We start from the raw sequence: 57,218 nt of genomic DNA, 5'->3' as shown, positions 1-57,218 counted from the left end.
CGTGACCTCGAGCGTGAGCTCGGACCCTCCGTCGAGCGTGATCGGGGACTGGAAGTGGTAGTCGAGGTCGCGGAAGTTCTCGAGCGCGAAGTCGAGGAACGGGTCGTCGTCCTGCGCGATCGTGAGGCGGCCGAAGTCGCCCTGCGGGTTGCTGAGGATCACGTCGTCGATCGTCAGCGTCGCGCCCTCGGGGACCTCGAACGTGACGGTCTCGGTCTCTCCCGCGGCGGGCTGCGCGTCGAGCCGTTGCCGGACGGGGACCGACGTGCCGGACGGCGGGACGAACGCCGCGACCGCCTCCTCGGTGTCGGCGAGGGTCGTGCCGGCCTCGGTCGCGGCGACCTTCGCGTCGGACGCCGCGCCGGCGGCCTGCTGCGCCGCACCCGACGCCTGCTGCGCCGCCTGCTGGGCGGCCTCGGCCGCCTCCTGCGCCTCGGAGAGGTCGTCGCGCACCGCCGCCTGGGCGGCCGAGGTGATGGCCGGCTTGAGCAGCGTGAACCACAGCACGGCGAGGACGGCGAGCAGCGCGAGGAGGGCCAGCAGCGCCTTGAGGAACCACTTCGGCAGGAGCGCCGTCTGCACGAACGCGCCGTCGAGCGTGACGGGCACGGTGTTGTCGGCCGCGACCTGGACCACGAACGGGAGCGTCTTGTCCGGGCCGCGCCAGAACGTGCGGTGCGGCCGCACGCGGACGGTGGAGAACCGCGCGGTGCCCGGGTCGACCACGAGGTGGGGCTCGGGGACGCGGAACGTGAGCTCGTCGGTCCCGTCGGCGCACGCGAGCAGCACCGTCACGGGAGCGTTCCCGCGGTTGTCCACCGCGACCTGGTGCCGACCGGACCGACGGCCGTGCGTGGTGCGCGGGACGAGCTCCGCCGTCGTGTCGAGGAAGGGCAGGACCTCGACCACGCCCTCGGGGACGACCGCCTCGTCGGGGTGCTCGAGCGGGACGACCCGGATGCCGAAGTCGAGCTGCCCGGCGGGGACGTCGGCGGTGCGCGGCGGGCGGAACGTCACGGCCTGTTCTTCTCGAGCACCCGCGACGACCCGCTCGGCGACATCTACCCCGTGCGCCTGACCGACGTGCCCTCGCCGAGCCCGCCCCGACCGGGCCGACGGCGCCGGCGCCCGACGTCGTGCGCCTGACCGACGACCCGGGGGCCGACACGCAGCCAGTGCTGGCCGACACGCCGTACGCCCGCACGAGGGTGCTCTTCACGACCACCCGGTACGACCCGGCGGGCTCGCTCGCGACGTTCGCGCTGCCGGACGCGTGGGGGTGGGGCTACTCGGTCGTGTCCGAGGTCGTGGAGGTGGGCGCCGACCTGCCCGGGCCCGTCGTGGGCGAGGCGAGCGTGCGCCAGGTCGAGCTCGACGGGGGCGGCGTCGGCCTGCTGGTCGCGTTCACCGCGCGGGACGGCGGCACCGGCCTGCCCGCGTTGTGGGTCGCCTTCGTGCGGGTGTGGGTCGAGCAGGTGGACGACGACGGCGACGGGTACCCGGACCGGGAGGTCCACGGCACCGGGCTCGCCGGCGTGTGGCGGGTGCCGGCGGACGGGGGCGCGTCGCACCCGGACTGGGTGACGGTGACCGAGCCGGCACCGGACGGCGAGCCCGGCCCCTCGCCCGAGCCGAGCCCGACGGCCGGGCCGGGACCGGGCGGGGCGGTGCTGCGGTTCACGCAGCGCACGGGGCACCGCGCCGTGGCGGACGCGGTGGTCGGCGGCGACGGCACGGTCCGTTGGCTCGGCGGCGCGGGCCGGACCGACGACTCCGGCCCAGACCCGGTCGGAGGCGCTCGCGAGGAGGTGCTCCAGCTCCGTCTCGAGCGGCGTCCCGACGAGCTCGTGCGCGTCGTCGACCACGACGAGGAGCGGGCGGGTCCCGGCGCGCGCGAGGTCGGAGACGTCGCGGAGGTCCGTGGGGCGCCGCCCGCCGGCCGCCGCCGGGACGGGGCCCCGCACGCGGACCTGGACCGTCCCGTGCGGGTAGCGCTCGGCCCGGACCCAGACCACGTCGCGCCCGTGGTCGCGCGCCTGGCCCCGGGCGAGCTGCGCGAGCAGCGTCGTCTTGCCGTACCCCTGGGGAGCCACGACGAGGGCGCGGGGCGCGGTGCCGAGAGGACGGACGAGGCGCGGGCGCTCCATGCCCCACACCCCGGGCACAGGGGCGTCGGGGGCCGGGACCTCGTCGTGGGCGCTCACCGGGCTCGCGAACCTCTCTGCAGCGAAGGGGTCGTCCGATCATAGGAACGTCGCCCGCGGGCGGCGCGCCGGTTGTCGCACACGGGCGCTTTGTCCGGCCGGTTCACCCGCTGTGCCCGCCGGTCCCGGTTGCTGGCATGCTTGAGGACCGTGGCCCACGAACCCCGCGTCCCCCTGCGTCCCGCCGTCGCCGCGCTGCCGGCCTACGTCCCCGGGGCCCGCGTCGCCCCGGGCGCGGCGGCGTTCAAGCTCTCCTCCAACGAGAACCCGTACCCGCCGCTGCCGTCGGTCGTCGCCGCGATCGCCGACGCCGCCGCGGACGTGAACCGCTACCCGGACATGTACGCGACCGAGCTCACCGAGGCGCTCGCGGCCGACCTGGGCGTCGGCGCGGACGAGGTCGTCGTGGGCAACGGCTCGGTCGCGGTGCTGGCGCACGTGCTGCAGACGGTCGTCGAGCCGGGCGACGAGGTCGTGTACCCGTGGCGCTCGTTCGAGGCCTACCCGATCGCGGTCGCGGTCGCGGGCGGCACGTCGGTCCAGGTGCCGCTGCGGACGGGGGCGGACGCCGGCCGCCTCGACCTGCCCGCGATGGCCGCGGCGATCACCGGGCGCACGCGCGTCGTGATGGTGTGCACGCCCAACAACCCCACCGGCCCGGTCGTGCACCGCGACGAGCTCGACACGTTCCTCGCGGCGGTGCCGTCGGACGTGCTGGTCGTGCTCGACGAGGCGTACCTCGAGTTCGTGCGGGACCCCGAGGTCCCCGACGGCCTCGCGGTGTACGCGCAGCACCCGAACGTCGTGCTGCTGCGCACGTTCTCCAAGGCGTACGGCCTGGCGGGACTGCGCGTGGGCTACGCCGTCGCGCGCCCGCGGCTCGCGGCGGGGATCCGCGCGGTGTCGACGCCGTTCGGCGTCTCCCACGTCGCGCAGCGCGCGGCCATCGCGTCGCTCGCGGCGCGCGACGAGCTGCTGCAGCGGGTCGAGCACCTCGTCGCCGACCGCGCGCGCCTCGTCGAGGGCCTGCGCGACCAGGGCTGGGCGCTGCCGGAGTCGCAGGCGAACTTCGTCTGGTTCGACCTGGGCGAGCGGACCATGCAGCGCGCCGAGGAGGCGCGCGCCGCCGGGGCGATCGTGCGCCCGTTCGCGGGCGAGGGGCTGCGCGTGAGCGTCGGCGAGCCGGAGGCGACGGACCTGTTCCTGCGCGTGAGCGCCACCTGGTTGTAGGTCAGCTCTTCGCCCGGTCAGGCGAGAGGACCTGGACGAGCTCCTCGAACGGGCGGAAGTCGTCCCGGTTCGCGGTCATCACCGCGGCGCCGTGCCGGTGCGCCTGCGCGGCGATGAGGGCGTCCTTGCCACGCACCCGAGAGCCTGTGACGCGGCCCTTGGCGTGTGCTGCGAGCAGGCCGTAGGACCGCGTGCAGTCGAGGTCGAAGTCGATCCAGTCGAACCGGTCGTCCAGGTCGTTGAGGTGCCGACGGCGCTCGGCTGCCTGCGCGGAGGAGCGCGCGGCGCGGATCCCGAACTCGAGCTCGGCCCGGGAGAAGATGCTCGCGCCGTACGAGGCCTGCGGATCGAGAGCGTGACGGGCCAGGTCGACGAGGACGTTCGTGTCGAGCAGGACGATCACGTCCGGTCCTCCCACGGGTCGCGGACGAGATCGTCGTCGCGTGCGTGCTCGATCTGGCTCACCAACCCCGCGACGTTCTCCGGACTCATCGGGGGGATGCCCACGAGGTCGCGCCCGAGGACCCATCGGGCGCTCCGGCGACCGCGGTCGGGGACGAGTCGGACACCGGTGGGATTCCCGTACGCCGTGACCTCGATCTCCTGGCCCGTGTCCAGGACGCGGCGGATGACGGCGTGGGGGTTCTGCTTGAGCTCGCGGGTGCCGACGGTCTCCATGCAACCAGGCTACGACCGCATGTAGACGTTGGTCTACACCCCGGTGATCGCCCGGGTTGCCGCGGGTCGCGAGCGCGAGAACACTCGCGAGCATGGACAACGTCGAGTACGACCAGTTCGTGGACGAGTACGGGTGGGCCTTCGGCACCGCCGCGCTGGTCGTCTACGTCGCCGTGGCGGTGATCTTCCTCGTCGCCTACATCCGGATCATCCAGAAGGCCGGCTACTCGGGCTGGTGGATCCTCGTCGGCCTCGTGCCGATCCTCAACGTCGTCATGTTCCTCGTCTTCGCGTTCTCGCGCTGGCCCGTGCTGCGCGAGCGCGACGCGCTGCGCGCGGGCGGCGCGTACCCGCGCTAGGGCGTGTCTCCCAACGGTGAGTACGGGCGCGCGGCAGAATCTCGGCGGTGAGTCGGTTCCAGGCCTTGACGGATGAGCAGTGGGAGCGGATCGAGCCGTTGCTGCCGTCGAATGCGGGCAAGGTCGGTCGTCCGTTCGGGGATCACCGCACGGTGGTTGAGGGCATCGCTTATCGGTATCGGACTGGGATCCCGTGGCGCGATCTGCCCCGTGAGGTGTTCGGGCCATGGCAGACGGTGTGGAAGCGGCACAAGAGGTTCGCCGAGGACGGCACCTGGGACCGCATCCTGTCCCAGCTGATGGCCGAGGCCGACGCCGCGGGCCAGGTCGACTGGACCGTGTCGGTGGACTCCACGATCAACCGCGCACACCAGCATGCGACGAACACGAGGCGCCCGGAGCAAGACACAGGGGGCGACGTCGAATCACAAGAACCGTGGGACCGAGGCGGTCAACAGTGAACCTGCTGGTCACGGCATCGGTCGGTCCCGCGGCGGGCTGACAAGCAAGATCCACCACGCCGTCGACGGGCGAGGCCGCCCGCTGGCGGTTGTCGTGACTCCGGGGCAGTCCCATGATGGACGAGCGTTGGAGCTCGTGCTCGCCGACATCTGGGTTCCACGACTTGGTGCGGGTCGACCGCGGACAACCCCCGATGCTGTGCTCGCAGACAAGGCGTACTCCTCACGCGGGAGCCGGGCGATGCTGCGTAGGCGCGGAATCCGAGTCGTGATCCCCGAACCGTCCGACCAGCAGGCGAACCGGAAACGGCGAGGTGCGATGGGTGGTCGCCCGCCGAAGCTCGACCGGGAGACCTACAAGCGGCGCAACGTGGTCGAGCGGTCCTTCAACCTGCTCAAGCAGTGGCGGGGCCTGGCAACCCGATACGACAAGCACGCCGTTGTCTACCGCGCCGGAGCCGTCCTGGCCGCAATTGTTGTCTGGCTTCGCAGCTAAGCGACTGGTTCTGCGAACCTATTTTGGCGTGCTGTCGTGCCCCAGCGCAGCCATCACGAGGAGGCACGCGCCAGCATCACTCCCGACCAAAGACAGTGCAGCAGGCCTGCCTGAGTGGGCTTTGACACCTTCGATACGGTTCGGGGATGAAGTTCGAGTGGACACAACCGTTTCGGTGGGGCCTCCTCCTGGCTTTCGACGAACGGGAGTCCTTCGACCTGCCTACGGGCCTTGGCGACGAGGCGATCACCTCGTCAGCGTCTTGCCTAGCCGTACCGGTGCTACATGCAGCCGACATCGACATCCCGGATGACTGGCCCGAGGACGTGACCCTTCCGTCGGCGATGGTGACCGTGGCGGTCGTCGTCGGTGAGCCCTTTCCATTGGATGACGCGGCGGAGTTCGACGGGCAGCTGAATTGCCCGTCAGGGCGCCTCGCGATCGGGGACGCCGAGAATGAGCGCGTCGTCGACGTCCCTCGAGGGCAAATACGAGTGCAGGTCATCAGAGAGCCACTCGAGTACGCGAGCCACGTGACGATGCGCATCGGCGCCCCGGAGCCGACTGATGTCCGGACGTAGAGGCTTGAGTCCATGGGCCGTGTCGCACCAAGCCCTCTACTGGCCCCGCCAACCCATTCAGGCCTCGGATCACAGCGCTAGCGACGCACTCGGCAAGGTCCGGCACGAGGGAATCGAACGGGGCGCCGCTCAACTCGAGTAGGGAGACACGCCCTAGGCCCTGTCCTGCGAATGTTCTTGGCATGTGTCCGGTAATGTCCGGGTTGTGGGTGTGGGGCGTGGTGAGCTGACTGACACGGCGTGGGCGCGGATCGAGCCGCTGCTGCCGGTCGCGACCGGGCGTGGTGGGCGCTGGCGTGATCACCGGCAGGTGATCAACGCGATCTTGTGGCGGCTGCGCACCGGGGCGCCGTGGCGCGACGTGCCGGCCAAGTACGGCCCATGGAAGACGGCGCACGAGCGGTTGCGGTTGTGGACCGCGGACGGTACCTGGGACAAGATCTTGGACCACGTGCAGGTCAAGGACGACGCGGTCGGGAAGGTCGAGTGGGTGTTCTCGGTCGACTCCACGCACGTGCGGGCCCACCACCATGCGGCGGGAGCCCGCAAAAAGGGGGCTGCCAGACAGGGTGGGTCAACGATCTCGCCCTCGCGGGTGAGGCACTCGGCCGCTCGCGCGGCGGACTGACGTCCAAGATCCACCTCGCCACGGACGGGCGCGGACTGCCGATGAGCGTGATCCTCACGCCCGGCCAGGCCGGTGACAACCCGCAGCTGGTGCCGTTGCTGGAGCAGGTCGCCGTGAAGCGTGACGGGCCGGGTCGGCCGCGCAAGCGTCCGGACCGGGTGCTCGCCGACAGGGCGTACTCCAGCCCCTCGACCCGACGAGCGATGCGCGCCCGGGGCATCGCGTTAACCAGTCCAGAGAAGGCCGACCACGCCGGCCACCGGCTACGTCGGGGCAGCCGAGGCGGGCGCCCGCCCGCGTTCGACACCGAGATCTACAAGGGCCGCAACGTCGTCGAGCGCTGCTTCAACCGGCTCAAGCAGTTCCGCGCGCTGGCCACCCGCTTCACCAAACGCGCCGCCTACTACCGCTCCGAACTCACCATCGCCGCGATCATCCTCTGGCTCCGCGATTCACCGGACACGCCCTAGGGCGGGCCCCCGTCGGCGCGGGGGCCGCCCGGTGGGGATTGGAGGATCCCTACAGCCCGTCCCGGCGGATCTTGGGCGACACGTCGGCAGCCGAACCTACGGTGTCGTAGCCTACGCTTGCGTAGGCTACGGAGACGTAGGTTCCGACGGCGCCCCGACCGGGCGCCTCCTGCCCCCGAGCGGGCCGGCCGCACGGCCGAGCCGCACCGAAGGAGAGTCGCGTGACCGAGAACGACGCGAGAACCGCCGCGCGGGACGGCGCGAGCACGCCCCCCGACCTCCCCGACGTCGCCGGCGGTCCCGACGACGCCCCCCTGCTCCAGCTCGTGACGCCGGCCGGAGCCCGCGTCACGACCCCCGAGACGGACGGCTACCGCGAGCGCGTCGCCCACCTCGACGCCGCCGCCCTGCGCGGTCTCTACCGCGACATGGTGCTCACGCGCCGCTTCGACGACGAGGCGACGTCGCTCCAGCGGCAGGGCGAGCTCGGCCTGTACGCGCAGGCGAAGGGCCAGGAGGCGGCGCAGATCGGCTCCGGGCGCGCGCTCGCCCCGCAGGACTACGTCTTCCCGTCCTACCGCGAGCACGGCGTCTCGCACGTGCGCGGCATCGACCCGACGGCGCGCCTGCGCCTCTTCCGCGGCGTCGACCACGGCGGGTGGGACCCGACGGAGCACAACGTGCACCTGTACACGCTCGTCATCGGGTCGCACACCCTGCACGCGACCGGGTACGCGATGGGCGTCCAGCGCGACGGCCTCGTCGGGTCGGGCGACCCGGAGCGCGACGCGGCCGTCGTCACGTACTTCGGCGACGGCGCGACGTCGCAGGGCGACGTCAACGAGGCGCTCGTGTTCGCCGCGGTGAACAACGCGCCCGTCGTCTTCTTCTGCCAGAACAACCAGTGGGCGATCTCCGAGCCGACGACCAAGCAGTCCCGCGTGCCGCTCTACCGCCGCGGCGGCGGGTTCGGCGTCCCCAGCGTGCGCGTCGACGGCAACGACGTCCTCGCGTGCTACGCGGTGACCGCCGAGGCGCTCGAACGGGCGCGCGCCGGCGGCGGCCCGACGTTCGTCGAGGCGTTCACGTACCGCATGGGCGCGCACACGACGTCGGACGACCCGACCAAGTACCGCTCGCGGGCCCAGGAGGAGTACTGGCGCCGTCGCGACCCGATCGACCGGCTCGAGAACCTGCTCCGCGCCGAGGACGCGTGGGACGACGCGTTCGCCGCCGACCTCGCGGCCGAGGCCGATGCGCTGGGCGAGCGGCTGCGCGACGAGGTGCGCGCGCTGGCCGCGCCCGACCCGTCGACCATGTTCGACCACGTCTACGCGACCCCGAACGCCGTGGTCGAGCGCGAGCAGGCGTGGTTCGCCGACTACCAGCAGTCCTTCGAGGAGCCGGCCGCGGAGGTGGCCCGATGAGCGAGAACAAGACCCTGACCCTCGCCCGCGCGATCAACGAGGGCCTGCGCCGGTCGCTCGAGACCGACCCCAAGGTCCTGCTCATGGGCGAGGACATCGGTGCGCTCGGCGGCGTGTTCCGCGTGACGGACGGGCTCCAGAAGGACTTCGGCGAGGACCGGGTGGTCGACACGCCGCTCGCGGAGTCGGGCATCCTCGGCACCGCGATCGGCCTCGCGCTGCGCGGCTACCGGCCGGTGTGCGAGATCCAGTTCGACGGGTTCATCTTCCCCGCGTACGACCAGATCACGACGCAGCTCGCGAAGATGGGCTACCGCTCGGGCGGGAAGCTCCAGGTGCCCGTCGTGATCCGCGTGCCGTACGGCGGCGGGATCGGTGCGGTCGAGCACCACAGCGAGAGCCCCGAGGCGCTGTTCGCGCACACGGCCGGTCTGCGCGTCGTGTCGCCGTCCACGCCGCAGGACGCGTACACGATGATCCAGGAGGCCGTCGCCTCGCCGGACCCGGTGCTCTTCTTCGAGCCCAAGGGCCGCTACTGGGAGAAGGGGCCGGTCGACGTCGCGGGCCGCGGCGAGGGCGCGACCGTGCTCGACCGCGCGCGCGTCGTCCGTCCCGGCACCGACCTCACGCTCGTCGCGTACGGCCCGACCGTCGCGACCGCGCTCCGCGCCGCCGCGGCGGCCGAGCAGGAGGGGCGCAGCGTCGAGGTCGTGGACCTGCGCAGCATCTCCCCCCTCGACACCGCGACCGTCGTGGAGTCCGTGCGCCGGACCGGGCGCTGCGTCGTCGTGCACGAGGCCCCGACCTACCTGGGCTCGGGCGCCGAGGTCGCGGCCCGCGTGACGGAGGAGTGCTTCTACTCGCTCGAGGCGCCCGTGCTGCGCGTCGGCGGCTTCCACACCCCGTACCCCGTCGCCAAGATCGAGCACGACTACCTGCCGAGCCTCGACCGCGTGCTCGACGCCGTCGACCGCGCGTTCGCGTTCTGACGCGCGTCCGCCGCGACCTCGACAGCGCCGACCGGGACCACCAGGAGGACCACGCAGTGCCCACCTTCGAGAAGTTCAACCTCCCCGACGCGGGCGAGGGCCTCACCGAGGCCGAGATCGTGCAGTGGCACGTCGCCGTCGGCGACGCCGTGACGGTCAACCAGACGATCGTCGAGATCGAGACGGCCAAGTCCCTCGTGGAGCTCCCGTCGCCGTACACGGGCGTCGTCACGGAGATCCTCGCGCCCGAGGGGACGACGGTCGAGGTCGGCGTGCCGATCATCGTCGTGGACACGGACCCGTCCGGTGCCGCGCCGGCGCCGAGCGCGCCCGCCGGCGTCGTGCCCGACGGCGCGGACGCGGTCCCGTCGCCCGCCTCGCCCGCGGGCGCCGGGTCGGAGGGCGCGACGCCGTCCGCCGCGGCCGGTGGCTCCGGCTCGGTGCTCGTGGGGTACGGCACGGTGGAGCCGGGCACGGCCCGTCGCCGCCGCCGCGCTCCGGACACGGCCCCGGCCGCCGCGCCGGCGGCAGCCGTCCCGGCGCCTGCCCCGGCAGCCGCCCCCGTGCCCGCGGCGAGCAAGCCGACCCCCGCGTCCGCCGCCGTCGCTCACGTGCACCTGCCGGTGCTGGCGAAGCCGCCGGTGCGCAAGCTCGCCAAGGACCTCGGCGTCGACCTCGCGAGCGTCGCGGGCACCGGGCCGGGCGGGATCGTCACGCGCGAGGACGTGCAGGCGTACCACGAGCAGGCGAAGGCGCAGCCGCTCGCGACGTACGCCGACGACGACCAGCCGTGGCTCGCGTCCGGCGCCGTCACCCCGGACGGCCGCCAGACGCGCGTGCCCGTGAAGTCGGTGCGCAAGCGCACCGCCGAGGCGATGGTGACGAGCGCGTTCACCGCCCCCCACGTCACCGTCTTCCACACGGTCGACGTCACCAAGACCATGCGGCTCGTGCACACGCTGCGCGAGGACCGGGAGTTCGCCGACGTGCGCGTCACGCCGCTGCTCGTCACCGCCAAGGCGCTGCTCCTCGCCGTGCGCCGCCACCCGGAGATCAACGCGAGCTGGGACGACGCCGCGCAGGAGATCGTCTACAAGCACTACGTGAACCTGGGGATCGCGGCCGCGACGCCGCGCGGGCTCGTGGTGCCGAACATCAAGGACGCGCACCGCCTCGACCTGCACGGCCTCGCGGGCGAGATCGCGGACCTCACGTCGACCGCGCGGGCGGGCCGCACGTCGCCCACCGACATGTCCGACGGCACCATCACGATCACGAACGTCGGCGTGTTCGGCATCGACACGGGGACGCCGATCCTCAACCCGGGCGAGGCCGCGATCCTCGCGTTCGGCGCGATCCGCGAGCAGCCGTGGGTCCACAAGGGCAAGATCAAGAAGCGCTGGGTCACGCAGCTCGCCCTGAGCTTCGACCACCGCCTCGTCGACGGCGAGCTCGGCGCGCGCGTGCTGGCCGACGTCGCGAAGGTGCTCGAGGACCCGGCGCGCGGCCTCGTCTGGGGCTGAGCCCGCGCGGTGCTCCGCTTGCGGGCACCCGGGGAACGGCGAGCAAGGGCCTCGGAGGGCCCGGTGAACCTCACCGGTGTCGTTCGAGGGAGGTCGGGTGCGCAGCGCTCGGGGCAGGGCGGTCCGGCCGACGGCGGGAGCCGGGCCGGGGGACCGGCGCCGGGCTCGGGCAGCGATCCCCGCGGGCGCGCACGTCGGTCTCGCGGCGCTCGGCCTCGCCGCGTGCGCCGGGCCGGGGAGCGCGGACGCCCGGGCCGTCGTCGAAGGAGCTCGCCGCCGCGGTCGCCGGGGGTGACGGCGCCGCCGCGTGCGCGCTGATCCTGCCCGACGCCGTGGACGCGCTCGCCGCGGACGAGGGCGAGCCGTGCGCGGACGTCGTCATCGCACCGGACGGGCCGCTCGCCGCGCTCGCCGCGGCCGGGGACGACCTCGTCGTCGAGGACGTCCACGTGGCCGGCCGGCAGGCGCAGGTCGTGACGGCGACCGACACGCTCTTCCTCGCCGTGTCGGGCGACGGCTGGGTCGTCACCGCGGCGGGCCTCGACCCGGTGACGTTCGGCCAGTACGTGGCGTCGTCGGCGTTCTGGGTCGACGTCACCGAGAACTGGCAGTCCGAGTACCTGCAGTTCCTGCTCTTCATCACCGCGACCGTGTGGTTCGTGCAGCGTGCCTCGCCCGAGTCGAAGAAGCTCGACGAGGCGGGCCGCGAGTCCGACGAGGACCAGAAGGTGGGCGAGCACGCGACCCCCGACTCCCCTGCCTGGTCGCGGGCCGGAGGCTGGCGGCTCGCGGTCTACTCGCGCTCGCTCTCGCTCGTCATGGGCACGATCTTCCTCGGCTCGTGGGCGGCGCAGTCGGCGGCGGGCGCCGTCGCGTTCAGCGAGGAGCGGCTCCGCGACCTCGAGGACCCGGTGCCGTGGACCGAGTACCTCTCGATGCCCGACTTCTGGAGCCGGACGTTCCAGAACTGGCAGTCCGAGATGCTGGCGGTCCTGAGCATGGTCGTGCTCGCGATCTACCTGCGCGAGCGCGGGTCGCCCGAGTCGAAGCCCGTCGGCTCGTCGCACGAGGCGACGGGCGTCGAGGGCTGACCCCGGACGGCTCCCGCCGCACGTCCTCGTGCCGCGTGACCGTCCCTCGCCCCGGGTCGCGGGGCGCTCACAACGGTGCCGCACCGGGTGTGCGGAAGACCTCACACGGGCTTAACGACGGCCGCGCGCGGGGGAAACACGGCGTTCCTAGCGTCCTCGGTACTGACCGGGACCTGCTGAAGGAGCCGCCATGTCCGCGCCCACGAGCCCCACCACCCACGAGGGTGAGCAGTCCGCAGACCACCCCTCCGGCACGCCGGCCACCACGACCGCCGCGGCCCCCGCGCCCGGGGCCACGACCGCCGTCGGGCCGACGACCGCCCCGGCCGCCGGCCGCACGGCGACCGTCCCCACCCACCGCTCGGGGCGGTGGATCGACCGCTGGGACCCGGAGGACCCGACGTTCTGGCGCGACGGCGGCCGGAAGGTCGCGACGCGCAACCTGTGGATCTCGGTCTTCGCGGAGTTCCTCGGCTTCGCGGTGTGGGCGCTGTGGTCGATCGTCGTGCCGCAGCTCCCCGCCGCCGGGTTCACGTTCACGGTCGACCAGCAGTTCTGGCTCATCGCCGTGCCGAGCCTCGTCGGTGCGACGCTGCGCATCCCGTACACGTTCGCGGTGCCGCTGTTCGGCGGCCGCAACTGGACCGTGGTCTCCGCGCTCCTGCTCCTGCTCCCGACGGGCGCGCTCGCGGTCGCGGTGCAGGACCCGGGGACGCCGTTCGGCGTCATGCTCGCGGTCGCGGCGCTCGCGGGCTTCGGCGGCGGGAACTTCGCGTCGTCGATGGCGAACATCTCGTTCTTCTACCCGGAACGGGAGAAGGGCAAGGCCCTGGGCCTCAACGCCGCGGGCGGCAACCTGGGGACGGCGGTCGTGCAGCTCGCGGTGCCGCTCGTCGTCGTCGGTGGCGCGGGCGTCGCGCTGGAGCGTGCGGGGCTCATGATGATCCCGTTCGTCCTGCTCGCGGCGTTCCTCGCGTGGCGGTTCATGGACAACCTGTCCACGGCGAAGGCCGACCCGAGGTCGTTCGCCGCCGCGACGCGGAACAAGCACACGTGGATCATCTCGTTCCTCTACATCGGGACGTTCGGGTCGTTCATCGGGTACGCCGGGGCGTTCCCCCTGCTGCTCAAGGGCCAGTTCCCCGAGGTGACGCTCTCGATCGCGTTCCTCGGCGCGCTCGTCGGCTCGGTCACGCGGCCGCTCGGCGGCGTCATCGCGGACCGGGTGGGCGGCACGCGCGTCACCATCGCGTCGTACGGCGTGATGGCGCTCGGGGCGTTCGGCGCGATCCAGGCGCTCCAGTCGCACAGCTTCGGCCTGTTCTTCGCGTCGTTCCTCGTCCTGTTCGTCGCGACGGGCATCGGCAACGGCTCGACCTACCGCATGATCCCGGCCGTCTTCCAGGCGAGCGCCGTCCCGGGCGGCGCGCTCGACGGGCCGACGGCGGTCGATGCGGCGGCGCTCGACGAGGCCCGGGCCCGCGCCCGCAAGGCCGCGGCCGGGTGCATCGGCATCGCGGGGGCGATCGGGGCGTTCGGCGGGTTCCTCATCCCGCGCGGGTTCGCCGCCTCGACGAGCCTCGCCGGCTCGCTCGTCCCGGCGCTGTGGGCGTTCATCGGGATGTACGCGGTCATGGCGGTCGTCGCCTGGGCCGTGTACCTGCGCAAGGGGTCGGCGCTCGCGTCGGCCGGGATCTGAGCGGAGGCCACGAGTGCCGTCCGCTCCCACGTCCGCCGCGCCGGGGGTCTCCGAGGCCCCCGGTGCGGTGCCGGCCGCAGCCGCGCGAGCCGCCGACACGCACTGCCCGTACTGCGCGCTCCAGTGCGGCATGCGGTTGTCCCCGTCGGACGAACCGGGTCCGTCGACACCGCTCCCGGTGACGGTCGCCCCGCGCGACTTCCCGACCAACCGCGGCGGTCTGTGCCAGAAGGGCTGGACGAGCGCGACGGTCCTCCGCGCGACGGACCGGATCACGACCCCGCTGCTGCGCGGGAGCGACGGCGAGCTGCACCCGGCGTCGTGGGACGAGGCGCTGGACGTCGTGGCGGCCGGGATCGCGCGCGTGCAGGCGGAGCACGGCCGGGACGCGGTCGCGGTCTTCGGCGGCGGCGGCCTGACGAACGAGAAGGCGTACGCGCTCGGCAAGTTCGCCCGCACGGTGCTGCGCACCGCGAACATCGACTACAACGGGCGTTTCTGCATGGCCTCGGCCGCGGCGGGAGCGAACCGCGCGTTCGGCGCCGACCGCGGGCTCCCGTTCCCCCTCGCCGACCTCGGCGGAGCGGACGCCGTGCTCCTGCTCGGCTCGAACCTCGCCGAGACGATGCCACCCTCGGTCCAGCACCTCGCGGGTGTGCGCTCGCGGGGCGGGCTCGTCGTCGTGGACCCGCGCCGCAGCGCGACGGCAGCGCTCACGGGGGAGCCCGGGGACGTCGTCGGGCAGGTGGGCGTGCCCGACGGCGGGCGCTCTCCCGGGCGCCTGGTCCCGCCTCCGGGCGCGGGGCCGGTGGGCGACCAGGGCGTGCACCTCCAGCCCGTGCCCGGCACGGACCTGGTGGTGCTGCTCGCGCTGCTGCACGTCGTGGTCACGGAGGGGCTCGCGGACGCCCAGTACCTGGACGGGCGGACGACGGGGTTCGACGACGTCCGGCGCTCCGTCATGGCGTGGTGGCCCGAGCGGGCCGAGACCGTGTGCGGCGTCCCGGCCGACCGGCTGCGGTACGTGGCCCGGCTGCTCGCCGCGGCGTCGCCCGCCCGCGGTGGTTCGGGTGCGTACGTGCTCACGGGCCGCGGCGTCGAGCAGTCCTCGCAGGGCACCGCGACGGTGACGGCGGCGATCAACCTCGCGCTCGCGCTCGGGCTGCCGGGCCGCATCGGCTCTGGCTACGGCGCGATCACCGGCCAGGGGAACGGCCAGGGCGGGCGTGAGCACGGGCAGAAGGCGGACCAGCTCCCGGGCTACCGCACGATCGACGACCCGTCGGCCCGCGCGCACGTCGCGGGCGTCTGGGGCGTGGACCCGGCGACGATCCCCGGCCCGGGGATGCCCGCCGTCGAGCTGCTGCGCTCGCTGGGCCGGCCGGCCGGACCGGACGGGACCGGAGCAGGTCCGCGGGCGCTGCTCGTGCACGGGTCGAACGTCGTGGTCAGCGCACCGGACGCGGACCGGGTGACCGCGAACCTGCGCGCCCTCGACCTGCTCGTGGTGTGCGACCTGGTGCCGTCGGAGACGGCGCTCCTCGCGGACGTCGTGCTGCCCGTGACGCAGTGGGCGGAGGAGGAGGGCACCATGACGTCGCTCGAGGGGCGCGTCATCCGGCGCCGTCGCGCGGTCGACGCGCCCGGCGAGGCGCGCTCGGAGCTGTGGATCCTCGCGGAGCTCGCGCGTCGCCTGGGCTCGTCGGTCTCCATCCCGACGGATCCCGCCGTCGTCTTCGACGAGCTCGCGCGCGCGTCCGCGGGCGGCGTGGCCGACTACTCGGGCCTGAGCCACGCGCGCCTCGACGCGGACGAGCGCGACGGCGGCCCGGGGCTGTACTGGCCCGTCCCGAGCGCGGCGCACCCCGGCACGCCGCGGACGTTCCTCGACCGTTTTGCCACGCCGGACGGCCGCGCGCGGATGGTCGCCGTCGACCACGTCGGGCCGACCGACGACGTGCGCCCCGACGCCCCGCTGTACCTCGTCACCGGGCGCGTGCTCCAGCACTACCAGTCGGGCGCGCAGACGCGCCGCGTGGCGGAGCTCGACCGCCTCGTGCCGGAGCCGTTCGTCGAGCTGCACCCGGTCCTCGGCCTGCGGCTCGGGGTCGGCGACGGCGACCGCGCCCGCCTCACGACGCGTCGCGGCGAGATCGAGGCCGTCGCCCGGTGGAGCGACCGGATCCGACCGGACACCGTCTTCATGCCCTTCCACTGGAGCGGGGAGGGCAGCGTCAACCGCGTCACGACGGACGCGACCGACCCGATCTCGGGCATGCCCGAGTTCAAGGTGTGCGCCGTGGACGTGCGGCGTGCACCCGGCACCCAGGAGGTGGGCGCATGACGCGCGTCGTCGTGGTCGGCAACGGCATGGTCGGGTCACGGTTCGCGAGCGACCTCGTGGCGCGGTGCGGGACCTCCGCGGGGCCGACGGCCGTCGAGGTCACCGTGCTGGGGGCCGAGGAGTACGAGCCGTACAACCGCGTGCTGCTCAGCGAGGTCGTCGCGGGCAAGGTCGACGTCGCGGCGATCGGGCTGCCCGGCGCGGACGACGCCCGCGTGACCGTCCGGCGCGGCACCGAGGCCATCGCGATCGACCGCGCCGCGCGCCGCGTCGTCACGGGGGAGGGGGCGTACCCGTACGACGTCGTCGTGCTCGCCACGGGCGCAGCCGCCCGGATCCCCGGCCTGCCGGGTCTGACGGACCTGCCGGGCGGCCTGCGCCGCGGCGCGCACGCGCTGCGCACGCTCGACGACGCGCGCGAGATCGTCGCGGCGTCGGTCAACGCCCGGCACGCCGTGGTCGTCGGGGCGGGCGTGCTCGGGCTCGAGGTCGCGTGCGGGCTCGCGCGCCGCGGCGTCGCCGTGAGCCTCGTGCACGGGGGCGGGAGCGTCATGGACCGCCAGCTCGACCGCGCCGCGGGCGACGTCGTCGCGCGCAGCCTCGCGGGGCTCGGCGTGCGGACCTGGACCCGTGCCCGCACCGAGCGCGTCGTCGTGGAGTCGGGCTCCGTGCGCGGCGTGACGCTCCGGGTGCCCGACGGCGGGGCTCCCGCCGGGCCGTCGGCCCGCCCGGATGATGGCGCCGAGGGAGCGGGCGACCACGCGACGCGGCTCGTCGACCTCGAGGCCGACCTGCTCGTGCTCGCGTGCGGCACCGTGCCCGAGGCCGGGCTCGCGCGCGCGGCGGGCCTCGCGGTCGACCGGGGCGTCGTCGTCGGGCCGGACCTGGCGAGCCCCGACGACCCGCGCGTGTTCGCGATCGGCGACTGCGCGCAGCCGCCCGAGGGCGGGACCGGGCTGATCGCGCAGGGGTGGGACCAGTCGCGCCGCCTCGCGGAGCACCTCGCGGAGCGGTGCGCGAGCACGACCGACCGGGACGACGCGGGGAGCCCGGGCGCCGCGCAGGGGGCGGCGTCGGGGCGCCCACGGCTCCGCCTGGGGGTCGACGCCGACCGACCGAGCATGGCGCTGCGGCTCGCCATGAACGTCGTCGCGCGCCCGGTCGGGGAGGCGCCCGCGCCGTCGGCGCAGGGCCGTCCCGGGGTCGCCGCCCGCCGTGCGGGACCCGGGTCCGCGGGTCGTCCGCGCCCTGCTGCGCCCGGGAACCCCGGTGCGGACGAGCGCCCACGGGCCGGGACCGACGTCGTGCGCGTGAAGGCGGCGGGGCTGGAGATCGTGACGATGGGCGTGTGCGGCGAGCGCCGCGCGCCCGATCCCGCGCACCGCTCCGTGACGCTCAGCGACCCCGTGTCGGGACGGCACGTCGAGGTCGTCGTCGCGGACGGGCTGCTCGTCGGCGCGACGTGCGTCGGCGCGCCCGAGGTGGGTGCCGACCTCACCGCGACGTACACGCGCCGGGTCCCGGTCCCCGCGGACCCGGCCCACCTGCTGCTGCGCCCGGTCGCGCAGGCCCCCGCGCCGGCGTCGTCCCCGACCCACATGACCGACCGCACGACCGTCTGTACGTGCAACGGCGTGACCAAGGGCGACGTCGTCGGATGCTGGCACGACGGCGCCCGCAGCGTCGACGACGTCGCGCGGGCCACGCGCGCGACGACGGGCTGCGGGGGCTGCAAGGACGTCGTGTGCGGTCTGGTCGACTGGCTCGCGAAGGCGGACCCTGACCAGCCGCAGGACGAGGCGACTCCGGCGCGCGCCGGCCTCGGCACGTGAGATCGGCGGGCCGTGCCGAGATCGGCAGTCACGACCGCCGATCTCGGCACGACCTGCCGATCTCGCACCGCGCCGCCGACCTCACACGGCGGTACGGCTCCCGGTGAGAACACCGTTACGGACGGGCAACGGACGGGGCACGGTCGCGAAACCGCCCGTCCGTAGCGTCGTCAGCACCTTCCCGGGGGCTCTCCTCGTACCCCTGCGGAAGGTGACCGACCTGCCCCGACGCCCCCAGGAGCCCGCCGTGACCGGACCTCAGACCGATCCCGCCCCCGCGCACAGCGCTCCCGCTGCCCCACGGCACCTCGTCGTCGTCGGCGGCGGCATGGTCGCGCAGCGGCTCGTCGAGGCGCTGCGTGCGCGCGACACCGACGGCGCGTGGCGCGTCTCGCTCTTCGCCGAGGAGCCGCGCAAGCCGTACGACCGCGTCGCCCTGACGAGCTACTTCTCGGCTCGCGACGCCGAGGAGCTCACGCTCGGCGACCCGGCCCTGTGGGACGACCCGCTCGTCACGCTGCACCGCGACTGCGCGGTGACGTCGATCGATCGCGACGCGCAGACCGTCACCGACCGCCTGGGGCGGGTGCACGAGTACGACGAGCTGGTCCTCGCGACGGGGTCGAGCGCCGCGATGCCGCCCATCCCGGGCAACGACCTCCCGGGCGTGTTCGTCTACCGCACGATCGACGACGTCGCGGCCCTGCGCGGGTGGGTCGAGGAGAAGCGCCGGAACGCCACGACGGAGGGCGGCTGGGAGCGCCCCGTCCGCGGCGCCGTGATCGGCGGCGGGCTCCTGGGCCTGGAGGCCGCCGGGGCGCTCAAGGCGCTCGGCGCGCAGGCCACGGTCATCCAGTTCGGCACGCATCTGATGGACGCGCAGATCGACCTGGGCGGCGGCGAGGCGCTCAAGCGCCTCATCAACGGCATGGGCATCGCGGTCCGCTGCAGCACCGGGACCCAGGAGATGAAGGTCTCGCGCAAGACCGGCCACGTGGGCCGGCTCGACTTCGCCGACGGCGGCCGGCTCGACGTGGACGTCGTCGTCGTCGCGACGGGCGTGCGGCCGCGCGACGAGCTCGCGCGCGCGGCGGGGCTCGCGATCGGGGAGCGCGGCGGCGCCGTCGTCGACCTGGCGTGCCGCACGGAGGACGAGCACGTGTGGGCGGTCGGCGAGGTCGCGTGCATCGAGGGTCGGTGCATCGGCCTCGTCGCGCCGGGCTACGCGATGGCGGAGGTCGTCGCGGACCGCCTGCTCGGCGGCGAGGCGACGTTCCCCGGCGCGGACACGGCGACCAAGCTCAAGCTCCAGGGGGTCGACGTCGCGAGCTTCGGCGACGCGTTCGGCCGTACCGAGGGCGCGATGGAGCTCGTGTGGGCCGACCCGGTCGCGGGCGTCTACAAGAAGCTCGTGCTGTCCGACGACGCGCGCACGCTCCTGGGCGGCGTGTTCGTCGGGGATGCGGCGCCGTACGCGTCGCTGCGACCGATGCTCGGCACGGAGCTCCCGGGCGACCCGGGGCTGTTCCTGCTGCCCGAGGGGTCCGGGGGCGGGGCGCCGAGCCTCGAGCTCCCCGACGACGCCACGGTCTGCTCGTGCAACAACGTCAGCGCCGGCACGATCCGCGGGGCGGTGACCGAGCACGGGTGCACCGACCTCGCGGGCGTCAAGGCGTGCACGCGGGCGGGGACGAGCTGCGGGTCGTGCCTGCCGCTCGTCAAGAAGATCACGACGACCGAGCTCGCTCGGACGGGCGTCGAGGTCTCGAACGCGCTGTGCGAGCACTTCGACTTGTCGCGCGCGCAGCTCTTCGACGCCGTCCGTGTCGCCGACCTGCACACGTTCAGCGAGATCATCGGGCGGTTCGGGCGCGCGCCGGATCCCGTGACCGATACCCAGGGGGCCGTGCTCGTCCGCGACGCCGGCCGCGGCTGCGACATCTGCAAGCCCACGATCGCGTCGATCCTCGCGTCGCTCGGCAACGGCCACATCCTCGACGGCGAGCAGGCGACGCTGCAGGACACCAACGATCACGTCATGGCGAACATGCAGAAGGACGGTACGTACTCCGTCGTCCCGCGCATCCCCGGCGGGGAGATCACGCCCGACGGGCTGCTCGTCATCGGGCAGGTCGCCAAGGACTTCGGGCTGTACACGAAGATCACGGGCGGCCAGCGCATCGACATGTTCGGCGCGCGCATCGAGCAGCTCCCGCACATCTGGCGCCGGCTCGTCGAGCACGGGTTCGAGTCCGGGCACGCGTACGGCAAGTCGCTGCGCACCGTGAAGTCGTGCGTCGGGTCCACGTGGTGCCGGTTCGGGGTGCAGGACTCGGTGGGCATGGCCGTCGAGCTCGAGCTCCGGTACCGCGGCCTGCGCTCGCCGCACAAGATCAAGCTCGGGGTCTCCGGGTGCGCGCGCGAGTGCGCGGAGGCGCGCGGCAAGGACGTCGGCGTCATCGCGACGGACAAGGGCTGGAACGTGTACGTCGGCGGCAACGGCGGGTTCACGCCGCGGCACGCACAGCTCCTCGCCGAGGACCTGGACGACGAGGCGCTCGTCCGCACCATCGACCGCTTCCTCATGTACTACATCCGCACGGCCGACCGCCTGCAGCGCACGGCCGCGTGGGTCGAGGACTACGAGGGTGGGCTCGACGCGATCCGCGAGGTGATCCTCGAGGACTCGCTCGGCCTCGGCGCCGACCTCGACGCCGCGATGGCCCGCCACGTCGGCGACTACGAGGACGAGTGGCGCGCGGTCCTGGAGGACCCGGAGAAGCTGCGCCGCTTCGGCTCCTTCGTCAACGCGCCCGCCGAGCCCGACCCCGACCTCGCGTACGTCACCGAGCGCGGCCAGATCCGGCCCGCGACGACGGACGAGCGCGCCACCCTGGAGGAGGCCCGCGCCGCGGGCCTCGCCACCGTCCCCGCCGGCCCCGTGGTGATCGCCGGCGCGACCCTGGAGGTCCGTCGATGAGCGTCGTGTCAGCAGAGCAGGTTGCGCACTCGGGGGAGACGCCGGACGCCGTGGGGTGGGAGCGCGTGTGCCTCCTGCGCGACCTCCTCGTCGAGCGCGGCGCCGCCGCGCTCGTCGGCGGGGTGCAGGTCGCGCTCTTCCGCCTCCCGGACGACACGGTGCGCGTCGTGCAGCAGCGCGACCCGTACTCGGGCGCGAACGTCATGTCACGCGGCATCGTCGGCACGCGCGGCGGCGTGCCCACCGTCGCCGGGCCCATGTACAAGCAGGTCTTCGACCTCGCGACGGGCCGCTGCCTCGAGGCCGCCGGGTACGTGCCCGTCCAGGGCCTCGCCCCGGACCTGGCGACGTGGCCCGTCGAGGTGCGCGACGGCGTCGTGCACGTGGGCGCGCGGCCGCGCGTCGTGGCCGAGGCCGGTGCCGGATCCGGGGCCCAGGACGGTGCGCCGTGACCACGCTCCTGGGCCTCGACCTCGCCGGGCGCACGGTCCTCGTCGCCGGCGGCGGTCCCGTCGCGGCGCGCCGCGCGCGGGCGATGGCCGACGACGGCGCCCACGTCCGCGTCGTCGCGCCCCAGGTGTGCGAGGACCTGCGCGACCTCGTCGCGGCCTCGCTGCACGCCCCGCTCCTCGGGCCGGGCCCGGCCCCGGCGTCGGCCCAGCGGCTGCCCGACGGCGGCGTCGGCCCGGGCGGCCGCGTCACCTGGGTGCCGCGCGAGGTCCGCGAGTCCGACGTCGAGGACGCGTGGCTCGTGCTCGCCGCCACCGACGACACGGGGACCAACCGCGACGTCACCGCGTGGGCCGCGGCTCGCCGCACGTGGTGCGTCAACGCCGGGGCCGCGCACGAGGGCACCGCGCGCACGCCCGCGACGACCCGCAGCGGTGACGTGCTCGTCGGGGTCGTCACGGACGTCCCCCCGACTCACCTGTCAGCGGACCGTCGCGCTCGGGCGCGACGAGCCGCTGACAACCTGGCGGAGCGGCGGCGCGACGGCGGTGCGGACCCGCGGCGGGCCCGCGCCGTCCGCGACGCGATCGCCGAGCACCTGCGCTCCGGTGGCGCCGACCAGCGTCGCCACCGGCCCGTCACCGGCGGGCTCGGGAGCGTGACGCTCGTCGGTGGGGGACCGGGCGCCGTCGACCTGCTCACCGTCCGGGGGCGACGGGCGCTCGCGGAGGCGGACGTCGTCGTCGCGGACCGGCTCGGACCGGTCGACGTGCTCGACGAGCTCGCGCCCGGCGTCGAGGTGATCGACGTCGGCAAGACGCCCGGGAACCACCCCGTGCCGCAGCACGAGATCAACGCGATCCTCGTGGAGCAGGCGCAGCGCGGCCGGCGCGTCGTGCGGCTCAAGGGCGGCGACCCGTTCGTCTACGGGCGCGGCGGCGAGGAGGTGATCGCGTGCCGCGCGGCGGGCGTTCCGGTCGACGTCGTGCCGGGCGTGTCCAGCGCGCTGAGCGTCCCGGCGCTCGCGGGCATCCCGCTCACGCACCGGGGGACGGTCGCGGCGTTCCACGTGATCAGCGGGCACGACGGGCTCGATGCCGCCGCGCTCGCCGGGGTGCGCGACCGCACGGCTACGCTGGTGGTCCTCATGGGTGTCTCGCAGCTCGCGCGCATCACGGCCCAGGCCCTCGGCGCCGGGGCCGACCCCGCGCTGCCCGTCGCGATCGTGGAGAGCGGCTCGACGCCGCGCCAGCGCGTCACGCGGGCCCCGCTCGGCGGGATCGTCGCGCACGCCGCCCAGGCAGGTGTCCGCCCCCCGGCGATCATCGTCATGGGGGACGTCGCCGCCGAGGGACGGCTCGACCCGGCGACGGTCGCGTGACCGGCACCGACCGCACCGAGATCGACCCGCCCGTCGCGACGTCGACCCACGGAGGGTCGATCTCGGACGCTCGGGTCGATCTCGCGTCCGACCCCGGCGTCGATCGCCCCGCCCTCGGCCAGGTCATGGCCGGCTGCACCGTGCTCGTGACGGCCGACCGCCGCAAGAGCGAGCTCGCCGCCGCCCTCCAGCGCCGGGGTGCCGAGGTCCGCCACGCACCCGCGCTGAGCATGATCCCGCACGCCGACGACGAGCAGCTCCTCGCCGGGACGCGCGACCTCGTCGAGCACCCGCCGGACGTCGTCGTCGTGACGACCGGGATCGGCTTCCGGTCCTGGGTCGAGGCCGCCGACGCGCACGGCCTCGCCGACCGCCTGCTCGAGGTGCTCGCCGATGCGCGGATCGTCGCGCGCGGGCCCAAGGCGCGCGGCGCGATCCAGGCCGCCGGGCTCACCGCCGACTGGGTCGCCGAGTCCGAGACCTCGGCTGAGATCGCCGACGTGCTGCTCGGCGAGGGCGTCGCCGGGCTGCGCATCGCCGTCCAGCACCACGGCGCCGGTGCCGACGGCCTCGACGTCGTGTTCGCCGAGGCCGGCGCCGAGGTCGCGAGCCTCGTCGTCTACCGCTGGGGGCCGCCGCCGGACCCCGAGGCGCTGCGCGCGTCCGTCGAGGCCGCCGCCGTCGGGGAGATCGACGCCGTCGTGTTCACCTCCGCGCCCGGCGCCGAGGCGTGGCTCGCCGCTGCCGAGGAGCACGGCGTGGGCCGCCTCGTCGTGTCGCGGTTCCAGGACGGGTCCATGGTCGCGGCGGCCGTCGGACCGATCACCGCGAAGCCGCTCGAGCACCGCGGGGTCACGCCGCTCCAGCCCGAGCGCGGGCGGTTGGGTGCGCTCGTGCGCACGCTCGTCGCGCACTACGAGCAGGCCGAGACCGTCGCGCTCGCGACCGTCGCCGGGGTGCTGCAGATCCGCTCGCGCGTCGCCGTGCTCGACGGCGAGGTGCTGCCCCTCTCGCCCAGCAGCCTCGAGGTGCTGCGCCTCCTCGCCGCGCGCCGCGGCGAGGTCGTCACGCGCGACGACGTGCTCGACGTCCTGCCCGGCGACTCGCGCGACCCCCACGCCGCCGAGGTCGCCGTCGCCCGCCTGCGCGAGGCGACCGGCCGGCGCGACCTCGTCAAGACCGTCGTCAAGCGCGGATACCGATTGGAGCTCGCATGAGCGCGGAGATCCTGGCGTTCCCCTCGGGGGCGTCGTCCGACCCCTCGGGGGCGTCGTCCGGCCCCGGGCCGGAGGCCGCCGACGCCGGGCTGCCCTGCGCCGCGCCCGTGCTGGTCGGCTGCTCGCACGGCACGAGCGACCTCACCGGCCGCGACGTGATCCGTGCGCTCCTCGACGACGTGCGCGCCGCGCGCCCCGACCTCGACGTCCGCGAGGCGTTCGTCGACGTGCAGCAGCCCGAGGTCGCGGACGTCGTGACGTCGGTCGTCGCCCCGTCCGCGGCGACGGACGACCCGTCCGGCTCCGTGGCGGACGACGCGCGGCCGGGCGACGCGGTCGTCGTGCCGCTGCTGCTCTCCGGCGGGTTCCACGCGAGCGTCGACGTCGCGGCGGCGGTCGAGGACCGCGGCCCCGGGAGCGGTCGGGCCGCGGCGGGCACCCCGCTCGGCCCCGACCCGCGCCTCGCCGACCTCCTCGCCGAGCGGCTGGCCGAGGCCGGGCTGCGCCCGGGCGACGCCGTCGTGATCGCCGCCGCGGGGTCCAGCCGGCCCGGCGCCGCGCGCGACGTCGAGGAGCTCGCCGCGCGGCTCCGCGAGCGTGTCCCCCACCCCGTCACGGTGGGCTACGGCGCCATGGCCACGCCGTCCGTGCCCGACGCCGTCGCCGCCGCCCGCGCCGACCTCGCCCCGGGCGCGCGCGTCGTCGTCGCGGCCTACCTGCTCGCGCCGGGCTTCTTCTACGACCGCGTCCTCGAGGCGGGCGGCGACGTCGTCACCGCCCCGCTGGCCCCCGACCCCCGGCTCACCGAGATCGTCCTCGACCGCTACGCCACCGCCGCGGCGTCCCTCGCCCCGCCCACCTAGACCCCCGGTCCGGCGAGGTAGAGCCTTGGTCGGTCGAGGGAGAACCAGGGCTCTACCTCGCGGAACCAGGTCTCTACTTGAACGGACCAGGGCTCTACCTCGCCGGACCACTGCTCTCCCTCGAGCCGACCGGGGTCCTACCTCGCGAGGGTCGGGCGGGTGCGGGGGGCGAGGAGGGCGACGCCCGCCGCGAGCAGCACGGTGACGCCGAAGCAGACGACGTACGACGCGAGGCCGAGCGTCGGGTGCAGGGCCCACAGGAGCGAGCCGGTGACGGCGAGCGCGGTGGCGGCGGCGACGGCGTCGGAGACCTGGAGCGAGGAGGAGTTGGCGCCCTGCTCCGCCACGGGCGAGAGCTCGAGCGTCAGCACCGACAGCGTCGGGTGGGTCATGCCCATGCCGAGGCCGGCGAGGGTCCACGCGACCATGCCGACGACGGGCGGCACGGCGGTCCACGCGAGCAGCGCCGCGCCGCCGATGCCGAGCGCGACGAGCGTCCCTCCGAGGCGCACGTAGCCGGCGTGCTGGAGTCCCCACGTCGCGCGACCGCGCAGCCAGGAGCCCGTCGACCAGCCGACGGCGCCGAACGTGAGCACCGCGCCGGCGAGCGACGGGGCGAGCCCGCGCTCGTGGGAGAGCAGGAGCGGGAGCAGCACCTCGGCGCCGGTGAACGCGGCGGCGACGAGCCCGCGGATCGCGATGACGCTCGGCAGGCCGCGCGCGGCACGGGTCGTGCCCGGCGGCAGGAGGCGGGGGACGGCGAGCGCGACGGCGGCCAGCGCGGCGACGAGCAGGACGGCGAGCCCGAGGCCGCGGAGCTGGCCCGCGTAGTTGAGCGCCCCGATCCCGACGGCGGCCACGACCGCCCAGGCGAGCGAGGCCTGGCGCGCGGTCCGGTCGAGCGGCGACTCGGCGTCGTCGGTCCCGTACGGAGGGACGTCCTCCGACGGGGCGGAGACGTCGTTGGACGCCGGGGACGCGGCGTCGTCGGGGGCCGAGCCGCGGGCGGCGCGCATCCCCGGGCGCATGAGGACCAGCGCCGGGACGGCGAGCACCGGGACCGCGAGGAAGACCCAGCGCCAGCCGACGTGCTCCACGACGAGCCCGGCGATGGCGGGGCCGACGATGGACGGGATCACCCAGGCCGCGGCGAACGCGGCGAAGACCTTCGGCCGCCGGTCGGTGGGGAACACGCGCGCGACGAGCACGTAGAGCGCGACGATGTACAGGCCCGTCCCGACGCCCTGGAGCACGCGGCCCGCGACGAGGACGAGCATGTCCTGCGCGAGGCCCGCCACCAGCAGGCCGGCGAGGAAGAGCCCGATGCCCGTCCACAGGGGCGTCGTCGGGCCGGCGCGGTCGCTCCAGCGGCCCGACGCGACCATCCCGACGACGCTCGACGCGAGCGACGCGGCGAACGCGAGCGTGTAGAGCGTGAGGCCGTCGAGCTCGACGGCGACGGTCGGCGTGGCGGTCGCGACGGCGAGCGCCTCGAACGCGCCGAGGAACACGAACGCGACCATGCCGAACAGGACGGTGCGCTGGGTCCCGGGGGCGAGCGCCGCGCCGGCCGCGGGCACGGCGGGGGCGTCGGGGGTGCCGTACGTCGGCGCGTCGGCGTCGGTGCGGGGCTCCGCCGTCATACGAGAACGACCTTTCCGGTGGTGGCGCGCGCTTCGAGCTCGCGGTGGGCGCGCGCTGCCTCCGCGAGGGGTACCTGGTGCGTGACGACGTGCCACGTCCCGTCCGCCGCGAGCGCGAGCGCGCGCTCCTGCAGGTCGAACAGGTCTCCCCAGGGTCGGGCCTGGGGTCCCACGGCCCACCGTACGTCCCGCGCGACCGCTCCCGCACCGGGATTCGGGACGTTCCCGGCGCCGTGGTCGACGTCACCGGCGCGGTTCGGTGCGCCCGAGGACCACCCGAAGAGCACGAGACGCGCGTCGGGGGCGAGGAGCGTCGCGGCCTCCGTGCCTGCGTCCCCGCCCACGCCGTCGAGCAGGACGGTCGCCCCGTCGGGGGAGTGCTGCCCGACGGCGGCCCGCGCCTCGTCGAGCCAGCCCTCGGCCCGGTAGTCGATCACGACGAGCCGCTCGGCGTGCGGCTCCCGACCGAGCCCGCGGACGAGCGCGACCTTCTCCGGGCCGCCGGCGAGCGCGACGACCCGTGCGCCGATCGCGAGCGCGCTCTGCACGAGGAGCGTGCCGAGCCCGCCGGCCGCGGCCGTGACGAGCACGGTGTCGGTCGCGCCGAGCTCGGCGAGGTCGAGGATGCCGACGGCGGTGCGGCCGGTCCCGATCATCGCGATCGCGTCGGGCGCCGTGACGTGGTCGGGGATGCGGTGCAGCAGCTCGACGGGGACGGCGGCGAGCCGCGCGTACCCGCCGCCGTCGGGCGTGGCGCCGAGGTGGGCGGCGACCCGCCGCCCGCGCCAGGCGGCGTCGACCCCCGGCCCGACCGCCTCCACGACCCCGGCGACCTCGCGTCCCGGGATCGTGGGCAGGGCGGGCAGCGGGAGCGGGCCGCCCGCCGCCTCGCCCCGACGCAGGGTGGTGTCGAGCAGGTGGACGCCGTGCGCCCGGACGGCGACGAGGACCTCGCCGGGTCCGGGGACGGGGTCGGGGACCTGGTCGAGGACGAGGTTCTCGGGCGGTCCGAACGCGTGCAGGCGGATGGCGTCCACGGGTGTGCTCCCTCAGTGGCGACGGGCCGCGCCGGAGCGGCGGCACGCGACCCGGTCCGGGCGCGCCCTGCTAGTCTCGAACCTCAACAAATGTTGAGGTCAAGCAGTCCGCCGCGAGCCGCGCGGCGGCCGTCCGGCGAGGAGCCCGCGTGCCCGACGACGTCCCGTCCCCGAGCGACGAGCTCACCGTCGGCCAGCTCGCCGCGCGCAGCGGCGTCGCCGTGTCCGCGCTGCACTTCTACGAGCGCGAGGGGCTCATCACGAGCCGCCGGACCCCCGGCAACCAGCGGCGCTTCGCGCGCGAGACGCTGCGCCGGGTCGCGTTCGTGCGCGCGTCCCAGCGTGTCGGCATCCCGCTCGCGCGCATCCGCGCCGCGCTCGCGACGCTGCCCGGCGACCGCACGCCGACGGCCAAGGACTGGCACCGCCTCTCGGCGGGATGGCACGCCGACCTCGACGCACGCATCGAGCAGCTCACGCGGCTGCGCGACCACCTCACGGACTGCATCGGCTGCGGGTGCCTGTCGCTGCGCAAGTGCGTCCTCGTCAACCCGCACGACGCGCTCGCCGACGAGGGCCCCGGCCCGCGGACCCTGCTCGTGGACGGGATCGAGGACTGAGGCGTCAGGCCGGCGCGAGCAGGGACCCGAAGCTCGTGCGGCGGCGCAGCGCGAACCCGAGCCGCTCGTACACGGCGATCGCGCCGGTGTTCTCGGCCGCGGCGTGCAGGAACGCGCGGTCGCCCCGCTCCTGCACGTGGAACGCGACGTCGCGGACGAGGCGTGACGCGAGGCCGCGTCCCCGGTGCGCGGCGTCGGTCGTCACGGCGCTGATCTCCGTCCAGCCTGCGGGGTGCAGGCGCTCGCCCGCCATCGCGACGAGCCGGCCGGCGTCGTCCCGGAACCCGACGTAGCGCCCGAGCAGGTAGGTGCGCGCCTCGAACGGCCCCGGCCGGCTGCGCTCGACGAGCGCGAGCATGTCCGGCACGTCGGCCGCGCCGAGCACGACCGCCTCCGGGTCGGGGCGGGTGACCAGGCGCTCGGTCTCGACGAGCTGGACCCCCTCGACCCGCGCCTCGAGCGTCCAGCCCGCCGGCGGCTCGACGCCGACGGGCGGCGCGGAGAAGCGGCCGCCCGGCCCGACGAGCGTGGCGATCGCGTCCCACACCCCGGGCGCGCCCCACGAGCGCACGCCCGTGATGGGCGAGACGTCGGCCGGGTAGCGCCGCGCGAGGTCGTCGCCCTCGGCGAGGTGCGCGTGAGCGCCGGTGAGGGCGCTCCACGACGGGTTGTCCAGGACGGCGTCGTCCAGGTCGGTGGCGTCGGGCTGGGTGCTCGTGGTGCTGGTCATGCTGCTCCTCCTCGCCCGGTCGCCCGGGTGCCGTGCCGTCGCCACGGTCGTCCGGCCGTGCGTGTCCTCCAGGGCGAACGCGCGCGGGCGCACGCCTCTTCCAGGTGTGCTCAGCCCTGCCAGCGGTCCTGGTGCACGACCGCCGCGAGCGGGCGCCGGCGCGGCTCCGACCAGCGTCCGCGCGCCGGGTAGCCGAGCGGGACCAAGCCCATCGTCAGCGCGTCGTCGGGCAGGCCGAGCAGCGCGGCGACGTCGCCCTCGCGGATCGTGTGGAAGGTCGTCAGCGTCGTCCCCAGCCCGTAGGCACGGGCGGCGAGCACGAGGTTCTGCACCGCGCCGTAGATCGAGGCGCCGAGCCGGGGGTCCGTCGAGCCCGCCGCGTTCCGCAGCACCGGCACGACCCATACCGGCGCCTCCTCCAGGTGCAGGGCCAGGTGCTCGACGGCGCGGAAGCCCGCGTCGCTCACGCCCGCGTCGTCGGTCGCGGCACCGAGGACGGCGTCGCGGCGATCCCCGTACGCGGGCCGCCATCCTTCGCGGTACCACTCGGCGATCTGCGCCTTGGTCGCCGCGTCCGTCACCACGACCCACGCCCACTGCTGGCGGTTCCCGCCGTTGGGCCCGCGGACCGCGGCGTCGAGGATCGCGTCGAGCACGTCGTCCGGCACGGCCTCTGGCGAGAGGTAGCGGCGCGACGGCTTCGAGTGGAGCGCTCGAAGGACGGACAGATCCTCGGGTGTGGTCACGGTCGCCGAGGGTACGGGCCACCGTCCGGCGCGTTCGCGGGTCCCGGCCGTCGTCTCGCAGGGTGGTCACACCTATGGCACGTCCTGGCCCACGGGCCTCGGACCGGGGAGCGGGTGGTCACGGAACGGCGGCCCACCCGCGAGGGCCGGGGTCGCTCACCAGTTCTTGGTGCCGCTCCCGCTGCCGTCGCCCGGGTCGGTGCCGGTCCCGGGCTGGTCGCCGTAGAGGTCGCGGTACTCCTGCTCGAGGCGCTCCTGCTCCTCGCGCGCCTCCGAGCCCTGCTGCTGGAGCTCCTCCTGGCGCTGCTGCTCCTCGCGCTCGGCCTGGCTCTGCTGGTCCTCGCCCTCCGACCCGTCGCCTCCCGACGCCTCCGACTGCTCGTCGCCCTCGGAGCCCTCGCCCTCCTGCGTGTCCCCGCCACCCTCGTTCTCCGGCTGCGAGTCCTGCGCCTGCTGCTGCTTGTCCTGGAGGCGCTGCTGCGCGGCCTCGTCCTGCTCCTCCTGCTCGGGCGTCTGCTCGGACTCCCCGCAGTCGGGCCAGCCGCGGATCTGCTCGGCCGTCGCGTACTCCTGCTCGGCGTACTCGTACCAGTCCTGGACGTCCTCGCGCAGCTCCTCCGGGTCGGGCTCCTCGCTCCCGTCGCCGTACGGGTTGAGGACCTCCTCGTCGTACGGCAGGCCCGCGTCGCGGGCGGCGATGGCCTCCTCGACGAGCGCGAGCTCCGCCGCCTTGCCGTCCGCGTACGCCATGTCGCCGTCGCCCTGGATCTCGTACGCGAGCGACAGGTTCGTCTGGATCATGCAGCGTTCCTCGGGCGACTCGTGCTCCGCGAGGTCGTACGCGCGGTCGAGGGACGTGATCGCGTCGTACAGCGCCCACGAGTCCTCGGAGCGCGCGAGCGCGGTCCCGTGGTTGAAGTGCGCCTTCCACGGCTCGACGATGTTGAAGGTCCGCTGGATCCCGTAGTAGTCCGCCGCGGTCGTGGCCTCGCCCGCCTGGTAGCGGTCCTTGGCCGTCGCCGCGATCGGCGCGAGGAGCGCCAGCTTGACCCCGAGCACGACGAGCGCGAGCACGACGGGCAACGTCCCGACGAGCCACCACGTGCGTCGGCGCAGGCGCGCGGCGCGGAGCGCGGCGACCCCCGTGGGACGGGGCTTGCGCGTGCCGGTCGGCGGCGTCGGGGGCGGGGTCCAGGTCATCGTCGCACCTCCGCCCGGTCCGTCGCGGGCGTGCCCGACGCCGGCCGGTCGCCGTGGCTCGGCCCGTCCGGCTCGCGTGTGCGGGGGCCGCGCGGGACGTCCCCGGACCGGGCCGGTGCAGAGGGCCGGGAGGCCGTCGGTCGAACGAGCGAGCGGCTGGCCGAGCGCGACCAGAACCACGCCTCGACGCCCAGCAGCGCGACGAGCGCGAGCGCGAACGGCCAGACGACCGGGCGGTACGCCGTGACGTCGCGCCGACCGTCGGCCGCGACCTGCTGCGGGTCCACGCCCGCGACGAGCGACGCCGTCTCCGACGGCTCCTGCCGGTGCACGTACGGGACACCGAGCTGGTCCGCGAGCGTGGTGAGCGACTCCTCGTCGAGGACGGACAGCGCCTCGACGGGCTCGCCGTCCTGGCTCGGCTGCGACCAGTCGATGATGTACTCCGCCTCCTCGGGCTCCACGTCGGGGTCGTACTCCTTCATCGGGCCGCCCTCGGCGGTGCCGTAGCCGAGCACCGCGCCGCCGTCGACGAGCGGCGCCAGGTCGGCGAACGACCGTGGCTCGCCCTCCGTCGTCTGCTCGCCGTCGGTGAGGAAGAAGACGAGGCGCACGTTCGCCGGGTGCTGCTCGGCGGACCCCTGGAGCGCGGAGCGCAGCTCGTCGAGGGGCCGGTCCGTGAGCGAGCCCTGCGAGTACCGTGTGATCTCGCGGTGGAACGTGTCCGCCCACGACGTGATCGCGCGCGCGTCGGTCGTCAGCGGGAGCTGTCGCGACGCCTGCGAGTCGAACGAGATGATCGAGTACCGGGCGCCGGGGATCGCCTCGGTGAGGCTCGTGATGTCGTGCCGCACGCCGTCGAGCCGCTCCTGGCCGCCCTCGGGCCCGTAGTCCTCGGCCGCCATGGACCCGGTGCGGTCGACGACGAAGAACATGTCGACGTTCGCGACCGACGTGTCGCGGTCCGTCGACGCGACCGACGGCGCGAGCCCGACGATCCCGAGCAGGACCACCGCTCCGGCGCGGCGCAGCCAGGCCGCGCGCGGGGCACCCGGGCGCGGGACGCCGTCGGGCCCGGGGCGCCCGGCCACGACCGCCTGCCACACCGTGAGGCCGAGCAGGGGCAGGACGAGCAGCGCGAGCGCCCACACGGGTACGAGCGGCTGCAGCGTCACTCCTCCGAGAGTCATCGCGTCACTCCTTCACCCGCCACGCGACGACGAGCAGCAGCGCGACACCGAGGACCGCGACGAGGAACCAGCCCGCGGGCCGGTCCGTGACGATCACCTCGGGCGACGCGTCGAGCTCGACCGCCTGCTGCGCGACGACGTCGTCGACCATGCCCTGCACCGCGGCCGGGTCGTCGGCGAGGAAGTAGAGCCCGCCGCCGTCCTCGACCGTGCTGCGGTACTCGCTCTCCTCCGGGGTGCCCTCGTAGCGCTGCGAGCCGCCGAAGATCCCGTGCAGCGTGATGTCGCGCGACGCGACGAGGTCGGCGGCCTGGGGGAGCGTGTAGATCGGCTCGCCGGAGACGTAGTTGTCGGTCGCGAGGATGATCGAGCGCGAACGCTGGGTGTCCTCCGCGTCGAACTGGAGCGCGCAGCTCGCGAGCCCGTCGCCGATGAGGCTCGCGCCGGAGAGGTTCGCCGTCGTCCCGGCGGTGAACTGCGCGTACTCGAGGATCTCCGCGTCGTCCGACCCGCCGGTGTAGTCGAACGTCGACGGGTCCTTGTCGAGCGCGTCGATGCCGCCCTGGAGCTCCTCCTGGACGAGCGTGTAGTCGTCCGTGAGCGGGAAGACCGTGCGCGACGACGAGTTGAAGATCGACAGCGCGATCCGCTCGCCCTCGAAGTTGTCCACGAGCTCCTGGAACACCTTGAGCACGGCGCCGTCGTACTCGATCATCGAGCCCGACACGTCCAGGCACAGCACGATGTCGCGCGTACCCAGGCGGTCCACGACGACGTCCGTCTCGACCGGGCGCGCCGCGACGGCACCGGCCCCGACGACGGCGACGAGCAGCCCCGCCGCCGTGAGCCCCTGCAGCACGCGGTAGCGCCGCACCCACGCGGCGAACGCGGGCACGCGCGCCAAGTACTCGGAGTTCGCGACCCAGAGCACGTCGGCGTCGGCGTCACGCCTCCGGCGGTGCCGGGCGAGCCACCAGGCGACCGCGCCCGCGGCGAGGACGGCGGCGACGAGCACGCCCCACAGCCACGGCCACAGGATCGAGGCGCCCTGCGGCCCCGGCACGACGGCGGTGCTCGTCGCGAGCGCGGGCGTCACCATCCGCGCACCACCGATCGGGCGCGGTCGATCGAGTCCTCCGCGTCGGTCGCGCGCGCCGCGGGGTCGTTGTCGTGGTCCGCGAACGACGGCCGGTAGTAGCGCGCGATGACCTGGGTGAGGCGCCCCGCCTCGCCGATCTGCTGGATCTCGGAGAGCGTCATGGACGACGCGTCCTGCCCGAGCCGACCGGTCGCGAAGCCGCGCATCTCGGCCGAGAGCGCGAGGTGCAGCGCGCGCTCGTCGAGCTCACCCGCGCGGAAGCGTTCCGCGACGGCGTCGAGGCGTCGCTCGTACTCGGCGCGGAGGGCCGCGTACGGGTCGTAGGGGCCGGTGGGGAGCAGGGGCGCGGCGGGCGGCACGGCCTTCTCCGCCGCGTTCGCGCGCGTCAGCCAGATCACGAGGAACACGACGGCGGCCGCCGCGAGGATCGCCACGATCCCCAGGACGGTCCACCACCCCGAGTAGCCCACGGGGTCGACGAGCTCATCGACGGGCACGCTTCTGCCTCCCCAGGAGCTCGACGAAACGCTGCACGACGTCGTCCGACCCCTCGACGAGCACGCCCTCGACCTGGAGGGTGCGCAGACGCTCCGCGACCTCGGCCCGCCGCGCGGCGAGGGCCTGGGCGGCGGACGCGGCGAGCGACGCCCGGCCGCGCAGGAACGCCGGCAGGCGCAGCGTCCCGTCGACGTCCGCGACCTCGCCCGTGGCGTGCGGCCCGACGCCCGCGGTCACGGGGGAGAGGTCAGCGACCTGGACGACCATGACCTCGTGACGCACGCGCAACGACCGCAGGAGCTGCTCGTGCTCGGCCTCGGGCCGCGCCTCGTCCGTCACGACCACGATCAGCGAGCGGCGCCGGAACGCGGACCGGGCGCGGTCGAGCGGGCGCGCGAGGTCGCTCGCGGGGGCGTCGGGCCGCCACAGGTCCTCCACCGTGCGCAGCAGCACCTCGAGGTCCTGCGTGCTCGCGCGGGGCGGGAGCTGGACCAGGCGCCGGGCGTCGCCCGCGACGAGCGCGACCCGGTCGCCCCGGTCGCGCGCGAGGTACGCGACGAGCGCGCAGCAGAAGCTCGCGATCTCCGCCTTGGTCTCGCCGCTCGGGGCGGTCGCGCCCATCGTGCGCCCGGTGTCGACCACGAGCACGAGGTTGAGGTTCGACTCGCGCACGAACCGGCGGATGATCGGCAGCCCGGCGCGCGCCGAGGACTTCCAGTCGATGTCGCCGACGTCCTCGCCCGGCGCGTACAGGTGCAGGTCGTCGAAGTCCTGCCCGTGCCCCTTGAAGACCGACCGGTGCCGTCCCTCGAGCAGGCCGGACGCCCGGCGCGCGACCGGGAGGTCGAGCCGGGCCCGGACCTGGGCGAGACGGGAGACGTCGGGCACGTGGTGCTCTCTCGAGAAGGTGAGGGGTCGCTCAGGGCGTGGGGACGGCGTCGAACACGGCGTCCACGAGCTGCTCCGGCGGCACGTTGTTGGCGAGCGCGTCGAACGTGCGCACGAGGCGGTGCCGCAGCACCGAGTAGCGCACGGCCTTGATGTCGTCCGGGATGACGTACGCGCGGCCCGCGAGGATCGCGAGCGCCTGGCCCACGCGCATGAGCGCGATGCCGCCGCGCGGCGACGCGCCCACGCGCACGTGGCGGTCGAGGCCCGGGATCGGGCGCGGGCCGGAGAGCCGCGTCGTGTTGATGAGGTCGACGACGTAGCGCTTGATCGAGTCGTCCACGTACACGTCGTCGACGAGGCCGCGGAGGAAGCGGACGTCGTCGAGCGAGATCGGCTGCGCCGTGAGGGGCTGCGTCATCTGCCCGGTCGCGATGCGCTGGAGGATCTCGAGCTCCTGCGGCGGCGTCGGGTAGGTGAGCACCTCCTTCATGAGGAAGCGGTCCATCTGGGCCTCGGGCAGCACGTACGTGCCCTCCTCCTCGATGGGGTTCTGCGTCGCGAGCACCATGAACGGGTCGGGCAGCGAGAAGTTCTCGCCGCCGATGGACGTCTGCTTCTCCTGCATCGCCTCGAGCATCGCCGACTGCGTCTTGGCCGAGGAGCGGTTGATCTCGTCGAGCAGCACGACGTTGGCGTGCACCGGGCCGAGCTGGGTCGTGAACTCGCCGGTCGCGTAGTTGAAGATCTGCGTGCCGACGATGTCGTTCGGCATGAGGTCCGGCGTGCACTGGATGCGGTGGAACGAGCCGTCGACCGCGGCCGCGAGCGTCTGCGCCGCCGTCGTCTTGGCGAGCCCCGGCACCGACTCGAGCAGGATGTGGCCGCCCGCGAGGAGGGAGCTGACCAGCGCCGTGCGCAGCGCGTCCTGGCCGACGACGCGCTGGTCGAAGACCTGGCCGACGCGCTTGAGCAGGTGGCTCGCGCGGTCGAGGTCCTGCGTCGAGATGCTGCCGTGCCCTGCGGCCATCGATCGTCCTCCGGGTCGTGCGTGGTCGTGCGGGTGTGGTCCCGTGCGCGGCCGGAGGGGTGTGGACGGTGCGTCGCGAGCCCCCGGCGAACCCGGCCCAGTATGCCAGCGCGACCTCCGCCGGACCGGGCGTCGTCCACAGGTCCGGGTGGGGAGAGGTCCCCACCGGGGTGGGATGGTGCCCGCCCCGGGGACCGTCCGCGCGGCCGCCGGGAATGCCGGGCGAGCGTCGCGGGGTTGGGCCGGCATGAGCCACGACGCCGTCGGGACGACCGACGCCACCGCCACCGCCGCCGTCCCCGGCCACCTGGGCGAGCCCGCGCTGCTCGCCCTCGTCGCCGCACGCCGCCAGGGCGTGCTCGCGACGGTCAAGAAGGACGGCCGCCCCCAGCTCTCCAACGTCCTCTACGCGTGGGACCCCGACGCCGGCGTCGCGCGCGTCTCCGTCACCGCCGACCGCGCCAAGACCCGCAACGCCGCGCGCGACCCGCGCGTCTCGCTCCAGGTGAGCGCCGAGGACTTCTGGAGCTACGCCGTCGTCGAGGGCGACGCGGAGCTGAGCGCCGTCGCGCTGGACCCGCACGACGCCGCCGCCGACGAGCTCGTCGAGACGTTCCGCGCGGCCTCCGGCAGCGAGCACCCCGACTGGGAGGAGTTCCGGCGCGCGATGGTCGCCGACCGCCGTCAGGTGCTGCGCGTCTGCGCGACGCGGGTCTACGGGATGGCGCGGCTGCCGCGACCGTGAGGACGGCCGTGCGAGCCGCCGCGAGAAGCGCCGTGAGAGCGTCCACAGGCGATGACCGGAGGGGCCGCGCGCTCGATACCCTGGTGCGGTGACCACGACTGCCCTGCGCCGCGCGCCGTCGGACGCCCGACCAGCGAACCCGTGGTGGCTCGTCCTCGCCGGACCGTTCGCCGTCGTCGTCGCCGTCGTCGCGGTGCTCGCCGCCGGTGCGTTCTCGGCCGCGTTCACCGTCCCCGCCGGCTTCCCCGACCCGGGTGCGCTCGCGCGCCTCGGGACCCCGGTCGTCACGGTCCTCACCGAGCTCGCCGTCGCGCTGACGCTCGGCTCGCTCGTCCTCGCGGCGTGCGTGCTGCCCGCCGGGACGTCCGTGCGCAAGGCGCTCGGCGTCGCGGGCGCGTCGGCCGCGACGTGGGCCGTGCTGGCGGTCGTGCAGGTCATGCTGCGCTACTCCTCGATCTCCAGCACGCCGATCACGGGCCCGACGTTCGGCGACCAGCTCGGCCTCTTCGTCTCGCAGGTCAGCCTGGGCCGCAACTACCTCGCGATCATCGTCGTCGCGGCGCTGACGTCCGCCGCCGCGCTCGCCGTGCGCGGCGCCACGGGCGCCATGTGGACCGCCGTGCTCGCGCTCGTCGCGATCGCGATGCAGGCCAACACGGGTCACGCCGCGGGCGCGGTGAGCCACGAGCTCGCGGTCTCCTCGATGTTCCTCCACCTGGCCGGCGCCGCGCTGTGGGTCGGTGGCCTGGGCACGCTCGCCGTCGTGCGCGTCCGCGGCGGGCTGGGACGCGCGGACTTCGCGGCGTCCGTCGCGCGGTACTCCGCGATCGCGCTGTGGTGCTACGTCGCCGTCGCCGTCTCGGGGATCGCGAACGCGAGCATCCGCGTCGACACGCTCGCGGGCCTCACCACCGACTACGGCATCCTCCTGCTCACCAAGCTCGCGCTGCTGCTGGTCCTCGGCGTCGTGGGCTTCGCGCACCGCGAGCTCGTCGTGCGGCGGCTCTCCGGCCCGACGGCGGTCGCGCGGCCGGGCGCCGACCGCACCTCGTCGAAGGTTTCCTCGAAGCCCGCGGCGAAGGCCTCGTCGAACGGCTCGTCGAGCAAGCCGGCGACGTCGTCGTCCACGGGCGCGAAGGGCGCCGCCGCGGAGGGCACGCGCTGGCTGTTCTGGCGCCTCGTCGCGGTCGAGCTCGCGATCATGGGCGCCGTGTCCGGCGTCGCCGTCGCGCTCGGGTCGACCGCGCCGCCGGTGCCGCAGGAGGAGCCGCTCGACACCTCCGCCGCGTACCAGGTGACGGGGCACGCGCTGCCGCCGGAGCCGACGCTCGCGCGCTGGTTCACCGAGTGGCGCTGGGACCTGCTGCCCGCGTTCGCGTGCGTCGCGGCGCTCGTCGTCTACCTGCGCTGGGTGCGCCGCCTCGCGAAGCGCGGCGACTCGTGGTCGGTGGGACGCACGATCTCGTGGTGCCTCGGCATCCTCATCCTGTTCTGGGTGACCTCGGGCGGGCCGGCCATGTACGGCCACGTGCTGTTCAGCGCGCACATGGTGCAGCACATGATCCTGGCCATGGTCGTGCCGATCTTCCTGGTGCTCGCCGCGCCCGTGACGCTGCTCCTGCGTGCGGTGCCGCCGCGCAAGGACGGGTCCCGCGGTCCGCGGGAGTGGGTGCTCGCGATCGTGACGTCGCGCGTGGGCCAGTTCTTCGCCAACCCGATCGTCGCCGCGGTGAACTTCGCCGGTTCGATGATCGTCTTCTACTACACACCCGCGTTCGAGTACGCCCTGACGACGTACGCCGGGCACCTCGCGATGCTCGCGCACTTCACGCTCGCGGGGTACCTGTTCGCCAATGCGCTCGTCGGGATCGACCCGGGCCCGCACCGGCCGCCCTACCCGCAGCGCCTGCTCCTGCTCTTCGCGACCATGGCGTTCCACGCGTTCTTCGGCGTCGCGCTGACGACGGGCGAGGTGCTGCTCGTCCCCGAGTGGTTCGGCCTGCTCGGCCGCGAGTGGGGCCCGAGCGCGATCGCCGACCAGCAGCGCGGCGGCGGCGTGGCCTGGGGCATCGGTGAGCTCCCGACGCTGATCCTGGCGATCGTCGTCGCCGTCATGTGGACGCGATCCGACGAGCGCGAGGCCCGGCGCAGCGACCGCCAGGCCGACCGCGACGGCGACGCCGAGCTCCAGGAGTACAACGCCATGCTCGCCGAGATGTCGAAGCGCGACGACTGACCCCCTCCCCGCCGAACACGACATGGAGGTCGTTATGGGCTCCATAACGACCCTCATGTCGTGCTCGACGGCGCGTGGTGTCGTGCTCGGGCAAGGTGCCGACGCACGTCGGTGACCAGCCGGCCTGGTCGTGGCGACCCTGGGGGCGTGACGTCGCGTCCGGTGAAGCGCAACAGGTCCACGGCACCGCACGCGACGAGGTCGTTCTGTCGAGCCCGGTCCCGCAGGAGCGCCGCCGGCACGCTGTGGACGTCGACGCCGTCCAGCTCCGCGATCAGCCACCGGCCCCCGGGCAGTCGCCATCCGAGGTCGCCGCGCCCGAGGAGTCGGTCGCCGTCGAACACCTCCACCTGCAGGTCGTCGGGCGCGATGCCGGACTCCGTGCAGTCGAGCCGCGCGAACGTCTCGAGCGGCGACTCGGCGCGGCCGTCCGACTGCGCCCACCAGGCGTGCGTACGCGCGACGCCCCGCCGGCCACGCGCAAGGTCGTGCGCGTGCGCGAGCCCGTCAGCGGTCAGGAGCCCGCGGTACCGCGCGCTGTCCATCGCTGCGACCGCGCGCATCCTGCCCATCTCCGGCACGGCCTGCGCCAAGGCCCAGTCCGACGTCGCGACCCACCGGCCCTCGACGAGCGTCACGGTCATGCCGTCGTCGAACTGCCTCAGCACGATGCCGTCGCGAGAGCGACCGGCACGCGCCCCGGGGAGCGTCACCTCGGGCACGACGTCCGTGCGCACGCCTTCCACCCCGAGGAGCACCAACGCGCACGGCCCGACGGCGATCGCGTCCGGGCCGTGGGCGAGCAGCCCGAGCCAGGCGGCCCGTCGCCGCAGGTGGTCGTGGCGGCGCGCGCCGTCTCGATCATGGAGCGGGGTAGGGATCGTGTCGAGGACGGCGTGGGTGACCCGGTGCCAGCGGCCCTGGCTCACGAGGCGGGAGCGGCGGTGCGGGCCGACACCGTGCTCGGCGCACTGCCGCGCGGAGAGCAGGCCCTCCTGGGCGCCGGCGAGGGTGAGGAGCTCGGGCGGGACGTCGGTCACGGTGCGCATGCGCCGATCGGAGCAGGTCGGGCGGGTCGGCCGCCGCGGCCGTTGCGACACCTGTGGACGGGACCGGGGGTACAGCGGCCTGTGGACGGCCAGGATGCGCGGCGAGCACCCCGGCGCGCGGCCCCGCCTGACCGGCCTGGCGTCGTCGAACACGACACCACGCGCCGTCGAGCACGACATGAGGGCCGCTATGGACTGCATAACGACCCTCATGTCGTGTTCGGCGCGCTGGGGTGGGGGGCGAGCGGGGGCGGTGGCCGTGATAGGACGTACGGGTGAGTAACGACGCCGCCTCGCCCGGAAACTCCTACCCCTCCGAGAACCCGTTCCACGATCTCGATCAGTACCTCGCGATCCCGCGCGTCGGGGGGCTCGCGCTCTCGCCCGACGGGGCGCGCCTGGTCACGACCGTCCAGACCCTCGACTCGCAGCGCACGGGGTACCGGACGGCACTGTGGGAGGTCGACCCCGCGGGTCACGCCCCGGCGCGTCGGCTCACGCGCAGCACCAAGGGGGAGTCGAGCGCGACGTTCACGGGTACGGGCGACGTGCTCTTCACGTCGGCGCGGCCCGACCCGGACGGCGGCTCCGACGACGACCCGAAGGCGGCGCTGTGGCTGCTGCCCGCGTCCGGCGGCGAGGCGCGCGTCGTCGCGACGGCGCCCGCGGGCGTGAGCGGCCCGCTCGCCGCGACGGACGCGCCGGTCGTCTCGGTCGCGGCGCCGGTGCTGCCGAGCGCGCGCGACCTCGCGCACGACGGCGAGCTCCGGTCCGCGCGCAAGGACGCCAAGGTCGCGGCGATCCTGCACAGCGCGTACCCGGTGCGCCAGTGGGACCACGACCGCGGCCCGGACGAGGCGCACCGGTTCGTCGGCGACCTCACGACCCTCGTGGACGAGCCCGCCCACCCGCTCCCGGCCGGGTCCTCCGACGAGAAGGCCGGCGACAGCACCGACCAGCCCCGCGACCCCCGGCTCCTCGACCTGCGCGACGTGACCCGCGGCGTCGGGCAGGGTGCCGCGCCGGGGCGTGCGCTGCACGACCACTCCGCGGACCTGTCCGCCGACGGCACGACCCTCGTCACGACCTGGCAGGTCGCCGGTCCCGGGCCGCAGGTGCGCAACACGCTCGTCGCGATCGACACCGCGACGGGCGCACGGCGCACGCTCGTCGACGAGCCGAGCGCGGAGGCGCACTGGCCGCGCATCTCGCCCGACGGCGCGTGGGTCGCGTTCGTGCGCGAGACGATCTCGACGCCGCACCAGGCGCCGGAGGAGAGCCTCGCCGTCGTGCCGCTGCACGCGCCGGACGGGCCCGCCGGGGTCTCGGTCGCGGACGTCCCCGCCGTGCACGACGACTCCGCGACGACGCGCGCCGAGAACCACGCGACCCCGCGCACGCTCGTTCCGCACTGGGACCGCTGGCCGACGTCGCTGCGCTGGCTCCCCGACGGCTCGGGCCTGCTCGTCACGGCCGACGACGACGGCCGCGGCCCGGTCTTCCTCGTCGCCTTCTCCCCGGACGGCGCGACGGAGAACGGCACCGCCGAGCGCGTGACGAGCGACGACGCGGTCTTCACGGACGTGCAGGTCGCGCCCGACGGCCGCACGGCGTACGCGCTGCGCACGAGCTACCTCGAGCCGTCGCACCCGGTGCGCATCGACGTCGGGGCGTTCCTCGACTCCGGTGCGGCGGGCGGCCGCACCGCGGTGCCCGCGACGCCGCTGCGCGGCCCGGTCGCGACGCCCGACCTCCCGGGCACGCTCGTCGACGTCGAGACCGCCGCGGCCGACGACGTGCGTGTGCGCGGCTGGCTCGCGCTGCCGCACGGTGCGTCCGCGGAGAACCCGGCCCCGCTGCTGCTGTGGATCCACGGCGGCCCGCTGGGGTCGTGGAACGCGTGGAGCTGGCGCTGGAACCCGTGGCTGATGGTCGCGCGCGGGTACGCGGTGCTGCTGCCGGATCCGGCGCTGTCGACCGGGTACGGCCAGGACTTCGTGCAGCGCGGCTGGGGTTCGTGGGGCAAGGCCCCGTACACCGACCTGCTCGCGATCACCGACGCGGTCGAGGGCCGCCCCGAGGTCGACGCGACGCGCACGGCCGCGATGGGCGGGTCGTTCGGCGGGTACATGGCGAACTGGGTCGCGGGCCACACGGACCGCTTCCGCGCGATCGTCACGCACGCGAGCCTGTGGGCGCTGGACCAGTTCGGCCCGACCACGGACCACGCCTACTACTGGGCGCGCGAGATGACGCCGGAGATGGCGCTCGAGAACAGCCCGCACCGGTTCGTGGCCGACATCGTCACCCCGATGCTCGTGATCCACGGCGACAAGGACTACCGCGTGCCGATCGGCGAGGGCCTGCGGCTCTGGTACGAGCTGCTCCGGTCGTCGGGCCTGCCCGCCGGGGCCGACGGCGAGACGGTGCACCGGTTCCTGTTCTACCCGGACGAGAACCACTGGGTCCTGCAGCCGCAGCACGCGAAGGTCTGGTACCAGGTGGTGCTCGCGTTCCTCGCCGAGCACGTGCTCGGCGCGACGCCGGGCGAGGGCGACGCGGAGCTGCCGACGACGCTCGGCTGAGCACGCGGTGACGCGCTCCCGATCACGAGGTTGCTGTCGTTCTCGGCTCGATGACGACAGCAACCTCGTGCTCGACGCCCTGGGGAGGACGTGTCAGGGGAGGGCGCGGAGGCGGGCCGCGCGGAGCGTGAGGTAGTCGCGCTCCGCGGGGCTCGGTGTCCCGGTTGAGCGTGACGTGCGGGCTCGGGTCGAGGCGCTCCAGCACCGAGTACAGCGCGAGGACCCGCTCCGGCGACCACGACGCCGCGCGCAGTCGACCACGACGTTGCTGTCGTCATCGGCCGCATCCCGACAGCGACGTCGTGGTCGGCGGTCAGGGGTGGGCGCGGAGCTGGGCCAGGCCGCGGCGGGCGTGGCTCTTCACCGTGCCGAGGGGGAGCCCGGTCTCGGCCGCGACCTGCGCGTGGGTGTGCCCCTGCGCGTACACGAGGCGCACCACCCGGCGCCGCTCGGGGGCCAGACGGCGCAGCGCGCCCTCGAGGTCGACCCGGGCGGCGGCGTCGTCGGCCGGGTCGGGCACGGTCGTCACGAGGCGGCTGCGCGAGACGGCCTCGCGGCGGCGCGCTTCCCGGGCGCGGTCCCTCAGGACGTCCGCGGTGACGTGGCGTGCGATGCCCAGCAGCCACACGGGCAGGTCGCCGCGCGCGGGGTCGAACCGGTCGCGCGAGCGCCACGCGGCGAGGAACACGAGCTGGGTCGCGTCGTCGGCGTCGGCCGGGTCGCCCAGGCGTCGCGCGACGACGGCGCGGACCAGCGGGGCCCAGCGCGTGTACGCGGCGGGGACGTCGAGCACGCGGTCGCGGGCTCCGGGCGCACGCTCGCCCGGCCTCGCGCCCTGCGGGGCGCGGGGGACACGTGCCACGGCCCCGACCATCGCGTCACCGGTCCTCGTCGTCCTTCTCCCAGTGTCCGACGCCGCGGCGCGGGACGCGAGGCCGCGTGCGCGGGTGCGGGGGCAGGGCTGTGCGGAGAGCGGTGCGGAGGCTGGTGACGCGCGCGGACGGCCGGGCTCAGGCGGGCGTCAGCGGTGCACCGGACGGCGCTGGTGGACGTGCCGGTCGTGCACGGCCTTGCCGAGCTCGTAGATCGAGCCGACGAGGATGCCGGCGATGACGAGCGCGCCGAAGATCAGGAACCACTGCGACATGCCGTTCCCGATCCCCGAGATGCCGATCGTCCCGCCGGAGCCGGCAGCGAGCGACGCGAACATGGCGACCTCCTCCCGAGGGGCGGACGCACCCTCTCGTCCGGGGTTCGCCCGCGGGCCCCCGGACGGATGCGCTCGGGAGCGTCGCGTCAGGCGACGGTGGTCGGGAGCGGGGCGAACGCCGCGCGCCAGCGGCGCACGAGGCGCCGGTCGGCCGCACCCCGGGCCGCGGCCCACGCGCAGTGCTGGGTCGTCTCGCGGTGCTCCAGCAGGGCGTCGCGGTCGTGCTCGAGGGCCCAGAGCAGGGCCGTGCGCACCTCGGTGCGCGAGGGGGCGGAAGGCAGGGTGTCGTGCATGGTCCGTCTCGTCGTCGTGCGGGCTTCCGGCGGTCTGATGACCGCTTCCACCCGACAAGACGGCACAAGTCGTCGTCTGTGACGCGAGTTCGGTGACTTTTCTCGGGAGAAGGTGTGATGCCCATCGCACGAACCGGTCCGCGCGGCCGGTCCGCGTGGACCGGCCGCGCGGCCGATCGTGGCCGGCGGGCGTGCTGCGCCGGGTCAGGAGACCGCGTCGACCAGCGCGGCCGCGAGGTCCTGCGGGCGCGAGAACATCGGCCAGTGCCCGGTCGGCAGGTCGACGTAGGTGAGGTCCGTGAGCTCGCCCAGCTCGGTGTGCAGGGGAGGGCCGGGGTGGGCGAGCTCGGCGAGCACGGCCGACGGGATCGAGGAGCAGATCACGGTCGTGGGGACGTGCAGGCGCGCCGGGTTCGTCACGTGCACCGGGCCGCGCGCGACCGGGCCGGGCGTCGGCACCGCGCGCTCGCGGAACCGTGCGAGCGCGTCGTCGTCCAGGCCGTCGAGGCTCGACCCGTCCTCGCCCAGCACCTCCCAGCCCGGCAGCGGGACCTCCGCCGCGTCCGCCGGGAGGTCCGGCGAGAGCGCGGCGCCGTCGACGAGGGGGCCGGTGTCGACGTACACGATCCGCTCGATCCGGGCGGGGTCGCGGTCGGCGACCTGCTGCACGACGGGTCCGCCGCCGCTGTGGCCGACGAGCACGACCCGTCCGTCGAGCCCGGCGACGAGCCGAGCGACGGCGTCCACGTGGTCGTCGCGCGTGACGCGGGCGCGGTCCTGCGCGGTCGCAGCGGGGTCCAGCCCCGGGAGGGTCACGGCGTGCGGGACGAGGCCGGCGGCCTCGAGGTGGGGGAGGACGTCGTCCCACGCCCAGGCGCCCAGCCAGAAGCCGGGGACGAGGACGACGTGGAGGGGCGGCGCTGACGTGTCGTGGATGCTCATGCCCCCACCCTCGCAGCACGTCGGTGACAGCCGCCTGTCACCGATCTCGCGGCGAGAGGCGGAGAGTCGCGGACGACCCTCGCCACCCGTGAGCAGGTTTGTTAGTCTCCCTTTCGAACGATGCCATCGGCAGCCTCGACCCTGCGTGCCGTCGTTCCCCGGGGGAAATTCAGGCCCTTTCTCGACGTGCCGGGAAATGGCAATTCTCCCGGTATTCATCCCGTTTGTTTCGCCTGGTGAATTCCGCTGGCGCCCGCCCTGTTCGTCCCGGTATGTTCGTTGTGCCCCACCCAAGGATGGGCTGGTCGGGTCGTTGGACGTACAGGTGCCGGGAAAGACGCTCATCCCGATGTTCTCGGTCGCCACCGTGCCACGAGCGACGTGCGACAACCCCGGCCATGTTCGCGTTTCGTCCGACGCACAGGCTGGAGATTCCGCCATGACCATCGAGATCAGTGTCGTCATCCCTACCTACAACCGCGCACGCCTGCTCCACCACACGCTCGACGCGCTCCGACGCCAGACGCTCGACGCCGACCGGTTCGAGGTCGTGGTCGTCGACGACGGCGGGAGCGACGACGCGGAGGACGTCGTCCGCTCGTTCGCCGGGGACCTCGACGTCAAGTACTACTGGCAGGAGGACACCGGGTTCCGTGCCGGGAAGGCGCGGAACATCGGTACCGCCATCGCCTCGGGAAAGTACGTCGTCTACGTCGACACGGGCGTCCTGCTCGGGTCCCGCACGCTCGAGACGCACCTGGAGATCCACGGCCGCGCGACCTACCCGACCGTCGTCGTCGGCTACGTGTACGGGTTCGAGTCCGACGCGGCGACGCTCGGCACGCTCGCCGACGGCATCGACCCCCGGGACGCGGACGCGACGATCGACCTCCTCGACGCGCGCGGCGCGTACGACGTGCGCGAGAAGCAGTACCAGGAGCTCGGCGAGATCATCGCGGGCTGGCCCGCCCCGTTCGACATCTTCTGGACCTGCCACGCCTCGGCGGAGCGCGAGGAGGTCCTCGCCGCGGGGATGTTCGACGAGTCGTTCACGAGCTGGGGCGGTGAGGACGTCGACCTCGGGGTGCGCCTGTTCCAGCGCAACAACCTCTTCGTCATGGAGCGCACCGCGCGCTCGTTCCACTGGCCGCACGAGAAGGAGGTCGAGGACCTGCGGGAGTCGTCCGCGAACGCCGCCGACCGGATCCACGAGAAGTACGGCCTCTGGGTCACGAGCTTCTACGGCAAGGACCTCCAGGACGAGAAGTACTCGCTCAACAAGGTCATCCGGATCTTCACCGGCAACGGCGCCCAGGGGGCCAGGTCGTCGACCGGCCCGGCCGGCGCGACCCGCGGGAACGCGGGGGTGCTCTGATGGGCGCGCTCTACGACAACGAGTACCCCTGCCGGCCGGACTGGCCCCTGACCGGCACGGTCACCGAGGCGCTCCTGGCGCACGGGGTCGACGTCGGGGACGGCACGAGCTTCGTCGGCGTCCCGCGTGTCGCGTTCACCCAGGTCGCCGACTCGGAGGACGGGCCCCGTCGGCTGCGCCGGGACGACTTCCGGGGGTCGATCCGGATCGGTGCCCGCTGCTACGTCGAGTCGAGCGTCAACCCGGCGTTCCACAGCCAGCCCGTGAAGCTGAGCTCGATCAAGGTCGCGGACCGGGAGGCCGGGCGCATCGAGATCGGCGACGACGTCGTCCTCCAGGGCGTCGCGATCGTCGCGTACGAGCACGTGGAGATCGGCGACAGGGTGATGTTCGGTCCCCTCGTCACGATCATGGACAGCAGCGGGCACCCGTTGCGCGACCGGGGCGGCGCGCGCGAGGCGGCCCGGATCACGTCGGCACCCGTGCGCGTCGGGGCCGGCGCGTGGGTCGGGACGGGGGCGACGATCCTCAAGGGCGTCGAGATCGGCGAGGGGGGCGTCGTCGGCGCCCAGAGCGTGGTCTACGAGTCCGTCCCCGCCGGTGCCGTCGTCGTGGGCAACCCGGCGCGCGTCGTCAAGCAGCTGTGACGGACGGCCGCCGCGCGGGCGGCGGCGCGACGACCGCGCGGTCCGGGAGGCCGGGCCGGCTCGTCGGGCGTGCGCGCCGTGCGCTCGCCGGCGCGGCGGTGCGCCAGGTGCTGGGCGTCGCGGTCCCGGTGACCGCGCAGACGCTCTTCTTCTCCAGCAAGGGCATCGTCGACGCGGCGATGCTCGGGTCACAGTCCGAGGTGGACGTCGCGGCGATCGGTCTCGCCGCGCGGGCCATGTTCGTCGCCTCGATGTTCGTCGTGGGCCTGTCGGTCGGCGCCGCCCAGCTCGGCGCGCAGATCTGGGGCGGCGACGGGCCGGGCCGGGACGCGGCGCTCCGCCGGACCGTGTGGCTCGGCTGGGTCGTGTCGACCGCGGCGGGGGTGGTGGTGCTCGTCCTCTTCCTGGTGTTCCCCCGCGAGGTCGTCGCGCTCGGGACGGACTCCCCGGAGGTGGTCGAGCGGGGCGCGGGGTTCCTGCGCCTCGTGAGCGTGACGTACGTGCTCCTCGCCTACACCACGAGCATCAGCGCCGGGCTGCGCGTCATGGGCCGGGCGTCGGTCGGGATGCTGTACGCGGGCCTCGGGGTGCTGCTGAACGTGGGCCTCAACGCGCTCCTCATCACCGGGCTCTGGGGGTTCCCCGCGCTCGGCATCACCGGGGCCGCGTACGGGACGCTCGTCAGCGCGTGCGTCGAGACCCTGCTGCTCGCGCTGCACCTGCGCTGGGGTCGCCGGCTCCTGGGGTCGTTCCCGCGCGCCGACCTCGCCGGGATCCGCCGCGACGACCTGCTCGCCCTCGTGCGCCTCGCGGTGCCCGCCGCGGTCAACAGCACGCTGTGGGCGCTGGGCACCTTCGCGTTCTACGCGATCGTCGGGGGCGCGAGCGTCCACAGCGCGACGGCGCTCGCGATCCTCTCGCCCGTCGAGTCCCTGTCGCTGGCGTTCTCCGTAGGCCTCGCGAACGGGACGGCGGTCCTGCTGGGCGCGCGCCTCGGGGCCGGCGCGTTCGACGAGGCGTACGCGCTCGCCCGGTCGCTGGTCCTCGTGAGCGCGGTCGCCGGAGCGGTCACGGGACTCGTGGTGTGGCTGCTCGAACGCCCGGTCCTCGGCCTCTTCCCGGGGGTATCGCCGGAGAGCCTGGCGCTCACGGGCGAGCTCTTCGACGTCATGGTCGTCGGGTTCGTCCTCAAGAGCGTCGCGATGACGCTCGTCATGGGCGTCCTGCGGTCGGGCGGCGAGGCGCGGTTCTGCCTCCTCCTGGACGTCGTGGCGCAGTGGGTGCTGCTCCTCCCGCTCGCCGCGCTCCTGCGGTTCGTCGTGGGCGCGGAGCCCGTCCACGTGTTCGCGCTCCTCCTGGTCGAGGAGACGTTCCGGATCGTCGTCGCGGCGCGCCGCGTGCGGTCCCGGCGGTGGGTCGCGTCGCTCGTGCCGGCGGCATGAGCCGCCGGTGCCGGAGGGCGCGGGGCGGGCCGGTCGGGAGCGCCCGGCCGTCCGACGGCGGACCAGGTGACGCGGCAGGTGGCGGGCAGGATCGAGCGGGGGAGGAACGGCATGAACAGGACCGAGCGGCTCTACGCGCTCGCCGAGGAGCTGCGCCGCGCGGGGCGGACGGGCACCACGGGCCCGCGCCTCGCGGCAGCGCTCGAGGTGAGCGAGCGGACGATCAAGCGCGACGTCGCCGCGCTGCAGCAGGCCGGGCTGACGATCTGGGCGCAGGCGGGACCCGGCGGCGGCTACGTGCTCGACCCGAGCGCGTCCCTGCCCCCGGTGAACTTCACGCCCGGCCAGGCCGTCGCGGTCGCGGTCGCGCTCGCGACGCTCCCGCCGGGCAGCCCGTTCGCGGTCGACGCGCTCGCCGCGCGCGGCAAGGTGTGGGACGCGCTCGCGGCCGGCGACCGGGCGCGGGCCGAGGCGCTCGCCGCGCGCGTGTGGGTGCGGCACGACGCGGGCTCCGCGTCGCCCGGGCCGTCCGCACCTGCCGTGCGCGGAGGCTCCGGGACGACGGCGCTCCCGCCCGACGCCGTCGCCGGACCGAGAGCCGGTGCGTCGCCGGGCAGCGTCTCCCGGGCCGGTGACGACGCCGCGTCGCACGGCGCGGACGGCGGCGGGGACGTCGTCGGTCGCGCCCGCTCGCACCTCGGGGTGCTGCGCGCCGTTGAGCAGGCGCTGGCCGGGTCGCGCGTGCTCGCGATCCGCTACCGGGACGGCCGGGGCGCGACCTCGGCGCGCCGGGTCGAGCCCGTGCTGCTCGCGCACGCCGACGGGCGCTGGTACCTCGTCGCGTGGTGCCGGACGCGCGAGGCGATCCGCTGGTTCCGGCTCTCGCGCGTCGAGCGCGCCGACCTCACGGCCCAGACGTACGCGCCCCGCCCGGTCGAGGACGTCGGCGAGCCGCCTGCCGGTGCGGCGGCGGTCTACGACCCCGACCCGCCGTGACGGCGCCGGCGGACCGTCAGTCCCCGCGCAGCACGCAGAACTCGTTGCCCTCGACGTCGGCCATGACGACGAACGTCTCCTGCCCACCCTGGCCGACGTCGACGCGGTGCGCGCCGAGCCCTTCCAGCCGCGCGACGTCGGCCGCCTGGGTGGACGACGAGAAGTCCAGGTGCACGCGGTTCTTGACCGTCTTGCCCTCGGGGACCCGCTGGAAGACGAGGCTCGGCGGCCCGAGGACCGTCTCGCCGTCGCGCGGGTAGAGCACGGCCTCGCCGTGCGGTCCGGTCTCGCGCCCCGTCCAGCCGAGCGCGGCCTGCCAGAAGTCCGCCACGACGGCGGGGTCGGCGCAGTCGACCACGGCGCCGCTGAAGGTGAGTGTCATACCGCCAGTGTGACGTGCGCCACCCGCAGGGTCGCGGCCCGCCGAGGGTGCGGCGTCAGGCCGCGTCGGGGTCCGGCTCGACGAGCCGGCCGACGAGCGCGGGCAGCCAGTCCGCGGCCTGCGCGCGCCGCACGGCGTCGTCGCCGTCGGGGGCGAGGAACGCGTCCCTGGCCGCGGACGTGTAGGCGCTGATGAGCACGCGCGTGGCCGCGGCGGCGTCGATCGCGAAACGCATCCCGACGCTCGTGAGCACGCGCCCGAGGATGTCCGCGAGCTCCGTGCGGAACGACTCCTCCTGGTCGGCGAACCGCTCCGCGACCTGCGGGTCGCGCAGCGCGAGCAGCTCGAGCTCCGCGCTCATGAGGCACCACCGGCGCTCGTCGCGGGGGTCCGCCATGACGGCCGCGACGATCGTCGCGATGGCCTCGGGGGCGATGACCCCGTCCCGCACCGGGTCGTCCGGCAGGTGCTCGACCGCGGCCTCGAGGCTCCGCATCCGCATCCGGATCTCGCGCTCGGTGAGGGCGAGGAACAGCGACTCCTTGGTGTCGAAGTTCGAGTAGAACGCGCCCCGCGTGAAGCCCGCCGCCTCGCAGACGGCCTCGATCGACGTGCCGTTGATGCCGTGCTCGGCGAACAGTCCGTAGGCGGCGTCCAGCAGGCGCTCGCGGGTGCGCTCGCGGCGGGGGGAGAGCGTGGTCTCGCTCTCCGCGCCGCGGTCGACTCGGGTCGGGTCGAGGTCGGTGGTCACGCCGGACATGCTCCCACTGTCGGACGGGCCGTCCGCACCGGGCGGCCTTGCGATACACGAGTGTATCCGATACGGTCGCGCATCGGATACAGCGGCGTATCCTGAAATCCGTCTGCACTCTCCTCGGGAGGCCGCTCGTGTCCTCAGCGCTGTACTCGCTCGGCCGCTGGGCGGTCGGGGCGCGCCGGCTCGTCCTCGCCGCGTGGATCGGGATCCTCGTCCTCGCGGGCGCGCTCGCCGGCCTCGTCGGTCAGGGTCTCGACGACGAGGTGACCATCCCCGGCACCGAGTCCCAGGCGGCGCTCGACCGCCTCGCCGCCACGTTCCCCCAGGTGAGCGGGGCGTCCGCCCAGGTCATCGTGGTGGCGCCCGACGGCTCCACCATCGAGGACGACGCCGTCCGCGGACCCGTCGAGGACGCCGTCACCGCGCTCGGCGACGTGGACGGCGTCGCCGCCGTCACCTCGCCCTACGACGACACCATGACCGCGTCGATCAGCGACGACGAGGTCGCGACGCTCATGACCATCCAGCTCGACGAGGGCCAGAGCGAGGTCACGGACGCGACGAAGGACGCGCTCGGCGACGTCGTCGACGACCTGGCGGCGGCCCTGCCCGACGGCGCGCAGGCCGCCCTCGGCGGGCAGCTCTTCAGCACGGAGTTCCCCACGCTCACCGTCACCGAGGCCCTCGGTCTCCTCGTCGCGCTCGTCGTGCTCGTCCTCACCTTCGGCTCGTTCGTCGCGGCCGGGCTGCCGCTCCTCAACGCCGTCGTCGGGGTCGGCGTGAGCATGGGCCTGCTGTTCGCCGCGACCGCCGTCGCGCAGATCAACTCCACGACCCCGATGCTCGCCGTCATGCTCGGCCTCGCCGTCGGCATCGACTACGCGCTCTTTATCGTGTCCCGGCACCGCGACGAGCTCGCGAGCGGTCTGAGCGTCGAGGAGGCCGCCGCCCGCTCCGTCGCGACCGCCGGCTCCGCCGTCATCTTCGCCGGCCTCACCGTGATGATCGCGCTCGTCGGCCTCGGCGTCGCCGGCATCCCGTTCCTCACCGTCATGGGCGTGGCGGCAGCCGTCGGCGTCGGGCTGGCAGTCCTCGTCTCGATCACGCTGCTGCCCGCCATGCTGGGGTTCGCGGGCGAGCGGTTGCGCCCGAAGGCCCCTCGGCGCCGCCGTCGGGGACGGCGGCGTGCAGGAGCGTCCGGACCGCGCACGCGTACGGTGACCAGCCCGGAGCCGGACGGCGCGGGTTCGGCCGGGGCGACCGACTCGCCCGGGTGGGAGGACGGGCGGACCGATGCCGCGTCGTCGGGCCTCGACGAGACGACGAGGCCACGTGCCGCGGACCCGACGACGAGCGTCCAGCCGACCGTCGAGCACCGCAACCGGTTCTTCGCCGGGTGGGTGCGGACCGTGACGCGGGTCCCGCTGCTGACGATCGGGCTCGTCGTCGCGGCGATCGTGCTGCTGACGCTGCCGGCGCGGGACCTGCAGCTCGCGCTGCCCGACGCGGGGACGCTGCCCGAGGACAACCAGGCGCGCGTGACGTACGACCTGGTGTCGGAGCACTTCGGGCCCGGCTTCAACGGGCCGCTCATCGTCACGGGCACGATCGTCACGTCGACGGACCCGGTCGGGCTGATGGACGACCTGGGCGACGAGATCGCGAGCCTGCCGGGCGTGGCGGACGTCCCGCTCGCGACGCCCAACCTCACCGCGGACACGGGCATCGTGCAGGTCGTGCCGACGGGCGCGCCGGACTCGGCGGAGACCAAGGACCTCGTCACCGAGATCCGTTCGCAGCACGACCACTTCCTCGACGAGTACGGCGTGGACCTCGCGGTCACGGGCTTCACGGCGGTCGGGATCGACGTGTCCGCGAAGCTCGGGGCGGCGCTGCTGCCGTTCGCGTTCGTCGTCGTGGGCCTGTCGCTCGTGCTGCTGACGATGGTGTTCCGGTCGATCGCCGTGCCGATCAAGGCGACGCTCGGGTACCTGTTCTCGGTCGGCGCGGCGTTCGGCGTGGTGACGCTCGTGTTCGAGCACGGGTTCCTCGCGGACGCGCTGAACGTGACGCGCCTGGGCCCGGTCATCTCGTTCATGCCGATCGTGCTCATGGGCGTGCTGTTCGGCCTCGCGATGGACTACGAGGTGTTCCTCGTGGCGCGCATCCGGGAGGACTACGTCCACTCCGGGAAGGCGCGGCGGTCGATCTTCACGGGCTTCCAGGCGTCGGCGAAGGTCGTCACCGCGGCGGCGGTCATCATGTTCGCGGTGTTCGTGGCGTTCGTGCCCGAGGGCGACATGAGCCTCAAGCCCATCGCGCTCGGGCTCGCGGTCGGCGTCCTCGTCGACGCGTTCGTCGTGCGCATGACGCTCGTGCCGGCCGTGCTCGCGATGCTCGGCGACAAGGCGTGGTGGATGCCGCGCTGGCTCGACCGCGTGCTCCCCTCGTTCGACGTCGAGGGCGAGGGGCTGTCCAAGGAGCTCGCGCTCGCGGACTGGCCGGAGCCGGGCAGCACGGACGCCGTCGTCGCGCACGACCTCGTGGTCGCCGGGGCGCACGGCCCCCTCGCGGAGCCGGTCACGGTCCGCGTGCCCGACGGCGGGTCGCTCGTCGTGCACGGGACGTCGCCCGCCGCGGTGTCCGGGGTCGTGCTGGCTCTCGCGGGGCGGCTCCGGCCGGCCGCGGGCGCGCTCAAGGTGACGGGCCTGGTCCTGCCCGAGCGTGCGCTGAGCGTGCGCCGCCGGGTCGCGCTCGTCGACCTCGCCGCCGACGTCGCGGCCCTGCCCGGCGACGCCCCCGCGCCCGCCGCGCACCGGGTGCCCGCGGCGGCGAGCGTCGCCGCGCTGCTGCGCGAGGACCCGCGGCTGCTCGCCCTCGTCGGGACGGACGCCGTCACGTCTCCCGCGGAGCGGGCGGCGCTGGCCGAGGTGCTCGCGCAGGCCACCGCGCGCGGCACGGCGGTCGTCCTGGGCGCCGTCGGGCCCGCGCCCACCGACCTCGCGCCACCCGGGACGCAGGTGCTCGACCTGCACGCCCCCGACCCTGTCCGCACGGTGCCCGCCCCCACCGGCCCGGCGTCCGCCGTCGGCCCGCGCACCGAGGAGGTGCCCGCATGAGCGTCTTCCCGCCCGACACGGCGCAGACCGACCCGACCACCCCGGACGCGCCGGCGCCCGCCCGCGCCCGGACCCGGGTCGACGCGCGGCGCGCGTGGACCGTGGCCGCCGCCGTCGCGCTGCCGCTCGCCGTGCTCGGCCTGCTGCTGTGGGCGCTGTGGAACCCGCAGGAGCGGCTCGACACGGTGCAGGCCGCGGTCGTCAACCTCGACGAGCCCGTCGAGGTCGACGGCCAGACGGTCCCGCTCGGGCGCCAGCTCACGGCCGGGCTGGTGAGCGGCGGTGCCGCCTCGACGGACACCGGGCCGGTCGCCGTCCAGCCCGACCCCGGCACGACGAACTACGACTGGGTCATCACCGACGCCGACGACGCCGCGTCCGGGCTGGCCGACGGCACGTACTCCGCCGTCGTGACGATCCCGGAGGACTTCTCCGCCGCGGCCACGTCGTTCAGCGGCGACGCGTCCGACGCGACGCAGGCCACGCTCACCGTCGAGACGGCGCCGGGCGGGCGGGTCGTGGACGAGGCGCTCGCGCGCATCGTCACGACCACCGCGACCTCGGTGCTCGGCACCACGCTGACCGAGAACTACGTCGACGGCGTGCTCGTCGGCTTCACGACCCTGAACGAGCAGCTCGGCGAGGCCGCGGACGGTGCCGACCAGCTCGCCGACGGCGCGTCCCAGGCGGACGACGGCGCGACGCAGCTCGCGTCCGGAGCGGGCGAGCTCGCGACCGGTGCCGGGGCGCTCGCGTCCGGGGTCGGCGAGCTCGGCTCGGGCGCCGACGAGCTCGCGTCGGGCGCCGGTGACCTGGCGAGCGGGGCGCAGGGCGTCGCGACGGGATCGCGCCAGGTCGCGGACGGCGTCGCGCAGTCGTCCACGGGCGCTGGCTCGCTCGCCACCGGCGCGCAGGGGCTCGCCGACGGCGTCGCCGGGGTCTCGACCGGCGCGTCCGACCTCGCGACCGGGCTCGGCACGCTCGACTCTTCGATCGCGGCCGTCCCCCTCCCCGGCGGAGGGTCGACGTCGCTCCCCGCGCTCGGGACCAGCCTCGCGACGGGGTCGCGGGACGTCGCCGGCGGGCTCGCGCAGGTCGTCGCCGGGATCGAGCAGCAGAAGGTCCAGGCGGGGTGCGCGGCGGACCCGACGTCGCCCGCGTGCGTCGCGCTCGACCAGCAGCTCGCCGCGCTGCGACCGCTCGCGGTGGGCGCGGCGGAGGTCGCGGCGGGGAACGCCGCCCTCGCCGGGGCGCCGTCGGGTGCGACCGGGCCCACCGGGCTCTACGCGCTCGCGGCCGGGGTCGACCAGGCCGCGCAGGGCGCGGACCGGCTCGCGACCGGGGCGGCGCAGGCCGCCACCGGCGCGTCGGGAGTCGCCGGGGGCGCGCGCGACCTCGCGGCCGGGCTCGGGCAGCTCGCCGGCGGTGCGGACCAGGTGGCCGACGGCGCCGCCCAGCTCGCCGGGGGCGCGGGCGCGCTGTCGTCGGGGGCGGACGGCCTCGCGACCGGGGTCGGGGCGCTCGGGACGGGGGCCGACCAGCTCGCCACCGGGACCCAGGACCTGGCGACGGGCGCGGGCGACCTCGCGGGCGGCGTCGGGCAGCTCGCGGACGGGACGAGCGAGCTCGCCCAGGGCCTCGGCGACGCGACCGACCAGATCCCCTCCTACACGGACGCGGAGCGCGAGAACCTCTCGGCGGTCGTCGCGGACCCGGTGGCCGCGCCCGGCGTCGAGGACCTCGGCACCGGGTCGACCGGCCCGCTGTTCGCCGTCCTCGCCCTGTGGCTCGGCGCGCTCGCGGTCTTCGTCGCGTTCCCGCCCGTGCCCGCCAAGCTGCTCGGGTCGACGCGGACCGCGGGACGGCTCGCGCTCGCGGCGCTCGCGCTCCCGGCGGGGATCGCAGCCGCGACCGGCCTCGTCGTCGGCGGTGTCCTCGCCGCGGTCGAGGGGGCGAGCGCGGGTGGCTGGGTCGGCCTGCTCGCGGTCGGGGCGCTGGCGTCGGTGGTGTTCGTCGCGCTCAACCAGGCGCTCGCCGCGCTGCTCGGGAACGTGGGGCGGGCGATCAGCCTGCTCGTCGCGGTGCTGCTCGTCGCGACCGGCATCGTCGCGACGGTCCCGGCCGCGCTCACCGGGCTGCGCGACCTGCTGCCCGTGGGCTCGGCGCTCCGCCTCCTCACGTCGATCGTCGACCCGGGCGCGGCGGGGGGCGCGGGCGACGCCGTCGCGCTCGTGCTCTGGGGTCTCGCGTCGGTCGCGGTGACGACGCTCGTCGTCGCGCGCCGCCGCTCGGTCCGCGTGGAGCAGCTCCTGCGCGCCTGACGAGTCGTCGGCGTGGCGCGGTGCGGGTGTGGGCGGCTGCCGTCAGACTCGCTCGGCAGGACGCGGACGGCGGGAGCCGTCCGTCGGGCGAGGGGACGGTGCACCGATGGACCAGCAGAAGGCACGGGAGATCAAGTCGCAGCTCGCGGACTACGCGCGCGAGCTCGCGGAGCGGTCGGGGTTGGCCCGCCGGTCGGACACGGCGATCGAGGCGCGCGACGTGCCCGACGCCGCGGAGGTCGTGCGCGCGCCCACCCTCGCGATCGGCCTCGCCCCGCACGACGACGGCGGGTACGCCATCGCGGTCCGGTACCGGCTCGGGGTGCCCACCGCGCGCAGCATCGCGCGCAAGGTCGCCTCGGAGGCGGGGGACACGGTCGACGTGCGTCGCACGGGGCGGATCCGGCCCCTCGCCGCGGCGTCAGGCGCGGGGCGTGCGGCCGGCCACGGCCCGGGCCTGCGCCCGCCCGTCGTCACCGCGTACGCGACCGGCGAGACCGGCCGGGTGCGGCCGCTGCGTCCGGGCGTCTCGATCGCGAACGTGGACGTCACCGCGGGGACGCTCGGCGCGTTCGTGCGCGTCGCCGAGCCGCCCGTGGCGGGCGCGGACGCCGCGTCGGTCTACGCGCTCTCGAACTGGCACGTGCTCGCGGGGTCGCCGTCCGCCCGGGTCGGGGACGTCGTCGTGCAGCCCGGTCCCGCCGACGGCGGCAGCGCGCCCGACGACCGCGTCGGGACCCTCGCCGCGCTCGTCCCGCTGGAGGCGGGCGTCACGCAGACCGTCGACGCCGCCGTCGCGCTCCTCGACGACCCGGCGGTGGACACGGAGTACCCCGTCGGGCGCGTCACGGAGACGGCGGTCGCGCTGGGCGGCGAGGTGGTCGGCAAGTCCGGTCGGACCACGGGCGTCACGACGGGTCGCGTCACGGCCATCGAGCTCGACGACGTCGTGGTGGGCTACGGCGACGGCCTCGGCGCGTTGCGCTTCGACGACCAGATCGAGGTCGAGTCCACGGGCACCGGGCCGTTCTCGCGCGGCGGCGACTCCGGGTCGCTCGTGTACCGCGAGGACGGCGTCGCGCTGGGGCTGCTGTTCGCGGGGTCGGAGACGGGCGGCGCGAACGGCACGGGCCTCACGTACTGCAACCCGATCGGGACCGTGCTCGAGCGGCTGGGCGCGACGCTGCTCGGGTGACGTGGCCGGCGAAGGACTCCTGGCCCTGCCGCGAACGCCCCGACGGGCGCACAATGAGGTCGGGAGGTGGTTCGCCGTGGCGACCCTCGAACGAGCCCGCGAGGCCAAGGCCGCGCTCCGCGACGAGCTGGCAGGCCTCGACGGAGTGACCGGCGTCGGCATCGCCCGCGCCGACGCGTCGGGCGCGCCCGTGCGCGGTCCGCGGGCGCAGGACGTCGTCGACGACTGGCTGCTGCGCGTGAACGTGACGTCCGACGCCGTCGACGTCCCCGAGACCGTCGACGGCGTGGAGGTCGAGGTCCGCGTCGTCGGGGACGTCACGGCGTCGCGCGTGTGACGC

At 74.9% G+C, this 57,218-nt stretch carries 49 protein-coding genes and 1 pseudogene (1 of these 50 cut by a window edge); 30 read left to right on the top strand and 20 right to left on the bottom strand.

Features of this window, described 5'->3' with window-relative positions; translation table 11 throughout:
* Window positions 1-1,017 carry the 5' portion of a hypothetical protein gene (locus ACFC2L_RS09125; RefSeq protein ID WP_375823966.1) on the bottom strand. Its footprint begins 123 nt before the window's first position, so 1,017 of the gene's 1,140 nt are visible here — the first part of the coding sequence; it begins with the start codon at window positions 1,015-1,017; its stop codon lies beyond the left edge, outside the window.
* A 158-nt stretch (window positions 1,018-1,175) separates the two neighbouring features.
* Here ACFC2L_RS09125 and ACFC2L_RS09120 point away from each other — a divergent pair, with 158 nt between their 5' ends.
* Window positions 1,176-2,249, top strand: a complete 1,074-nt coding sequence (locus ACFC2L_RS09120) for a hypothetical protein (RefSeq protein ID WP_375823965.1) — start codon at window positions 1,176-1,178, stop codon at window positions 2,247-2,249.
* 105 nt (window positions 2,250-2,354) lie between these two features.
* Complete coding sequence (gene hisC / locus ACFC2L_RS09115) at window positions 2,355-3,434, top strand: histidinol-phosphate transaminase (protein WP_375823963.1); 1,080 nt, start codon at window positions 2,355-2,357, stop codon at window positions 3,432-3,434.
* Between the two features lies 1 nt (window position 3,435).
* Here hisC and ACFC2L_RS09110 read toward each other — a convergent pair whose 3' ends face one another.
* Together ACFC2L_RS09110 and ACFC2L_RS09105 are read right to left on the bottom strand one after the other, a co-directional pair.
* Complete coding sequence (locus ACFC2L_RS09110; protein WP_375823962.1) at window positions 3,436-3,837, bottom strand: PIN domain-containing protein; 402 nt, start codon at window positions 3,835-3,837, stop codon at window positions 3,436-3,438.
* The gene (locus tag ACFC2L_RS09105; protein ID WP_375823961.1) at window positions 3,834-4,112 is read right to left on the bottom strand and encodes a type II toxin-antitoxin system Phd/YefM family antitoxin; all 279 of its coding nucleotides are present in this window, start codon (window positions 4,110-4,112) and stop codon (window positions 3,834-3,836) included. Before ACFC2L_RS09105 ends, ACFC2L_RS09110 begins: the two co-directional genes overlap by 4 nt.
* A 92-nt stretch (window positions 4,113-4,204) precedes the next feature.
* Between ACFC2L_RS09105 and ACFC2L_RS09100 the strand changes: the two genes are divergently transcribed.
* The 16 genes and pseudogenes from ACFC2L_RS09100 (at window position 4,205) to ACFC2L_RS09025 (ending at window position 24,903) form a co-directional block, all read left to right on the top strand.
* Entirely contained in the window at window positions 4,205-4,471 is a 267-nt protein-coding gene (locus ACFC2L_RS09100; RefSeq protein WP_375823960.1) for a hypothetical protein, read from the top strand.
* Window positions 4,472-4,518: 47 nt separating this feature from the next.
* Window positions 4,519-5,428 (top strand): IS5 family transposase gene (locus ACFC2L_RS09095; RefSeq protein ID WP_375823959.1). Its coding sequence is split into 2 segments (ribosomal slippage): window positions 4,519-4,881 and window positions 4,883-5,428, totalling 909 coding nucleotides; the frame shifts between segments, so codons are not numbered across the junction.
* Between the two features lie 146 nt (window positions 5,429-5,574).
* Window positions 5,575-6,009, top strand: coding sequence for a hypothetical protein (locus ACFC2L_RS09090; protein ID WP_375823957.1), 435 nt, complete (start codon window positions 5,575-5,577; stop codon window positions 6,007-6,009).
* Window positions 6,010-6,220: 211 nt separating this feature from the next.
* A pseudogene (locus tag ACFC2L_RS09085) lies at window positions 6,221-7,107 on the top strand (IS5 family transposase).
* A gap of 221 nt (window positions 7,108-7,328) precedes the next feature.
* Window positions 7,329-8,534, top strand: a complete 1,206-nt coding sequence (gene pdhA, locus ACFC2L_RS09080) for a pyruvate dehydrogenase (acetyl-transferring) E1 component subunit alpha (protein ID WP_375823956.1) — start codon at window positions 7,329-7,331, stop codon at window positions 8,532-8,534.
* Window positions 8,531-9,523, top strand: a complete 993-nt coding sequence (locus ACFC2L_RS09075; RefSeq protein ID WP_375823955.1) for an alpha-ketoacid dehydrogenase subunit beta — start codon at window positions 8,531-8,533, stop codon at window positions 9,521-9,523. The genes pdhA and ACFC2L_RS09075 overlap by 4 nt, the downstream gene beginning before the upstream one ends.
* A gap of 56 nt (window positions 9,524-9,579) precedes the next feature.
* Window positions 9,580-11,046, top strand: a complete 1,467-nt coding sequence (locus ACFC2L_RS09070) for a dihydrolipoamide acetyltransferase family protein (RefSeq protein ID WP_375823954.1) — start codon at window positions 9,580-9,582, stop codon at window positions 11,044-11,046.
* Between the two features lie 473 nt (window positions 11,047-11,519).
* Window positions 11,520-12,137, top strand: coding sequence for a DUF6766 family protein (locus ACFC2L_RS09065; RefSeq protein WP_375824132.1), 618 nt, complete (start codon window positions 11,520-11,522; stop codon window positions 12,135-12,137).
* A gap of 190 nt (window positions 12,138-12,327) precedes the next feature.
* Window positions 12,328-13,836 (top strand): MFS transporter, encoded by a 1,509-nt coding sequence (locus tag ACFC2L_RS09060; RefSeq protein WP_375823953.1) that lies wholly within the window; start codon window positions 12,328-12,330, stop codon window positions 13,834-13,836.
* Between the two features lie 130 nt (window positions 13,837-13,966).
* Window positions 13,967-16,180, top strand: coding sequence for a molybdopterin oxidoreductase family protein (locus tag ACFC2L_RS09055; RefSeq protein WP_375824131.1), 2,214 nt, complete (start codon window positions 13,967-13,969; stop codon window positions 16,178-16,180).
* Window positions 16,177-18,012, top strand: coding sequence for an FAD-dependent oxidoreductase (locus tag ACFC2L_RS09050; protein WP_375823952.1), 1,836 nt, complete (start codon window positions 16,177-16,179; stop codon window positions 18,010-18,012). The genes ACFC2L_RS09055 and ACFC2L_RS09050 overlap by 4 nt, the downstream gene beginning before the upstream one ends.
* Window positions 18,013-18,259: 247 nt before the next feature.
* On the top strand, window positions 18,260-20,992 hold the full coding sequence (nirB, locus tag ACFC2L_RS09045) for a nitrite reductase large subunit NirB (protein ID WP_375823951.1): 2,733 nt from the start codon (window positions 18,260-18,262) through the stop codon (window positions 20,990-20,992).
* On the top strand, window positions 20,989-21,444 hold the full coding sequence (gene nirD / locus ACFC2L_RS09040; RefSeq protein ID WP_375823950.1) for a nitrite reductase small subunit NirD: 456 nt from the start codon (window positions 20,989-20,991) through the stop codon (window positions 21,442-21,444). Before nirB ends, nirD begins: the two co-directional genes overlap by 4 nt.
* A complete protein-coding gene (gene cobA / locus ACFC2L_RS09035) occupies window positions 21,441-22,823 on the top strand; it encodes a uroporphyrinogen-III C-methyltransferase (RefSeq protein WP_375823949.1) in 1,383 nt (460 codons plus the stop codon). The genes nirD and cobA overlap by 4 nt, the downstream gene beginning before the upstream one ends.
* A 125-nt stretch (window positions 22,824-22,948) precedes the next feature.
* Window positions 22,949-24,040: a uroporphyrinogen-III synthase gene (locus ACFC2L_RS09030; RefSeq protein WP_375824130.1), complete on the top strand. Its 1,092-nt coding sequence runs from the start codon at window positions 22,949-22,951 to the stop codon at window positions 24,038-24,040.
* Window positions 24,037-24,903, top strand: a complete 867-nt coding sequence (locus ACFC2L_RS09025; protein WP_375823948.1) for a sirohydrochlorin chelatase — start codon at window positions 24,037-24,039, stop codon at window positions 24,901-24,903. Before ACFC2L_RS09030 ends, ACFC2L_RS09025 begins: the two co-directional genes overlap by 4 nt.
* A gap of 137 nt (window positions 24,904-25,040) precedes the next feature.
* Here the strand turns inward: ACFC2L_RS09025 and ACFC2L_RS09020 are convergent, their stop codons facing one another.
* Window positions 25,041-26,546, bottom strand: a complete 1,506-nt coding sequence (locus ACFC2L_RS09020) for an MFS transporter (RefSeq protein WP_375823947.1) — start codon at window positions 26,544-26,546, stop codon at window positions 25,041-25,043.
* Window positions 26,543-27,583, bottom strand: coding sequence for an alcohol dehydrogenase catalytic domain-containing protein (locus ACFC2L_RS09015; protein WP_375823946.1), 1,041 nt, complete (start codon window positions 27,581-27,583; stop codon window positions 26,543-26,545). Before ACFC2L_RS09015 ends, ACFC2L_RS09020 begins: the two co-directional genes overlap by 4 nt.
* 149 nt (window positions 27,584-27,732) lie before the next feature.
* Here ACFC2L_RS09015 and soxR point away from each other — a divergent pair, with 149 nt between their 5' ends.
* Window positions 27,733-28,203, top strand: a complete 471-nt coding sequence (soxR, locus tag ACFC2L_RS09010; protein WP_253052128.1) for a redox-sensitive transcriptional activator SoxR — start codon at window positions 27,733-27,735, stop codon at window positions 28,201-28,203.
* Window positions 28,204-28,207: 4 nt separating this feature from the next.
* On the opposite strand, the gene ACFC2L_RS09005 is transcribed toward soxR, so the two are convergent.
* The 8 genes from ACFC2L_RS09005 to ACFC2L_RS08970 all read right to left on the bottom strand — a co-directional run bounded on the left by ACFC2L_RS09005 (window position 28,208) and on the right by ACFC2L_RS08970 (window position 35,584).
* Window positions 28,208-28,933, bottom strand: coding sequence for a GNAT family N-acetyltransferase (locus ACFC2L_RS09005; RefSeq protein ID WP_375823945.1), 726 nt, complete (start codon window positions 28,931-28,933; stop codon window positions 28,208-28,210).
* A gap of 110 nt (window positions 28,934-29,043) precedes the next feature.
* Complete coding sequence (locus ACFC2L_RS09000) at window positions 29,044-29,679, bottom strand: nitroreductase family protein (RefSeq protein WP_375823944.1); 636 nt, start codon at window positions 29,677-29,679, stop codon at window positions 29,044-29,046.
* A 156-nt stretch (window positions 29,680-29,835) separates the two neighbouring features.
* Window positions 29,836-30,879 (bottom strand): hypothetical protein, encoded by a 1,044-nt coding sequence (locus ACFC2L_RS08995; protein ID WP_375823943.1) that lies wholly within the window; start codon window positions 30,877-30,879, stop codon window positions 29,836-29,838.
* On the bottom strand, window positions 30,876-32,069 hold the full coding sequence (locus tag ACFC2L_RS08990; protein ID WP_375823942.1) for a VWA domain-containing protein: 1,194 nt from the start codon (window positions 32,067-32,069) through the stop codon (window positions 30,876-30,878). Before ACFC2L_RS08990 ends, ACFC2L_RS08995 begins: the two co-directional genes overlap by 4 nt.
* A 4-nt stretch (window positions 32,070-32,073) precedes the next feature.
* Window positions 32,074-33,168 (bottom strand): VWA domain-containing protein, encoded by a 1,095-nt coding sequence (locus ACFC2L_RS08985; RefSeq protein WP_375823941.1) that lies wholly within the window; start codon window positions 33,166-33,168, stop codon window positions 32,074-32,076.
* On the bottom strand, window positions 33,162-33,665 hold the full coding sequence (locus ACFC2L_RS08980; RefSeq protein WP_375823940.1) for a hypothetical protein: 504 nt from the start codon (window positions 33,663-33,665) through the stop codon (window positions 33,162-33,164). The genes ACFC2L_RS08985 and ACFC2L_RS08980 overlap by 7 nt, the downstream gene beginning before the upstream one ends.
* Window positions 33,652-34,554, bottom strand: coding sequence for a DUF58 domain-containing protein (locus tag ACFC2L_RS08975; RefSeq protein ID WP_375823939.1), 903 nt, complete (start codon window positions 34,552-34,554; stop codon window positions 33,652-33,654). The genes ACFC2L_RS08980 and ACFC2L_RS08975 overlap by 14 nt, the downstream gene beginning before the upstream one ends.
* Before the next feature lie 31 nt (window positions 34,555-34,585).
* On the bottom strand, window positions 34,586-35,584 hold the full coding sequence (locus ACFC2L_RS08970; protein ID WP_253052144.1) for a MoxR family ATPase: 999 nt from the start codon (window positions 35,582-35,584) through the stop codon (window positions 34,586-34,588).
* A 247-nt stretch (window positions 35,585-35,831) separates the two neighbouring features.
* Between ACFC2L_RS08970 and ACFC2L_RS08965 the strand changes: the two genes are divergently transcribed.
* Both ACFC2L_RS08965 and ACFC2L_RS08960 read left to right on the top strand, forming a co-directional pair.
* Window positions 35,832-36,329, top strand: a complete 498-nt coding sequence (locus ACFC2L_RS08965) for a PPOX class F420-dependent oxidoreductase (RefSeq protein WP_375823937.1) — start codon at window positions 35,832-35,834, stop codon at window positions 36,327-36,329.
* A gap of 88 nt (window positions 36,330-36,417) precedes the next feature.
* Window positions 36,418-38,565, top strand: coding sequence for a cytochrome c oxidase assembly protein (locus ACFC2L_RS08960; protein ID WP_375823936.1), 2,148 nt, complete (start codon window positions 36,418-36,420; stop codon window positions 38,563-38,565).
* Window positions 38,566-38,618: 53 nt separating this feature from the next.
* Here the strand turns inward: ACFC2L_RS08960 and ACFC2L_RS08955 are convergent, their stop codons facing one another.
* On the bottom strand, window positions 38,619-39,614 hold the full coding sequence (locus ACFC2L_RS08955; protein WP_375823935.1) for a hypothetical protein: 996 nt from the start codon (window positions 39,612-39,614) through the stop codon (window positions 38,619-38,621).
* A 275-nt stretch (window positions 39,615-39,889) separates the two neighbouring features.
* On the opposite strand from ACFC2L_RS08955, the gene ACFC2L_RS08950 reads away from it, so the two are divergent.
* Window positions 39,890-42,199, top strand: coding sequence for a prolyl oligopeptidase family serine peptidase (locus ACFC2L_RS08950; protein ID WP_375823934.1), 2,310 nt, complete (start codon window positions 39,890-39,892; stop codon window positions 42,197-42,199).
* Window positions 42,200-42,512: 313 nt separating this feature from the next.
* Here ACFC2L_RS08950 and ACFC2L_RS08945 read toward each other — a convergent pair whose 3' ends face one another.
* The 4 genes from ACFC2L_RS08945 to ACFC2L_RS08930 all read right to left on the bottom strand — a co-directional run bounded on the left by ACFC2L_RS08945 (window position 42,513) and on the right by ACFC2L_RS08930 (window position 44,644).
* A complete protein-coding gene (locus ACFC2L_RS08945; RefSeq protein ID WP_375823933.1) occupies window positions 42,513-43,061 on the bottom strand; it encodes an RNA polymerase sigma factor in 549 nt (182 codons plus the stop codon).
* Between the two features lie 159 nt (window positions 43,062-43,220).
* Window positions 43,221-43,409 carry a hypothetical protein gene (locus tag ACFC2L_RS08940; protein ID WP_375823932.1) on the bottom strand — a complete coding sequence of 63 codons (189 nt, stop codon included), beginning with the start codon at window positions 43,407-43,409 and terminating at the stop codon, window positions 43,221-43,223.
* Between the two features lie 86 nt (window positions 43,410-43,495).
* Window positions 43,496-43,702 carry a hypothetical protein gene (locus tag ACFC2L_RS08935; RefSeq protein WP_375823931.1) on the bottom strand — a complete coding sequence of 69 codons (207 nt, stop codon included), beginning with the start codon at window positions 43,700-43,702 and terminating at the stop codon, window positions 43,496-43,498.
* A gap of 204 nt (window positions 43,703-43,906) precedes the next feature.
* Entirely contained in the window at window positions 43,907-44,644 is a 738-nt protein-coding gene (locus tag ACFC2L_RS08930) for an alpha/beta fold hydrolase (protein WP_375823930.1), read from the bottom strand.
* A 439-nt stretch (window positions 44,645-45,083) separates the two neighbouring features.
* Between ACFC2L_RS08930 and ACFC2L_RS08925 the strand changes: the two genes are divergently transcribed.
* The 4 genes from ACFC2L_RS08925 (at window position 45,084) to ACFC2L_RS08910 (ending at window position 49,104) form a co-directional block, all read left to right on the top strand.
* Window positions 45,084-46,019: a glycosyltransferase gene (locus ACFC2L_RS08925; protein ID WP_375823929.1), complete on the top strand. Its 936-nt coding sequence runs from the start codon at window positions 45,084-45,086 to the stop codon at window positions 46,017-46,019.
* The gene (locus ACFC2L_RS08920; protein ID WP_375823928.1) at window positions 46,019-46,666 is read left to right on the top strand and encodes an acyltransferase; all 648 of its coding nucleotides are present in this window, start codon (window positions 46,019-46,021) and stop codon (window positions 46,664-46,666) included. The genes ACFC2L_RS08925 and ACFC2L_RS08920 overlap by 1 nt, the downstream gene beginning before the upstream one ends.
* Window positions 46,663-48,108 carry an MATE family efflux transporter gene (locus ACFC2L_RS08915; RefSeq protein ID WP_375823927.1) on the top strand — a complete coding sequence of 482 codons (1,446 nt, stop codon included), beginning with the start codon at window positions 46,663-46,665 and terminating at the stop codon, window positions 48,106-48,108. The genes ACFC2L_RS08920 and ACFC2L_RS08915 overlap by 4 nt, the downstream gene beginning before the upstream one ends.
* A gap of 111 nt (window positions 48,109-48,219) precedes the next feature.
* The gene (locus tag ACFC2L_RS08910) at window positions 48,220-49,104 is read left to right on the top strand and encodes a helix-turn-helix transcriptional regulator (protein WP_375823926.1); all 885 of its coding nucleotides are present in this window, start codon (window positions 48,220-48,222) and stop codon (window positions 49,102-49,104) included.
* Between the two features lie 16 nt (window positions 49,105-49,120).
* Here ACFC2L_RS08910 and ACFC2L_RS08905 read toward each other — a convergent pair whose 3' ends face one another.
* Both ACFC2L_RS08905 and ACFC2L_RS08900 read right to left on the bottom strand, forming a co-directional pair.
* Complete coding sequence (locus tag ACFC2L_RS08905) at window positions 49,121-49,486, bottom strand: VOC family protein (protein WP_375823924.1); 366 nt, start codon at window positions 49,484-49,486, stop codon at window positions 49,121-49,123.
* A 55-nt stretch (window positions 49,487-49,541) separates the two neighbouring features.
* Window positions 49,542-50,246, bottom strand: coding sequence for a TetR/AcrR family transcriptional regulator (locus ACFC2L_RS08900; RefSeq protein WP_375823923.1), 705 nt, complete (start codon window positions 50,244-50,246; stop codon window positions 49,542-49,544).
* 128 nt (window positions 50,247-50,374) lie between these two features.
* On the opposite strand from ACFC2L_RS08900, the gene ACFC2L_RS08895 reads away from it, so the two are divergent.
* The 4 genes from ACFC2L_RS08895 to ACFC2L_RS08880 all read left to right on the top strand — a co-directional run bounded on the left by ACFC2L_RS08895 (window position 50,375) and on the right by ACFC2L_RS08880 (window position 57,215).
* Window positions 50,375-53,362, top strand: coding sequence for an MMPL family transporter (locus tag ACFC2L_RS08895; RefSeq protein WP_375823922.1), 2,988 nt, complete (start codon window positions 50,375-50,377; stop codon window positions 53,360-53,362).
* The gene (locus tag ACFC2L_RS08890) at window positions 53,359-55,683 is read left to right on the top strand and encodes a hypothetical protein (protein ID WP_375823920.1); all 2,325 of its coding nucleotides are present in this window, start codon (window positions 53,359-53,361) and stop codon (window positions 55,681-55,683) included. The genes ACFC2L_RS08895 and ACFC2L_RS08890 overlap by 4 nt, the downstream gene beginning before the upstream one ends.
* Before the next feature lie 106 nt (window positions 55,684-55,789).
* Window positions 55,790-56,878: a hypothetical protein gene (locus tag ACFC2L_RS08885; RefSeq protein WP_375823919.1), complete on the top strand. Its 1,089-nt coding sequence runs from the start codon at window positions 55,790-55,792 to the stop codon at window positions 56,876-56,878.
* A 76-nt stretch (window positions 56,879-56,954) separates the two neighbouring features.
* A complete protein-coding gene (locus tag ACFC2L_RS08880; RefSeq protein ID WP_375823917.1) occupies window positions 56,955-57,215 on the top strand; it encodes a hypothetical protein in 261 nt (86 codons plus the stop codon).
* The last annotated feature ends 3 nt before the right edge of the window (window positions 57,216-57,218 follow it).

The sequence above is a fragment of the Cellulosimicrobium sp. NPDC055967 genome, from assembly GCF_042269845.1.
Classification (GTDB): Bacteria; Actinomycetota; Actinomycetes; order Actinomycetales; family Cellulomonadaceae; genus Cellulosimicrobium.
Note: the sequence above shows the minus strand (reverse complement) of the source record. Positions and strands in the feature narration are given on the sequence as shown.

Excerpts from the sequence above, each read along its gene's own strand:
- ACFC2L_RS08930 (WP_375823930.1), bottom strand. The coding sequence starts at position 44,644 with ATGAGCATCCACGACACGTCAGCGCCGCCCCTCCACGTCGTCCTCGTC.
- ACFC2L_RS08910 (WP_375823926.1), top strand. The coding sequence starts at position 48,220 with ATGAACAGGACCGAGCGGCTCTACGCGCTCGCCGAGGAGCTGCGCCGC.
- ACFC2L_RS08900 (WP_375823923.1), bottom strand. The coding sequence starts at position 50,246 with ATGTCCGGCGTGACCACCGACCTCGACCCGACCCGAGTCGACCGCGGC.
- ACFC2L_RS09075 (WP_375823955.1), top strand. The coding sequence starts at position 8,531 with ATGAGCGAGAACAAGACCCTGACCCTCGCCCGCGCGATCAACGAGGGC.
- nirD (WP_375823950.1), top strand. The coding sequence starts at position 20,989 with ATGAGCGTCGTGTCAGCAGAGCAGGTTGCGCACTCGGGGGAGACGCCG.
- ACFC2L_RS09050 (WP_375823952.1), top strand. The coding sequence starts at position 16,177 with ATGACGCGCGTCGTCGTGGTCGGCAACGGCATGGTCGGGTCACGGTTC.
- ACFC2L_RS08990 (WP_375823942.1), bottom strand. The coding sequence starts at position 32,069 with ATGACTCTCGGAGGAGTGACGCTGCAGCCGCTCGTACCCGTGTGGGCG.
- ACFC2L_RS08920 (WP_375823928.1), top strand. The coding sequence starts at position 46,019 with ATGGGCGCGCTCTACGACAACGAGTACCCCTGCCGGCCGGACTGGCCC.
- ACFC2L_RS08985 (WP_375823941.1), bottom strand. The coding sequence starts at position 33,168 with ATGGTGACGCCCGCGCTCGCGACGAGCACCGCCGTCGTGCCGGGGCCG.
- ACFC2L_RS09090 (WP_375823957.1), top strand. The coding sequence starts at position 5,575 with ATGAAGTTCGAGTGGACACAACCGTTTCGGTGGGGCCTCCTCCTGGCT.
- ACFC2L_RS08905 (WP_375823924.1), bottom strand. The coding sequence starts at position 49,486 with ATGACACTCACCTTCAGCGGCGCCGTGGTCGACTGCGCCGACCCCGCC.
- ACFC2L_RS08925 (WP_375823929.1), top strand. The coding sequence starts at position 45,084 with ATGACCATCGAGATCAGTGTCGTCATCCCTACCTACAACCGCGCACGC.
- ACFC2L_RS08970 (WP_253052144.1), bottom strand. The coding sequence starts at position 35,584 with ATGGCCGCAGGGCACGGCAGCATCTCGACGCAGGACCTCGACCGCGCG.
- ACFC2L_RS08885 (WP_375823919.1), top strand. The coding sequence starts at position 55,790 with ATGGACCAGCAGAAGGCACGGGAGATCAAGTCGCAGCTCGCGGACTAC.
- ACFC2L_RS09020 (WP_375823947.1), bottom strand. The coding sequence starts at position 26,546 with ATGACGGCGGAGCCCCGCACCGACGCCGACGCGCCGACGTACGGCACC.
- ACFC2L_RS08890 (WP_375823920.1), top strand. The coding sequence starts at position 53,359 with ATGAGCGTCTTCCCGCCCGACACGGCGCAGACCGACCCGACCACCCCG.
- ACFC2L_RS08940 (WP_375823932.1), bottom strand. The coding sequence starts at position 43,409 with ATGTTCGCGTCGCTCGCTGCCGGCTCCGGCGGGACGATCGGCATCTCG.
- ACFC2L_RS09025 (WP_375823948.1), top strand. The coding sequence starts at position 24,037 with ATGAGCGCGGAGATCCTGGCGTTCCCCTCGGGGGCGTCGTCCGACCCC.
- ACFC2L_RS09060 (WP_375823953.1), top strand. The coding sequence starts at position 12,328 with ATGTCCGCGCCCACGAGCCCCACCACCCACGAGGGTGAGCAGTCCGCA.
- ACFC2L_RS08955 (WP_375823935.1), bottom strand. The coding sequence starts at position 39,614 with ATGCGCACCGTGACCGACGTCCCGCCCGAGCTCCTCACCCTCGCCGGC.
- ACFC2L_RS08935 (WP_375823931.1), bottom strand. The coding sequence starts at position 43,702 with ATGCACGACACCCTGCCTTCCGCCCCCTCGCGCACCGAGGTGCGCACG.
- ACFC2L_RS08995 (WP_375823943.1), bottom strand. The coding sequence starts at position 30,879 with ATGACCTGGACCCCGCCCCCGACGCCGCCGACCGGCACGCGCAAGCCC.
- ACFC2L_RS09055 (WP_375824131.1), top strand. The coding sequence starts at position 13,967 with ATGCGGTTGTCCCCGTCGGACGAACCGGGTCCGTCGACACCGCTCCCG.
- ACFC2L_RS09005 (WP_375823945.1), bottom strand. The coding sequence starts at position 28,933 with ATGACCAGCACCACGAGCACCCAGCCCGACGCCACCGACCTGGACGAC.
- ACFC2L_RS09105 (WP_375823961.1), bottom strand. The coding sequence starts at position 4,112 with ATGGAGACCGTCGGCACCCGCGAGCTCAAGCAGAACCCCCACGCCGTC.
- ACFC2L_RS09030 (WP_375824130.1), top strand. The coding sequence starts at position 22,949 with ATGGCCGGCTGCACCGTGCTCGTGACGGCCGACCGCCGCAAGAGCGAG.
- ACFC2L_RS08965 (WP_375823937.1), top strand. The coding sequence starts at position 35,832 with ATGAGCCACGACGCCGTCGGGACGACCGACGCCACCGCCACCGCCGCC.
- ACFC2L_RS09100 (WP_375823960.1), top strand. The coding sequence starts at position 4,205 with ATGGACAACGTCGAGTACGACCAGTTCGTGGACGAGTACGGGTGGGCC.